This is a genomic window from Pseudomonas sp. TE12234, assembly GCF_054061835.1.
In genome coordinates this window covers 57672-115342 of sequence record NZ_JBSSEP010000004.1, presented here as the reverse complement: position 1 = coordinate 115342, position 57671 = coordinate 57672, and the positions used below count along the sequence as shown (strand labels likewise).

The 57671-nt window shown below is 59.9% G+C and carries 48 protein-coding genes and 8 tRNA genes (1 of these 56 only partly in view); 15 read left to right on the top strand and 41 right to left on the bottom strand.

Annotated features, from left to right (window positions below; translation table 11 throughout):
• The 20 genes from ACVWYU_RS08575 to leuC all read right to left on the bottom strand — a co-directional run.
• Window positions 1-2772: the 5' portion of a xanthine dehydrogenase family protein molybdopterin-binding subunit gene (locus ACVWYU_RS08575; protein ID WP_248914066.1), read on the bottom strand. 60 nt of this gene lie to the left of the window's left edge; only the first 2772 of its 2832 coding nucleotides appear in the window; it begins with the start codon at window positions 2770-2772; its stop codon lies beyond the left edge, outside the window.
• 504 nt (window positions 2773-3276) lie between these two features.
• Window positions 3277-3353, bottom strand: a tRNA-Asp gene (locus tag ACVWYU_RS08570).
• A gap of 92 nt (window positions 3354-3445) precedes the next feature.
• Window positions 3446-3522, bottom strand: a tRNA-Asp gene (locus tag ACVWYU_RS08565).
• Window positions 3523-3575: 53 nt separating this feature from the next.
• A tRNA-Val gene (locus ACVWYU_RS08560) sits at window positions 3576-3651 on the bottom strand.
• A 158-nt stretch (window positions 3652-3809) separates the two neighbouring features.
• On the bottom strand, window positions 3810-4583 hold the full coding sequence (locus ACVWYU_RS08555) for an SDR family oxidoreductase (RefSeq protein WP_457372432.1): 774 nt from the start codon (window positions 4581-4583) through the stop codon (window positions 3810-3812).
• A complete protein-coding gene (locus ACVWYU_RS08550; RefSeq protein WP_457372431.1) occupies window positions 4580-5791 on the bottom strand; it encodes an O-succinylhomoserine sulfhydrylase in 1212 nt (403 codons plus the stop codon). The genes ACVWYU_RS08555 and ACVWYU_RS08550 overlap by 4 nt, the downstream gene beginning before the upstream one ends.
• A 78-nt stretch (window positions 5792-5869) precedes the next feature.
• A complete protein-coding gene (gene purF / locus ACVWYU_RS08545; protein ID WP_075945888.1) occupies window positions 5870-7375 on the bottom strand; it encodes an amidophosphoribosyltransferase in 1506 nt (501 codons plus the stop codon).
• A 41-nt stretch (window positions 7376-7416) separates the two neighbouring features.
• Window positions 7417-7977, bottom strand: a complete 561-nt coding sequence (locus ACVWYU_RS08540; RefSeq protein ID WP_457372430.1) for a CvpA family protein — start codon at window positions 7975-7977, stop codon at window positions 7417-7419.
• A gap of 98 nt (window positions 7978-8075) precedes the next feature.
• Entirely contained in the window at window positions 8076-8735 is a 660-nt protein-coding gene (locus ACVWYU_RS08535) for an SPOR domain-containing protein (RefSeq protein WP_457372429.1), read from the bottom strand.
• Window positions 8719-10026, bottom strand: a complete 1308-nt coding sequence (gene folC / locus ACVWYU_RS08530; RefSeq protein WP_457372428.1) for a bifunctional tetrahydrofolate synthase/dihydrofolate synthase — start codon at window positions 10024-10026, stop codon at window positions 8719-8721. The genes ACVWYU_RS08535 and folC overlap by 17 nt, the downstream gene beginning before the upstream one ends.
• Window positions 10023-10943: an acetyl-CoA carboxylase, carboxyltransferase subunit beta gene (accD, locus tag ACVWYU_RS08525; RefSeq protein WP_090318747.1), complete on the bottom strand. Its 921-nt coding sequence runs from the start codon at window positions 10941-10943 to the stop codon at window positions 10023-10025. Before accD ends, folC begins: the two co-directional genes overlap by 4 nt.
• A 191-nt stretch (window positions 10944-11134) precedes the next feature.
• Window positions 11135-11749: a phosphoribosylanthranilate isomerase gene (locus tag ACVWYU_RS08520; RefSeq protein WP_090318744.1), complete on the bottom strand. Its 615-nt coding sequence runs from the start codon at window positions 11747-11749 to the stop codon at window positions 11135-11137.
• 63 nt (window positions 11750-11812) lie between these two features.
• Window positions 11813-12637: a tRNA pseudouridine(38-40) synthase TruA gene (gene truA, locus ACVWYU_RS08515; RefSeq protein ID WP_090318742.1), complete on the bottom strand. Its 825-nt coding sequence runs from the start codon at window positions 12635-12637 to the stop codon at window positions 11813-11815.
• Window positions 12638-12809: 172 nt separating this feature from the next.
• Window positions 12810-15437 (bottom strand): FimV/HubP family polar landmark protein, encoded by a 2628-nt coding sequence (locus tag ACVWYU_RS08510; RefSeq protein ID WP_457372427.1) that lies wholly within the window; start codon window positions 15435-15437, stop codon window positions 12810-12812.
• 204 nt (window positions 15438-15641) lie between these two features.
• Window positions 15642-16652 carry an aspartate-semialdehyde dehydrogenase gene (locus ACVWYU_RS08505; protein ID WP_457372426.1) on the bottom strand — a complete coding sequence of 337 codons (1011 nt, stop codon included), beginning with the start codon at window positions 16650-16652 and terminating at the stop codon, window positions 15642-15644.
• A 244-nt stretch (window positions 16653-16896) separates the two neighbouring features.
• Window positions 16897-18009 (bottom strand): aspartate-semialdehyde dehydrogenase, encoded by a 1113-nt coding sequence (gene asd / locus ACVWYU_RS08500; RefSeq protein ID WP_090318733.1) that lies wholly within the window; start codon window positions 18007-18009, stop codon window positions 16897-16899.
• A 69-nt stretch (window positions 18010-18078) separates the two neighbouring features.
• Window positions 18079-19161: a 3-isopropylmalate dehydrogenase gene (leuB, locus tag ACVWYU_RS08495; protein WP_130206987.1), complete on the bottom strand. Its 1083-nt coding sequence runs from the start codon at window positions 19159-19161 to the stop codon at window positions 18079-18081.
• A 65-nt stretch (window positions 19162-19226) separates the two neighbouring features.
• Entirely contained in the window at window positions 19227-19994 is a 768-nt protein-coding gene (locus ACVWYU_RS08490) for a class I SAM-dependent methyltransferase (RefSeq protein ID WP_457372425.1), read from the bottom strand.
• Between the two features lie 146 nt (window positions 19995-20140).
• Window positions 20141-20785 carry a 3-isopropylmalate dehydratase small subunit gene (gene leuD / locus ACVWYU_RS08485; RefSeq protein WP_090318721.1) on the bottom strand — a complete coding sequence of 215 codons (645 nt, stop codon included), beginning with the start codon at window positions 20783-20785 and terminating at the stop codon, window positions 20141-20143.
• Window positions 20786-20795: 10 nt separating this feature from the next.
• Complete coding sequence (gene leuC, locus ACVWYU_RS08480; RefSeq protein WP_247254171.1) at window positions 20796-22214, bottom strand: 3-isopropylmalate dehydratase large subunit; 1419 nt, start codon at window positions 22212-22214, stop codon at window positions 20796-20798.
• 147 nt (window positions 22215-22361) lie between these two features.
• Between leuC and ACVWYU_RS08475 the strand changes: the two genes are divergently transcribed.
• Both ACVWYU_RS08475 and ACVWYU_RS08470 read left to right on the top strand, forming a co-directional pair.
• Window positions 22362-23252, top strand: coding sequence for a LysR family transcriptional regulator (locus ACVWYU_RS08475; RefSeq protein WP_090318715.1), 891 nt, complete (start codon window positions 22362-22364; stop codon window positions 23250-23252).
• A gap of 66 nt (window positions 23253-23318) precedes the next feature.
• Window positions 23319-26597: a PAS domain S-box protein gene (locus tag ACVWYU_RS08470; RefSeq protein ID WP_090318710.1), complete on the top strand. Its 3279-nt coding sequence runs from the start codon at window positions 23319-23321 to the stop codon at window positions 26595-26597.
• A 66-nt stretch (window positions 26598-26663) separates the two neighbouring features.
• On the opposite strand, the gene ACVWYU_RS08465 is transcribed toward ACVWYU_RS08470, so the two are convergent.
• From ACVWYU_RS08465 to gltX, 10 genes are all read right to left on the bottom strand, one after another.
• Window positions 26664-27110, bottom strand: a complete 447-nt coding sequence (locus ACVWYU_RS08465) for an Hsp20 family protein (protein WP_047531258.1) — start codon at window positions 27108-27110, stop codon at window positions 26664-26666.
• Between the two features lie 130 nt (window positions 27111-27240).
• The gene (locus tag ACVWYU_RS08460; protein WP_247254169.1) at window positions 27241-28200 is read right to left on the bottom strand and encodes a tRNA dihydrouridine synthase; all 960 of its coding nucleotides are present in this window, start codon (window positions 28198-28200) and stop codon (window positions 27241-27243) included.
• 174 nt (window positions 28201-28374) lie between these two features.
• Window positions 28375-28812, bottom strand: a complete 438-nt coding sequence (locus ACVWYU_RS08455) for an acyl-CoA thioesterase (protein WP_056853718.1) — start codon at window positions 28810-28812, stop codon at window positions 28375-28377.
• Window positions 28813-28860: 48 nt separating this feature from the next.
• Window positions 28861-29694 (bottom strand): alpha/beta fold hydrolase, encoded by an 834-nt coding sequence (locus tag ACVWYU_RS08450; protein ID WP_090318699.1) that lies wholly within the window; start codon window positions 29692-29694, stop codon window positions 28861-28863.
• A gap of 29 nt (window positions 29695-29723) precedes the next feature.
• Window positions 29724-30263, bottom strand: a complete 540-nt coding sequence (locus ACVWYU_RS08445) for a TetR/AcrR family transcriptional regulator (RefSeq protein ID WP_090318696.1) — start codon at window positions 30261-30263, stop codon at window positions 29724-29726.
• Between the two features lie 184 nt (window positions 30264-30447).
• Window positions 30448-30523: transfer RNA gene (locus tag ACVWYU_RS08440), tRNA-Glu, on the bottom strand.
• A gap of 80 nt (window positions 30524-30603) precedes the next feature.
• A tRNA-Ala gene (locus ACVWYU_RS08435) sits at window positions 30604-30679 on the bottom strand.
• Window positions 30680-30732: 53 nt separating this feature from the next.
• A tRNA-Glu gene (locus ACVWYU_RS08430) sits at window positions 30733-30808 on the bottom strand.
• Between the two features lie 79 nt (window positions 30809-30887).
• Window positions 30888-30963 (bottom strand) — tRNA-Ala (locus ACVWYU_RS08425).
• A 201-nt stretch (window positions 30964-31164) separates the two neighbouring features.
• A complete protein-coding gene (gene gltX, locus ACVWYU_RS08420) occupies window positions 31165-32646 on the bottom strand; it encodes a glutamate--tRNA ligase (RefSeq protein WP_090318693.1) in 1482 nt (493 codons plus the stop codon).
• Between the two features lie 233 nt (window positions 32647-32879).
• On the opposite strand from gltX, the gene ACVWYU_RS08415 reads away from it, so the two are divergent.
• Both ACVWYU_RS08415 and ACVWYU_RS08410 read left to right on the top strand, forming a co-directional pair.
• Entirely contained in the window at window positions 32880-33929 is a 1050-nt protein-coding gene (locus ACVWYU_RS08415) for an HlyD family secretion protein (protein ID WP_457372424.1), read from the top strand.
• Window positions 33919-35469: an MDR family MFS transporter gene (locus ACVWYU_RS08410; RefSeq protein WP_247254168.1), complete on the top strand. Its 1551-nt coding sequence runs from the start codon at window positions 33919-33921 to the stop codon at window positions 35467-35469. Before ACVWYU_RS08415 ends, ACVWYU_RS08410 begins: the two co-directional genes overlap by 11 nt.
• 60 nt (window positions 35470-35529) lie before the next feature.
• Here ACVWYU_RS08410 and uvrB read toward each other — a convergent pair whose 3' ends face one another.
• The gene (gene uvrB, locus ACVWYU_RS08405; RefSeq protein ID WP_247254167.1) at window positions 35530-37545 is read right to left on the bottom strand and encodes an excinuclease ABC subunit UvrB; all 2016 of its coding nucleotides are present in this window, start codon (window positions 37543-37545) and stop codon (window positions 35530-35532) included.
• A 352-nt stretch (window positions 37546-37897) separates the two neighbouring features.
• On the opposite strand from uvrB, the gene ACVWYU_RS08400 reads away from it, so the two are divergent.
• Together ACVWYU_RS08400 and ACVWYU_RS08395 are read left to right on the top strand one after the other, a co-directional pair.
• Complete coding sequence (locus ACVWYU_RS08400; protein WP_247254166.1) at window positions 37898-39094, top strand: amino acid aminotransferase; 1197 nt, start codon at window positions 37898-37900, stop codon at window positions 39092-39094.
• A gap of 150 nt (window positions 39095-39244) precedes the next feature.
• Window positions 39245-39445 (top strand): hypothetical protein, encoded by a 201-nt coding sequence (locus tag ACVWYU_RS08395; protein WP_090318679.1) that lies wholly within the window; start codon window positions 39245-39247, stop codon window positions 39443-39445.
• Here the strand turns inward: ACVWYU_RS08395 and ACVWYU_RS08390 are convergent.
• Window positions 39442-39672 carry a hypothetical protein gene (locus ACVWYU_RS08390; RefSeq protein WP_090318677.1) on the bottom strand — a complete coding sequence of 77 codons (231 nt, stop codon included), beginning with the start codon at window positions 39670-39672 and terminating at the stop codon, window positions 39442-39444. The genes ACVWYU_RS08395 and ACVWYU_RS08390 overlap by 4 nt on opposite strands.
• A 227-nt stretch (window positions 39673-39899) precedes the next feature.
• Here ACVWYU_RS08390 and ACVWYU_RS08385 point away from each other — a divergent pair.
• Window positions 39900-39975, top strand: a tRNA-Asn gene (locus tag ACVWYU_RS08385).
• Between the two features lie 129 nt (window positions 39976-40104).
• Here ACVWYU_RS08385 and ACVWYU_RS08380 read toward each other — a convergent pair.
• From ACVWYU_RS08380 to xth, 3 genes are all read right to left on the bottom strand, one after another.
• A complete protein-coding gene (locus ACVWYU_RS08380; protein ID WP_390955285.1) occupies window positions 40105-41622 on the bottom strand; it encodes a nucleobase:cation symporter-2 family protein in 1518 nt (505 codons plus the stop codon).
• Window positions 41623-42020: 398 nt separating this feature from the next.
• Window positions 42021-42848 (bottom strand): arylamine N-acetyltransferase family protein, encoded by an 828-nt coding sequence (locus tag ACVWYU_RS08375; RefSeq protein ID WP_457372423.1) that lies wholly within the window; start codon window positions 42846-42848, stop codon window positions 42021-42023.
• 113 nt (window positions 42849-42961) lie between these two features.
• Window positions 42962-43756: an exodeoxyribonuclease III gene (xth, locus tag ACVWYU_RS08370; RefSeq protein WP_457372422.1), complete on the bottom strand. Its 795-nt coding sequence runs from the start codon at window positions 43754-43756 to the stop codon at window positions 42962-42964.
• 238 nt (window positions 43757-43994) lie between these two features.
• On the opposite strand from xth, the gene ACVWYU_RS08365 reads away from it, so the two are divergent.
• Entirely contained in the window at window positions 43995-44306 is a 312-nt protein-coding gene (locus tag ACVWYU_RS08365; protein ID WP_457372421.1) for a hypothetical protein, read from the top strand.
• A 55-nt stretch (window positions 44307-44361) separates the two neighbouring features.
• Here the strand turns inward: ACVWYU_RS08365 and ACVWYU_RS08360 are convergent, their stop codons facing one another.
• Both ACVWYU_RS08360 and ACVWYU_RS08355 read right to left on the bottom strand, forming a co-directional pair.
• The gene (locus ACVWYU_RS08360; RefSeq protein ID WP_457372420.1) at window positions 44362-45768 is read right to left on the bottom strand and encodes a DUF1254 domain-containing protein; all 1407 of its coding nucleotides are present in this window, start codon (window positions 45766-45768) and stop codon (window positions 44362-44364) included.
• A 142-nt stretch (window positions 45769-45910) separates the two neighbouring features.
• On the bottom strand, window positions 45911-47482 hold the full coding sequence (locus tag ACVWYU_RS08355; protein ID WP_457372419.1) for a sensor domain-containing diguanylate cyclase: 1572 nt from the start codon (window positions 47480-47482) through the stop codon (window positions 45911-45913).
• A 191-nt stretch (window positions 47483-47673) separates the two neighbouring features.
• Here ACVWYU_RS08355 and ACVWYU_RS08350 point away from each other — a divergent pair, with 191 nt between their 5' ends.
• Window positions 47674-48141 (top strand): hypothetical protein, encoded by a 468-nt coding sequence (locus tag ACVWYU_RS08350; protein WP_090318659.1) that lies wholly within the window; start codon window positions 47674-47676, stop codon window positions 48139-48141.
• Window positions 48142-48234: 93 nt separating this feature from the next.
• Here the strand turns inward: ACVWYU_RS08350 and ACVWYU_RS08345 are convergent, their stop codons facing one another.
• Window positions 48235-49986 (bottom strand): L,D-transpeptidase family protein, encoded by a 1752-nt coding sequence (locus ACVWYU_RS08345; RefSeq protein ID WP_457372418.1) that lies wholly within the window; start codon window positions 49984-49986, stop codon window positions 48235-48237.
• Between the two features lie 83 nt (window positions 49987-50069).
• Between ACVWYU_RS08345 and ACVWYU_RS08340 the strand changes: the two genes are divergently transcribed.
• From ACVWYU_RS08340 to ACVWYU_RS08330, 3 genes are all read left to right on the top strand, one after another.
• The gene (locus ACVWYU_RS08340; RefSeq protein WP_457372417.1) at window positions 50070-50774 is read left to right on the top strand and encodes a murein L,D-transpeptidase catalytic domain family protein; all 705 of its coding nucleotides are present in this window, start codon (window positions 50070-50072) and stop codon (window positions 50772-50774) included.
• 86 nt (window positions 50775-50860) lie between these two features.
• Window positions 50861-51259, top strand: a complete 399-nt coding sequence (locus ACVWYU_RS08335; RefSeq protein WP_457372416.1) for a hypothetical protein — start codon at window positions 50861-50863, stop codon at window positions 51257-51259.
• Window positions 51260-51462: 203 nt separating this feature from the next.
• A complete protein-coding gene (locus tag ACVWYU_RS08330; RefSeq protein ID WP_457372601.1) occupies window positions 51463-52227 on the top strand; it encodes a transporter substrate-binding domain-containing protein in 765 nt (254 codons plus the stop codon).
• A gap of 166 nt (window positions 52228-52393) precedes the next feature.
• Here ACVWYU_RS08330 and ACVWYU_RS08325 read toward each other — a convergent pair whose 3' ends face one another.
• Window positions 52394-52618 (bottom strand): hypothetical protein, encoded by a 225-nt coding sequence (locus ACVWYU_RS08325; RefSeq protein WP_457372415.1) that lies wholly within the window; start codon window positions 52616-52618, stop codon window positions 52394-52396.
• A 470-nt stretch (window positions 52619-53088) separates the two neighbouring features.
• Here ACVWYU_RS08325 and ACVWYU_RS08320 point away from each other — a divergent pair, with 470 nt between their 5' ends.
• The 3 genes from ACVWYU_RS08320 to tal all read left to right on the top strand — a co-directional run bounded on the left by ACVWYU_RS08320 (window position 53089) and on the right by tal (window position 55562).
• Entirely contained in the window at window positions 53089-53358 is a 270-nt protein-coding gene (locus ACVWYU_RS08320) for a short-chain dehydrogenase (protein WP_457372414.1), read from the top strand.
• A 100-nt stretch (window positions 53359-53458) separates the two neighbouring features.
• Complete coding sequence (gene dusA, locus ACVWYU_RS08315) at window positions 53459-54457, top strand: tRNA dihydrouridine(20/20a) synthase DusA (RefSeq protein WP_457372413.1); 999 nt, start codon at window positions 53459-53461, stop codon at window positions 54455-54457.
• 178 nt (window positions 54458-54635) lie between these two features.
• Window positions 54636-55562, top strand: a complete 927-nt coding sequence (tal, locus tag ACVWYU_RS08310; protein ID WP_457372412.1) for a transaldolase — start codon at window positions 54636-54638, stop codon at window positions 55560-55562.
• Window positions 55563-55754: 192 nt separating this feature from the next.
• On the opposite strand, the gene rssC is transcribed toward tal, so the two are convergent.
• Both rssC and rssB read right to left on the bottom strand, forming a co-directional pair.
• On the bottom strand, window positions 55755-56237 hold the full coding sequence (gene rssC, locus ACVWYU_RS08305) for an anti-sigma factor antagonist RssC (protein ID WP_090318630.1): 483 nt from the start codon (window positions 56235-56237) through the stop codon (window positions 55755-55757).
• Entirely contained in the window at window positions 56237-57418 is a 1182-nt protein-coding gene (rssB, locus tag ACVWYU_RS08300; RefSeq protein WP_090318626.1) for a two-component system response regulator RssB, read from the bottom strand. The genes rssC and rssB overlap by 1 nt, the downstream gene beginning before the upstream one ends.
• Window positions 57419-57671 lie beyond the last annotated feature (253 nt).

Here is a 57671-nt window from a genome sequence, read left to right as displayed (position 1 = left end):
GCCGATGGCGTGGGCCACGCCGTTGCCGATGGCACCGACCACCGGGATCATCACCACTTCGGCGATGCCCTTGGACGGGTCGCTCGGCGACAGAGGCGGCAGGATTTCCGCAGTCTGTTTCCACACCGCCACGTGTCGCGCCATCGGAAGGCGGTAACGGTTGAAGTTCCAGTCACCCTCCCCCGGTCCACCTTCGTACAGTGGCATTTCTTCCATCAGTGCATGGCCGATGCCCATGGCGATGCCGCCTTCGATCTGGCCCTTGACCAGCTCCGGCACCAGCACCCGGCCGCACTCGACCCATGAGTGGTGGTTGAGCACTTCGACTTCCGCCGACCCCTTGTTCACTTTCAACTCGACCAGCGTGGCCACGGGGCTGTAGTAAGTCACGGCCGCGTTATTCAGCTGGGTCGCCGGATAGGCGATGTTCTGCCGATCCAGCAAATGGAAACCGGCGCTGGTCATTTGCGCCAGCTTCGCCTTCGGCGCACCGTCGCCGTACTTGACCGCCAGGCCATCGAGCGGCAAGCGTTCACGCACGCCATCAATGCTGAACTCAGCCTCGGCCCAACTCCAGCGGTTGAAACCGTGCACGGTGGCGGCCGTCACCAGACCACGTTCGTGGGCACGCTTGGCCAGCACTTCGAAAGGCAGGGGCTCCATACCGTTGGCAGTCAGTTTGCCGTCAACCCAATGGGCATCCTCGCGGCGTACCACGTATGGGTTGGCCTGGCCGCCGTAAGGGCCCTGACGCCAGATCTCCAGCGCCGCCGGCCACAAACCGTGGTTGAACAGCACACGCGCTGCTTCACGGGTGGCGTGGCTGAAGTAGTAGGCCGAGTTGGTCGCCGACGAGGCCGACGCAATTTTGCCGACCCAGCGCGGGTTGCGCAGGAAGTTGTCCTGCTCGGCCTGACTCATGATGTAAGGGTTGCCGCCGCTGATCAGCTGCATCTCTTTCCATTCGGTTTCGCCGGTCTTCACTTCGTGCGCCGGGTTGCCGAGGAAATCGGCCACGACCATCGCTTGCGAAGTCGACATGCCGGTACCGATCTCGATACCGATGTGGCGCAGGGTGATGCGGCCTTCGGCAGTGAATTCGATGCTGGCCATCGGCGCTTCGGAACCGGTGCCGAAGTCTTTCTGGCAAATGGCGAACCCGATGCCATACCAGTGATCCGGATCAGCCGCTTCGCGCTGCTTCTTGATCGCGTCGCGGTTTTTCCAGACTTCGTGAACCGCCGCCTTGTCGAGAATCTCGTGCAGGCGCAACGCCCCTGCCGGCACTGCACCCTGGGTGTTTTTCATGCCCGAGCGCAGGGCATTTTTCTTGCGCAGGTCGATCGCATCGACGCCCAGGCGATCAGCAATCTCGTCGACCATCATTTCCGTCGACGCCATGCTCTGCAGGGTGCCATAGCCACGCATCGACCCGGCTTCAACGGCGCGGGAATGATAGGCCGTGACCTGCAAATCGTTCTGCGGCATGTAGTAGATCGACTGCGCCGCCGTGGCCCCCACCGCTGCCACCGAGGCGCTGTAGTTGATCCGGCCGCCGCCGTCGACACTCATGTCGGCGCGGAAAATCTTGAAGCTGTGATCGTTCTTGTCCACCGCCAGCTGATAACGAATGTCGAACGGGTGACGCTTGATACCGCTCTGGAACTGCTCGTAGCGGTCGTTGGCCAGACGCACCGGCACACCGGCGCCGTACAGCGCCGCCAAGGCTGCGTAGTAGACAAAAATGTTGTGATCTTTCGAGCCGTAGCCGACGGTGTAGCCCGGGTGCATGTTCAGGTTCGCCAGGCCGAAACGCGACGGCGCGATCATCTTCGCGGTCTCGGTTGCAGCTTCCAGCGGGCACTGGGTCGCCACCACGAAATGCAGGGTCTTGGTCGCAGGATCGTACCAACCGTTACCGTTGTCCGGCTCCATCGCTGCCGGTTCGATCGACGGGGTCTTGTAGCGCTCGTCGAACACCAGCCAGTTGTCCGGCGGCGTCTCGATCTGCTGCTTCATGCGCTCGGCGTAGAACAAGCCGCGCTCGGTCAGGTTGCCGTGCAGGTTCGGTTGCGAATTCCACACCGGACGGCGATTGCGCAGCATCGGGAACAGGATCGAATCCTTGAGGCTGGCGAACTCATCTTCGTCCGCCGAGGTCGCGCCACCCACCCGCACATAGCGGAAGCTGCCATAGGGATCGCCTTCGTAGTACGGGACTTGGGCACCGTAACGAATCGCTTTGTCATTGAATTTGAGTTTGGCCTTGGCCTGGCGGAAGCGCTCGAAGTCATTCCAGATCAGGATCGCCACTGGATGACCAATGAACATTGGCACCTTGCCGGCCGGCAACAATGGGTCGGGGGCGTGCTCTTCCGGGAAGACGATGCCGTCCTTGACCAGATCCTCGGCGGTAACGATGCGATCGGGCTGCAGATCGGCGCCAAGCCACGACAGGTCGTAACCATCATAAATGCGATCAGCCTTGACGGTTTTCAGCAGCATTGCGTGGCCTTGTTGCTGTGGCCACCCCGGCATGTCCTTTGAACGGATGTCGCGGGCAAAAACCTTGCTGCCGCAGACCTTGGACAAGGCATCGTTGCGGGCTCGCGCCTTACCGTTGTTGCCGAGCCACTGCTCGGACGGCACGGTCACGCTGTTTTCCATCAAGGCGGCCAGCGCCTGACTGCTGAGCGGTGTAAGCGTCACGCTCACACCCGCTACCAGCCCGCCCTGAAGGAACGAACGCCGGGATATTTCACGGTTGGACATGGATCATCCTCTGGGCGGTTATGGGGTCCGCCCTTCTGATTATGTACTGGAAATCTCGAGTCTTGCAGAAGCCCCTCTTTGACGTTGCAAAGGGCTGTAGTGACAGTGCAAAGCTGACCGAAAGGTTAAGTTTATAGGCTTATGCGCTCACAGCAAATAACCAGACACAAAAAAACTGACCAAAGAATCAAAAAACTGCGACTTTGCACCGCAGGGAACGACTGGACAAACAGACATCCGCCCTGCCTGCAGGAGCAAGCTTGCTCGCGAAAGATCCCTTCCAGCCGATCTAAATTTTGAATGTGGCGACGCCTTCGCGAGCAAGCTCGCACACAGGGATTTGTGCCGGATAAAGGGTTGCAGCCAGGAGGGAAACAGGAGAAAGGTCAAATTTCAGACACAAAAAACCCCGGTCTTTCGACCAGGGTCTTTGCTATCGACTCGAAGTAGCGCAATTGGCTTTCTTCGTAGCTCCAAGGCGTTCAGTGGGCCTCGGAGCAGATATGGCGCAGCGGACGGGACTCGAACCCGCGACCCCCGGCGTGACAGGCCGGTATTCTAACCGACTGAACTACCGCTGCGTATCGCTGTGGACTTGCGTCCAGGTAACTCGTCTGATTGAAAACTCAGTAGCTTTTCAATCTCGAACCAGATGAATCTGACTCGGAAAATATGGCGCAGCGGACGGGACTCGAACCCGCGACCCCCGGCGTGACAGGCCGGTATTCTAACCGACTGAACTACCGCTGCGCGTCGGTGGATGCATTTCAGCTTCCATCTTGCTTTCGCAAGACTCTCGAGAGTGGTGGGTGATGACGGGATCGAACCGCCGACATTCTGCTTGTAAGGCAGACGCTCTCCCAGCTGAGCTAATCACCCGTTTGCATCTCCGAGGCCGCGAAATTTACGCAGGTAGCGAACCTAAGTCAATAGCAGGATTGAAGTTTTTCTGAAAAAGACAAAATCATGTCATTTCCGGCGGTGCTCGCCACGAGCGCCGGCAACCTCAAACCGCGACCGAGGGGCCCTTGCTGGAGTTACTCGCGGTAAATCATCTTCTTGGTCATGCCGCCGTCGACCACAAACTCCTGGCCCGTCACGAAACCGGCGTTCTTCGACAGCAGCCACGCGACCATCGCCGCCACGTCCTCGACCGTCACTACCCTGCCTGCCGGATGTTGCGCGTGATCGGCATCGGTCAGCGGCTCGGCGCGGCGCACCGAGGGATCTCGCGTATCGATCCAGCCGGGACTGACCGCATTGACGCGAATCTCCGGGCCAAGGCTGATCGCCAACGCGTGAGTCAAGGCCAGCAAACCGCCCTTGCTCGCCGCATACGCCTCGGTATCGGGTTCCGATTGCCCGGCGCGGGTCGATGCCAGATTGACGATCGCTCCGCTGTGAGCTCGCAAGTAGGGCGCACAGTGCTTGGCCAACAACATCGGCCCACTGAGATTCACCGCCAACACCCGATTCCAGTAAGCCAGGTCGAGGCTCTCCAGCGTGATGTTGTGCGGATCGGCTACCGCCGCATTGCACACCAGTGCATCCAGACGCCCAAACTGCCCCAGCACCTCGGCGACACCCAAAGCAACCTGCCCTTCGTTCGACACGTCCATGGCGATGAACCAGGCGTTTTCACCAAGGACCTTCGCCACTTTAGAACCGCGCACCCGATCCAGGTCCGTCAACACGACTTGCCAGCCCTCGCTGATCAGCCAGGCGGCTATACCCAGACCAATGCCCCGCGCAGCACCGGTCACCAGTGCAACGCGGCCATTGGAACCCCCTGGCGTGGCCAATTCGATCACAAGGCAGCCAACCCGCGCGCCAAGTCGGCTTGCAGGTCGGCCACGTCTTCCAGCCCAACCGCGATACGGATCAGGCTGTCACGAATGCCCGCGGCTTCACGCTCTTGCGGCGCCAGACGCCCATGAGAGGTGGTGCTCGGGTGGGTGATGGTGGTTTTGCTGTCGCCCAGGTTGGCGGTGATCGAAATCAGACGGGTCGCGTCGATAAAGCGCCAGGCGCCCTCTTTGCCACCCTTGACCTCGAAACTCACCACCGCACCAAAGCCCTTCTGCTGACGCTGGGCCAGCTCGTGCTGCGGATGGCTCTTGAGTCCGGCGTAATGGACCTTTTCGATGCGGTCCTGCTGCTCCAGCCACTCGGCCAGCTGCTGGGCATTGGCGCAATGTGCCTTCATCCGCAGATTCAGGGTTTCCAGACCCTTGAGGAAGATCCAGGCATTGAACGGGCTGAGGGTCGGCCCGGCGGTACGCAGGAAACCGACCACTTCTTTCATCTGCTCGCTGCGACCGGCCACGACCCCCCCCATGCAACGACCCTGGCCGTCGATGAACTTGGTCGCCGAGTGCACAACGACGTCGGCACCCATTTTTAGCGGCTGTTGCAACGCCGGGGTGCAGAAACAGTTGTCGACCACCAGCATCGCGCCTTTGGCGTGAGCGATTTTCGCCAGTTCGGCAATGTCCACCAGCTCGGCCAATGGATTGGACGGCGACTCGACGAACAGCAATTTGGTATTGGCCTTGATCGCTGCATCCCAGCCGGACAAATCCGCCAGGGGCACGTAATCGACTTCGACGCCGAAACGCTTGAAGTATTTTTCGAACAGGCTGATGGTCGAGCCGAACACGCTGCGCGATACCAACACGTGATCGCCAGCGCTGCACAGGCTCATCACTACCGCCATGATCGCGGCCATGCCGGTTGCGGTGGCCACGGCCTGCTCGGCGCCTTCCAGCGCGGCAATGCGCTCTTCAAAAGCGCGCACGGTCGGGTTGGTGTAGCGCGAGTAAACGTTGCCCGGCACTTCCCCGGCAAAACGCGCGGCCGCATCAGCGGCGGTACGGAATACGTAGCTGGACGTGAAGAACATCGGATCACCGTGTTCGCCTTCCGGCGTACGGTGCTGACCGGCACGTACGGCCAGGGTGTCGAACGCTACGCCTTCGAGGTCGCTGTCCAGTCGACCGGCATCCCAATCCTGACTCATGCTGTCACTCCTTGCCCTGCTCTTGAAATAAAAGGTCTTTGGTAGATACAAAACCGGCCCCTAGGGGCCGGTAATTACTCAGTTGTTGTACAGATCGATGATCGCACTGACCGCCTGGGTCTTGACCTTGGAGGCATCGTTACGTGCCTGCTCGATCTTGTTCAGGTAGGCCTCGTCGACGTCGCCGGTCACGTACTGGCCGTCGAACACGGCACAATCGAACTTCTCGATCTTGATCTTGCCGCCACCGACCGCTTCGATCAAGTCAGGCAGATCCTGATAGATCAGCCAGTCGGCGCCGATCAGGTCAGCCACGTCCTGGGTCGAACGGTTGTGGGCGATCAACTCATGAGCGCTCGGCATGTCGATGCCGTAGACGTTAGGGAAACGCACGGCTGGCGCTGCAGAGCAGAAGTAGACGTTCTTGGCGCCCGCTTCGCGTGCCATCTGAATGATCTGCTTACAAGTGGTGCCGCGCACGATGGAGTCGTCCACCAGCATCACGTTCTTGCCGCGGAATTCCAGCTCGATGGCGTTGAGCTTCTGGCGTACGGATTTTTTCCGCGCAGCCTGGCCCGGCATGATGAAGGTACGGCCGATGTAACGGTTCTTCACGAAGCCTTCGCGGAACTTCACGCCCAGGTGGTTCGCCAGTTCCAGGGCCGCGGTGCGGCTGGTGTCCGGGATCGGGATGACCACGTCGATGTCGTGCTCGGGGCGCTCGCGCAGGATCTTCTCGGCGAGCTTCTCGCCCATGCGCAGACGGGCTTTGTAGACCGACACGCCATCAATGATCGAGTCCGGACGCGCCAGGTAGACGTGTTCGAAGATGCACGGGGTCAGGGACGGGTTGGTCGCGCACTGACGGGTGTGCAGCTTGCCGTCTTCAGTGATGTAGACCGCTTCGCCCGGTGCCAGGTCGCGAATCAGGGTGAAGCCGAGCACGTCCAGGGAAACGCTTTCGGAGGCGATCATGTATTCGACGCCTTCGTCGGTGTGACGCTGGCCGAACACGATCGGACGAATGCCGTGCGGATCACGGAAACCGACGATGCCGTAGCCGGTCACCATCGCCACTACCGCATAACCACCGACGCAACGGTTGTGCACGTCGGTGACGGCAGCAAACACATCTTCTTCGGTTGGCTGCAACTTGCCGCGCTGGGCCAGTTCGTGCGCAAACACGTTGAGCAGCACTTCCGAGTCGGAGCTGGTGTTGACGTGGCGCAGGTCAGATTCGTAGATCTCCTTGGCCAGCTGTTCAACGTTGGTCAGGTTACCGTTGTGCGCCAGAGTGATGCCGTAAGGCGAGTTGACGTAAAACGGTTGAGCTTCGGCCGACGTCGAGCTGCCCGCGGTCGGGTAGCGCACATGGCCAATACCCATATGACCGACCAGACGCTGCATGTGACGCTGATGAAACACGTCACGCACCAGGCCGTTGTCCTTGCGCAGGAATAACCGGCCATCATGGCTGGTCACGATACCGGCAGCGTCCTGGCCGCGGTGCTGGAGGACGGTTAGCGCGTCATACAGCGCCTGATTGACGTTCGACTTACCGACGATACCGACGATGCCACACATGCGACGCAACCCCTACTTAATGGATCTGAACTGAACACAACTCACTGAGGCGTTTTCGCCATCGGCAAGAGGTGCTCCTTGAACGGTATTTCAGCGGGTACGCTGATACCGCTGGCAAGCCACTGACTGCTCCACCCGAGAATCAGGTTTTTGGACCAGTCTGCGACCAATAAAAACCTTGGTACGAGTTGGGACTCTTTCCACCACCCGTCCTGCTGTACCGGCCCCAGGCTCAACAGCCCGACCGCCACGACCACCAGCAACACGCCACGCGCGGCGCCGAAGGCCATGCCGAGGAATCGATCGGTCCCGGAAAGCCCGGTGACGCGTACCAACTCGCCGATAAGATAATTGATCATTGCGCCCACGATTAAAGTGGCGACAAACATGATGGCACAACCCGTGATCACACGAGCCGATGGTGTTTCGATGTATCCGGCGAGGTACTCGGACAATGAGCCACCGAACATCCAGGCAACGACTCCTGCGATGATCCAGGTCACCAGCGACAGCGCTTCTTTGACAAAGCCGCGGCTCAGACTGATCAATGCGGAGATGGCGATGATTGCAACGATCGCCCAGTCAACCCAGGTAAATGGCACAGTGCAGCCTACAGACGGATAAGGCGGCGCATTTTAGCAGAGCCCATGCTTATCGGTAAGCTGCGATTGTCAGTGCATTTCAAATCGGGGCGATAGATTTAGCCGCGCTCTGGCTGAAAGCGCACCACAAAACCCTTGAGGTTTTGCTGGCGGTTCAACAAATCACGCAGGCGATCAGCCTCGGCACGCTCGATCAGCGGACCGACAAACACCCGATTCTTGCCGTCGGAAGAACGGATGTAGGCGTTGTAACCCTGACTGCGCAGGGTTTTCTGCAGCTTTTCGGCACTTTCACGATTGGCCAGACTGGCCAGTTGCACCGACCAGCTGACCGACAGGCCATTGGCGTCGACACGACTTTGCATGGTATCCGGCTTACCCGGAGCGGCCGCAATCGGCTGGGCGGGAGCCGTCGCGGGCTTGGCGGCCGGGGCAGGAGGCGGCGTGACGGCTTTTACAGTTGGAGCCGGCACCGCCGACGCCTTTGGCGCGACAGGCGCTGCAGGCTCCTCATCCTGGGCAATTTCATCGTCACTTGGCACCGGTTCCTGCGGCAAAGCCTGGGGCTCGGGCACGACGACCGGTTCAACCTGAACCTGTGGCATCGCTGGCGCTTGCGGTGCAGCCGGCGCTTCAACCGTCACCTGGCGCTGCTCATCCTGACGGGAAAACAGCATCGGCAGGAAAATCACGGCCAGCGCGACCAAAACCAGGGCGCCGACCATGCGCTGTTTGTAAGCTTTATCCAGCAATGCCATTTGCCGCTTCCTCCGTGGAGCGCCGAGCCAACCACTCAAGGGCCTCGGCGACACAATAAAAAGATCCGAACAACAGAATTTCATCGTCGCTCGTCGCCAGCGAACACTGCCCTTCCAGAGCGGCTGCCACGCTGTCATAGGATGTTACCGAAGCACCGGTCTTTTCCAGCGCCCCCCGCAGATCGGCAACCGGCCGCGCCCGTGGCGAATCCAGCGGCGCGACAGCCCAGTGCTCGACACTAGCACTCAACTCAGTAATGACACCATCCAGATCCTTGTCCGCCAGCAACCCGAACACCGCCAGGCGCTTGCCCGCCGGCGGCCGGCTCGCCAGGCGACGGGCCAGATACTCCGCCGCATGGGGGTTATGCCCCACATCCAGCAGCAGGTTCAGACGCTTGCCCTGCCAGTCGAATTGCCGACGATCGAGACGACCGACGACCCGCGTTGCCTGCAGCGCCTGGATAATTTGCGCATCATCCCAAGCCAAGCCGAGCAGCAGATAAGCCTGCAATGCCAGCGCGGCGTTTTCCATCGGCAGATCAAGCAACGGCAGATCATGCAGCTCAACCGCACGCCCGTGGGCGTCCAGACCGCGCCATTGCCAGTTGTGATCGGTGATACCGAGGTCGAAATCGCGCCCACGCAGGAAAAACGGGCATTTGAGTTCGCGCGCTTTATCCAGCAGCGGTTGCGGAGGATTCAGGTCGCCACAGAGCGCGGGCGCGCCCTGGCGAAAGATACCGGCCTTCTCGAAGGCCACGGACTCCCGGGTATCGCCCAGGTAATCGGCGTGATCGACACCGATGCTGGTGACCAGCGCCATGTCGGCATCCACCACGTTGACCGTGTCCAGACGCCCACCCAGCCCCACTTCCAGCACCACGGCATCGAGCCCGGAGCGCTGGAATAGCCAAAACGCCGCCAGGGTGCCCATCTCGAAATAGGTCAGGGAAGTGTCGCCACGCCCCGCCTCGACCGCCGCAAAGGCTTCGCACAGCTCGGCGTCAGTGGCTTCAACGCCATTGACCTGCACCCGCTCGTTGTAACGCAGCAGGTGCGGAGAGTTGTAGACACCGACTTTCAGGCCCTGGGCCCGCAGCAACGAGGCCACGAACGCACAGGTTGAACCCTTGCCGTTGGTGCCGGTGACCGTGATCACCCGAGGCGCCGGCTTGCCCAGCCCCATGCGGGACGCTACCCGTTGCGAGCGCTCAAGGCCCATGTCGATGGCCGAGGGGTGCAACTGCTCAAGGTAGGCGAGCCACTCGCCAAGGGTACGTTGGGTCATACGTTGGCAGGCACCGGTGGAACCACGATCGGCTCGATGGGGGTCGCGACGAACTGGGGCGTCGGCAGGCCCATCATCTGCGCCAGCAGATTGCCCAGACGCGGACGCAGCTCCTGACGGTGAATGATCATGTCGATGGCGCCGTGCTCCAGCAGGAACTCGCTGCGCTGGAAGCCTTCCGGCAGTTTTTCGCGCACGGTCTGCTCGATCACACGCGGGCCGGCAAAGCCGATCAGCGCTTTAGGTTCGCCGACAATCACGTCGCCGAGCATCGCCAGACTGGCGGAAACACCACCGTAGACCGGGTCGGTCAGTACGGAGATGAACGGAATGCCTTCTTCACGCAGACGCGCCAGTACCGCAGAGGTCTTGGCCATTTGCATCAGGGAGATCAGCGCTTCCTGCATCCGCGCACCACCAGAGGCGGAGAAGCAGATCATCGGGCAGCGGTTTTCCAGCGCGTAGTTGGCAGCGCGTACGAAGCGCTCGCCGACGATGGCACCCATCGAACCACCCATGAAGGAGAATTCGAACGCCGACACCACCACCGGCATACCCAGCAAGGTACCGCTCATGGAAATCAGGGCGTCTTTTTCGCCGGTCTGCTTTTGCGCAGCGGTCAGGCGATCCTTGTACTTCTTGCCATCGCGAAACTTCAGGCGGTCCACTGGCTCCAGGTCCGCACCCAGCTCAACACGGCCTTCGGCGTCGAGGAAAATGTCGATACGGGCGCGTGCGCCGATACGCATGTGGTGATTGCACTTGGGGCAAACGTCCAGGGTCTTTTCCAGCTCCGGACGATACAGCACAGCCTCGCAAGACGGGCATTTGTGCCAAAGACCTTCAGGCACCGAGCTCTTCTTGACCTCGGAACGCATGATCGAAGGGATCAGTTTGTCTACTAACCAGTTGCTCATGCTTTCTTTCTCCAGTACCGGCGGCCCGAACGCTCTGGTTCGCAGCCCCGCGTATGCCCTTGAGCTAAATTCATGTGTGCGGCGATGATCGGTCAATGGCCGGGTCAGCGAAACGTGACCTGCGTACCACCCAACAACCCTCAGCCTTTTTGTACAGAGCAGTGGACGGCGGCAGTCTGCCAGCCGTCACATCAACGCACCGCGTTGATGAATGCCCGAATCTTCGCGTGATCCTTGATGCCCTTGCTTGCCTCCACCCCGCCGCTGACATCCACGGCATACGGCCGAACCCGATCAACTGCCTCGGCGACGTTATCCGGGGTCAAGCCGCCCGCCAGAATGATCGGTTTGCTCAAACCCTGCGGTATCAGTGACCAGTCGAATGCTTCGCCGGTTCCCCCCGGAACTCCTTCGACATAGGCATCGAGCAAGATCCCGCTGGCACTCGGATAAGCGTCACAAGCCGCCGCAATGTCATCACCGGCCTTGACCCGTAACGCCTTGATGTACGGACGATGCCAGCTTTCACACTCTGCCGCGCTTTCGTCGCCATGGAACTGCAACAGATCCAGCGGCACAACCTGGAGGATATCTGCCAATTCTTCGCGACCGGCGTTGACGAACAGGCCCACGGTGGTGACGAACGGCGGCAACGCCTGGATGATCGCGCGCGCCTGCTGAACCGTCACCGCCCGCGGGCTCTTGGCGTAAAACACAAACCCGATGGCATCGGCACCAGCCTCAACCGCCGCCAACGCATCTTCTATGCGGGTAATCCCACAAATCTTGCTGCGAACGGCTGACATGTCGATAAAACCTCACGGCAAATCCGGGAAAGTCCCGGATGGTAACAAAAGCGTTCGAGGGCGTCAGCCGTCAAGTTCGGTGAAACCGGTCAGGAAATGCGGACCGATGTAACGCTCGGGCAATTCGAACTCGTCGCGGTACTCGACCTGCACCAGATAAAGACCAAACGGGTGTGCCGTCACCCCGCCGGAGCGGCGAATACGGCTTTCCAGCACTTCCTTCATCCATTCGACCGGGCGTTCGCCGGCCCCGATGGTCATCAACACACCTGCAATGTTGCGCACCATGTGGTGCAGGAAGGCATTGGCGCGGATATCCAATACGATCATCTTGCCGTGACGGCTGACGCGCAGATGATGCAGCTCCTTGATCGGCGACTTGGCCTGACACTGCCCGGCGCGAAAGGCGCTGAAGTCATGGATGCCCACCAGGTACTGCGCCGCCTCGGCCATGCGCTCGACGTCCAGCGGACGGTGATTCCAGGTAATTTCTTCGTTCAGGTGCGCCGGGCGGATCTGATCGTTGTAGATCACGTAGCGATAGCGCCGGGCAATGGCCTTGAACCGTGCATGAAAATGCGCTGGCATGACTTTGGCCCAACTGACGCTCACGTCGTGAGGCAAGTTGATATTGGCCCCCATGACCCAGGCCTTCATCGAACGCTCGACCTGGGTGTCGAAATGCACCACCTGCCCACAGGCATGAACACCGGCATCGGTGCGCCCGGCGCAAAGCAGCGATACAGGCGAGTCGGCGACTTTCGACAAGGCGTTTTCGAGGGTTTCCTGCACCGTGAGCACGCCAGAGGCCTGGCGCTGCCAACCACGATAGCGCGAGCCCTTGTATTCAACGCCCAACGCGATTCGGAAAAAGCCGTCGGCCGCCATTTCGGCGGCCGGGTTATCTATATTTGCCAAGGAGTGACAGCCTGCTGATATACGCAAAGGCGGGCATTATAAGGCCGCAGGACGTGGACGCCAGTACAACCGCGCGCCCCTGGGGTAAAACAAAAACGGCAGCCTCACCGGGCTGCCGTTTTGTTTACAACGAGCCGATCATTCACGCCAGACGCGCCAACATCTCCTTGGCTTCGCTCTTCTGGCCGTCATCGCCTTCGATCACCACCTCATTGAGGATATCCCGGGCGCCATCGTTATCCCCCATATCGATGTAGGCCTGGGCCAGATCGAGTTTGGTGGCGACTTCGTCGGTGCCGGAAAGGAAATCGAATTCCGGCTCGTCATCTGCGGAAGCCAGCGCGTCTTGCGCCGTGAAACTCGGCTCGGCGATGCTGCCTGACAAGCTCTCCAGCTCGGCATTGACGTCATCCAGCTCCGCCGCGAAGGCATCCGGTGCCGCCATTTCGTCGGCCAGGGACAGGTCAAAATCGGCCGGCAATTCCAAATCGTCCAACGCCAGCTCAGGTGCTGCCGGGGTTTCCACGACCGGCAAGTCCTTTACGCCTTCATCCAGATCGAGCAGGAAATCATCTTCGGCCAGCATCGCCGTCGAGGGTTCCGCGCCAAGATCCATGTCCAGATCGAAGTCCGACAGGTCGTCGAGGTTTTCCTTGATTTCAGTCTGCTGCTGCTGCAACACCGACTCGAAACTCAGATCATCGTCGAGCGGAAAATCTTCCAGGTCTGCCAACGTCGTCGGCTCAGGTTCCGAGGCAGGCGCAGGCGTAACAGCCGCCGGAGTAATGTTGTCCAGGTCATCCAGACTCAGATCGAACGCGCTGTCGAAATCATCATCGGCCGGGGCCGGGACTTGCGGCTCGTCCTTCAACAGGTCCTTGACGTACTGCGCGTCCAGTTCGGCGGCGACAGCTGCAGCGGCGATACCACCGGCTGCGACCAGAGCCATGGCCGGGAAGCGACTTTTGAGTTTTTCGACCTGGGCGAAGTTGTCGCCATTGGCCACCAATTGGCGCTCCTGGGTCACGAACGCATCGCGGTCGCCTTGCTGACCGTAAACTTCCATCAGCTTCAGGCGCAGATCACTGCGCTGCGGCTCCAGCTTGACCCCCTCTTCCAGCAGCGCAGCCGCCTGATTCAAACGACCGGCAGCGATGTGCGACTGAGCCTTGCCCAACACGTCATCGGAGCGATCGGCGGCCGGAGCCACCAGTGGCGCCGCGATCGGCGGCGTTACCACAACCGGGGCGATAACCGTTGCAGGCGCTGGCGCAGGAGTCGGAGTCGGCGCGGTAGCGAGCTTCACGCTTGGAGGTGGAACCTCCAGGCCTTCGAAGCTGCTTTCCGGCAGGTCAAGATCGGAGGAAAACGGCTGTTCTTCGGCCAAGGCCCGGGCCATGCGCAGGTGTTTCTCGGCTTCTTGCTGGGCTTTGCGGCGGCGAGCCAGCAACAGCAGCAAAAGCAGCACAACCACTGCCCCGCCACCGGCCAGCCCCAACAGCCATGGGTTGGTCAGCAGGTCATTGAACTGCTTGTCGTTGGCGGCGGCCGGCGTCGGTTCAATGGGCTGTGCGACAGGCGCCGGAACCGTCTCGGGTGCCGCCGCAGTCGCTGGTGCTGCCGGAACCACTGGCGCAGGTGCTGCCGCAGGAGCAGGCGCCAGCTCAGCCGACATCGCCGGAGCGGTCGCTGCCGCCGGAGTATCAGTCGCGCCCTCAGCCTGCAATTTGGCCAGTTGATTGTTTTTCAGTTCGATCAGTCGCTGCAGCTTGTCCATCTGACTTTGCAGATCAGAGATGCGGCTTTTCAGTTCTGCATTGTCACGACGGGTCGTGTCGAGGCTTTCCTTGGTCACTGCCAGCTTGTTGTTCAGGGCCTTGGCATCACCGGCAGCGCCTTTACCGCGGGCTTTTCCGGATTCGGCGGAAACCAGGCTCAGCTTGTCGGCGGCGGTTTGCGCCGGAGCACCTTCGGCACGGGCTCGCCTGGTTGCATCGAGTTGCTGCTGCCCCGAACCCGGCTTCGCCACATAACGACGGCCCTGCCGCCACGCGGTGTTCTGCGCGGCCACTTCAGCAATCGCCTTGGGTTGCGGCACGCTGGTGCTTTGCGCCTGATCCGGCAGACGCAGCACCTGCCCGGTTTTCAGCCGGTTGATGTTGCCGTCGATAAAGGCATCCGGGTTCAGTGCCTGGATGGCCAGCATGGTTTGTTGAATCGAACCGCCATTACGCGCCTTCGCCGCGATCTCCCACAGGGTATCGCGCGGCGTGGTGGTGTGTTGGGACGGCTGGCTCGCACCGGTGACGGGCGCTGTGACAACCTGCGTCGGCGCGGGCTGCGCAGCCGCTTCGGCGGTTTGCGGCGAGAATTTGGACGGATCGAGCAGCACGCTGTAATCGCGCAGCAGGCGACCGTTGGGCCACATCACCTGAACCAGGAATTTCACCATCGGCTCGGAAAGTGGTTTGCTGGACGTCACACGCAGGATGCTTTTGCCACCGGCGTTCAGCACCGGGGTGAAGGTCAAGTCGTTGAGAAACGCCTGGCGGTCGACACCCGCCTTGGCGAACTCTTCAGGTGAAGCCAGGCTCGGCACCACTTCGGCAGCGGTGAGGTCCTTGACGTCGAGCAGCTCGATTTCCGCCACCAACGGCTGGTTCAGCGTTGATTTCAGGGTCAGCTCCCCAAGCCCGAGCGCATGCGCCATACCGGAGGACAGCGCCGAGGCGGCCGCTATTGCTAACACCAGTTTGCGAACTTGAACCATAGCTCATCCTTAGTTTGAACATTCCTCGGCCAGCGAGAAGGTGTTGATAGCCGCTGCCGTAAGGCATTGCGCGGCGGCGAGAGGTCGCCGCGCGCGATCGTTTCATGCATGCCCCGGAAAGCCCCGCAGGGTGGCTCGCCTTCAGCATTCCAGCCAAGCATAGCGCTGGTCGGAACCATTCGAAAAATTGTTGCCAAGTATCTTTTACAGCAAGTCTTTTATCAACAACTCAGCCAGCTGCACAGCGTTGAGCGCGGCGCCCTTGCGTACGTTATCTGACGTCAGCCACAAATTAAGTTCCGACAGGTCGTCGATACCCTGGCGTACCCGACCAACGTAGACCACATCCTGCCCCACCGCGTCACCTACCGGCGTCGGATAATCGCCAGCTTCGACCAGCTCAATCCCAGGCGCGTCCTCCAGTGCGGCGTTGACTTTCGCCAGGTCGACCTCACTCGCCGACTGCAGGGTCACACTAAAGCTATCGCCAAAAAATACCGGGGCTTGAATGCAAGTGACGGAAATCTTCAATGCAGGCAGGGACACGATCTGGCGCACCTCACGCACCAGGCGTTTTTCCAGCAGCGTATGACCCCGCTCGTCCGGCTTGCCGACCTGGGCCAACAAATTGAACGCCATCTGCCGATCGAAAAAGGTCGGCTCCAGGGGGCGCACGTTAAGCAACTCGGCGGTCTGCCGCGCCAGCTCGGTCACGGCCTCCCGGCCTTGGGCGGAAACCGCCAGGCACGCGGTCAGGTTGATGCGCTGCAGATCGATCAAACCCATTAACGGCGCCAGCACCACGGCCAGCGCGGTAGCCGATGGGCTCGGGCTGCTGATCCGGAATGGTTTTTTCAGACCGGCCAGTACGTGGGCATTGGCTTCCGGCACCACTTGTGGCGCCTGGTCGGCCGGCAACGCGCCGGACAGATCAATCACCGAGCAGCCGGCGGCCGTGGCGCGCGCGGCGAAACTGAGGGTCACGGCCGGGCCGGCGGCGAAGAACACCAACTGGACTTTGCCGAAGTCGAACTCATCGACTTCCCGCACCCGCACATTCTTGCCGCGAAACGGCACCGAGTGCCCTGCGGATTCACTGCTGGCCAACAAGTGCAGGTTGCCGACCGGAAAGTCGCGCTCCTCAAGAATCTGCACCAGTGTTTCGCCAACAGTACCGGTGGCGCCGATCACGGCAATATCGAAGGACTGGCTCATGGTTTTACCTCTGGCGAAACGGGGGGAGCGGCACTTTACCGACTGGTGGGGATGCAGGCAATTATGTGGCTCTGTTCTGGCCTCATCGCGGGCAAGCCCGTTCCCACAGGGTTCAGCACAATCCTAGTGCGAGCGGGCTTGCCCGCGATGACGGAACATCAGGCAACCCATCCACATCAGACTGTCTGGAATAAAAAAACCCGCACCTCTTTCAAGGCACGGGCTCTTTCACAGCTTCAATCGATCAACGCTCAAGCAGGATCCGCAGCATGCGACGCAGCGGTTCGGCGGCGCCCCACAGCAGTTGGTCGCCGACGGTGAACGCACCGACGAATTGCGAACCCATGTTCAGCTTGCGCAGACGGCCGACTGGCACGTTCAGGGTACCGGTGACCTTGGTAGGGCTCAGTTCCTGCATGCTGATCTCGCGGTTGTTCGGCACCAGCTTGACCCAAGGGTTGTGCTGGCTGATCAGCCCTTCGATATCGGCGATCGGCACGTCCTTGTTCAATTTGATGGTCAGCGCCTGGCTGTGGCAACGCATGGCGCCGATGCGCACGCAGATGCCATCGACCGGGATCGGGCTCTTGAAACGACCCAGGATCTTGTTGGTCTCGGCCTGGGCCTTCCACTCTTCACGGCTCTGGCCGTTCGGCAGTTCCTTGTCGATCCAGGGGATCAGGCTGCCGGCCAGCGGTACGCCAAAGTTTTCGGTCGGGTACGCGTCGCTGCGCATGGCTTCGGCGACACGACGGTCGATATCGAGGATGGCGCTGGCCGGGTCGGCCAGTTGATCGGCGACAGCGGCATGGGTCGCGCCCATTTGCTTGATCAGTTCACGCATGTTCTGCGCGCCGGCACCGGAGGCCGCCTGATAGGTCATGGCGCTCATCCACTCCACCAGACCGGCTTCGAACAGACCGCCCAGGCCCATCAGCATCAGGCTGACGGTGCAGTTGCCGCCGATGTAGTTCTTGGTACCTGCGTCCAGCTGCTGGTCGATGACCTTGCGGTTGACCGGGTCCAGGATGATGACCGCGTCATCCTGCATGCGCAGACTGGAAGCGGCGTCGATCCAGTAACCCTGCCAGCCGGCTTCGCGCAGCTTCGGGAAGACTTCGCTGGTGTAGTCGCCACCCTGGCAGGTCAGAATAACGTCGAGGGTTTTCAGCTCTTCAATGCTGTAAGCGTCCTTGAGCGGAGCAATGTCCTTGCCCACGGACGGGCCTTGGCCACCGACATTGGAAGTGGTGAAGAACACCGGCTCGATAAGATCGAAATCCTGCTCTTCCAGCATCCGCTGCATGAGCACGGAACCGACCATACCGCGCCAACCGATCAGACCTACACGTTTCATCGCAACTACACCTTCTTGAAAAGTGGGCCGCTGCTTTCGAGGGGTGAAAGTGGCAGCGGGCCCGAGAGATTACAGATTCCGCAGCGCGGCGACTACTGCGTCACCCATTTCCTGCGTACCGACTTTAGTGCAACCAGCCGACCAGATGTCGCCCGTACGCAAGCCCTGGTCCAACACCAGGCTGACGGCTTTTTCGATGGCATCGGCCGCGGCCTGCTGGTTGAAGCTGTAACGCAGCATCATCGACACCGACAAAATGGTCGCCAACGGGTTGGCGATGCCTTTGCCCGCGATGTCCGGCGCCGAACCATGGCACGGCTCGTACATGCCTTTGTTGTTGGTGTCCAGGGACGCCGACGGCAGCATGCCGATGGAGCCGGTGAGCATCGAAGCCTGGTCAGACAGGATATCGCCGAACATGTTGTCGGTGACGATCACGTCGAACTGCTTCGGCGCACGCACCAGCTGCATCGCGGCGTTATCGACGTACATGTGGCTCAGTTCGACCTCAGGATAATCCTTGGCCACTTCCTCGACAATTTCACGCCACAGCTGGCTGGAGGCCAGCACGTTGGCCTTGTCGACCGAGCACAGTTTCTTGCCACGGACCATGGCCATGTCGAAACCGACACGGGCGATGCGGCGGATTTCGCTTTCGCTGTACGGCAGGGTGTCGTAGGACTGACGCTCGCCGTTTTCCAGGGTACGGGTGCCACGCGGGGCGCCGAAATAGATACCGCCGGTCAGCTCGCGAACGATCAGGATATCCAGACCGGAGACGATTTCCGGCTTCAGGCTCGAAGCTTCGGCCAGTTGCGGGTACAGGATCGCAGGACGCAGGTTGCCGAACAGGCCCAGTTGCGCACGGATTTTCAGCAGGCCACGTTCTGGACGAATGTCACGCTCGATGGTGTCCCATTTCGGGCCGCCAACGGCGCCCAGCAGCACGGCATCGGCGGCACGGGCACGTTCCAGGGTTTCATCGGCCAACGGCACGCCGTGCTTGTCGATGGCGGCGCCACCGATCACGTCGTGACTCAGCTCGAAGCCCAGGGCGTACTTGTCGTTGGCCAGTTCCAGCACCTTGACCGCTTCGGCCATGATTTCCGGGCCAATACCGTCACCTGGGAGAATAAGAATCTGCTTGCTCATGCTTTCCTCATGTCATCAGTCGGTGCACCCTGGGGCGCGCCCGGAAAAAATCTATCGATCGGTACCTATTTTTCAGCAAACAGCACCAGTACATCCGTACTGAACGAACCATCCGCCTCAATCTCGAAATATTCGCGTACTTCGTTGCCCATCGACTGCTGCAATTCGCGGATCGCCGCGCGCATCACCTGTGGTGTGCGCATGCGCTCGACCCAGGCGTTGTACTCCAGACGCAGCCGCTGCCGCGTGGTGCTACGGGTATGCAACCCCGCCTCGCTGACCTGGCGCAACCATTCGCCGGCGGAATAATCGCGCACGTGACTGGTGTCGCGCAGCACTTCAACGCTTTGCAGGTAAGTGTCGAACAGCGGGCTGCCCGGTGACAACACATCGATGAACGCCGCCACGCCACCCGGTTTCAACACCCGGCGCACTTCCCGCAGGGCCAGGCCGAGGTCGCTCCAATGGTGCGCCGAATAACGACTGAAGACGAAATCGAATTCACCATCGGCAAACGGCAAGTGTTCGGCGGCGCCATTGACCGTGGACACGTTGCTCAAACCACGATCAGCGGCGGCTGCAGCCACCACGTCGAGCATCTGCTGCGACAGGTCATAAGCCACCACTTCCTTCACCAGCCCAGCCACATGAAAACTCACATGACCGGCACCGCAACCCAGGTCCAGCACGCGGGCATCGCCCTGCCCCGCCAGTTCGGCCTGTAGCAGTGCGAATTCAGTGCCTTGAGCGTGTACGGCGCTGCTCAGGTAGGCCGAAGCCTGTTCGCCGAATTGCTTTTGGACTACCTGGCTGTGCTGGGCGGTGTTGGTCATGGGGACTTCCTTTTAGTCTTGTGGCGCCTGTTCCGGCCTCATCGCGGGCAAGCCCGCTCCCACAGGTTTCTTGAACACCGTAAATCCTTGTGGGAGCTGGCTTGCCAGCGATGGGGCCGGCCCTGACTACAAAAATCTCGAATCAATCACGCGTCGCGAAACAACCAAGGCTGGCTCGCACGGTGCCTGGCTTCAAACGCCGCAATCGCGTCGCCGTCCTGCAAGGTCAGGCCGATGTCGTCCAGGCCATTGAGCAGGCAGTGTTTGCGGAAAGCGTCGATTTCGAAGCTCAGGACCTTGCCGTCCGGGCGGGTCACGGTCTGGGCTTGCAGGTCGATCTGCAACTGGTAGCCCGGATTGGCTTCAACCTGCTGGAACAGCTCATCAACTTCGGCATCGCTCAAGATGATCGGCAGCAAGCCGTTCTTGAAGCTGTTGTTGAAGAAGATGTCGGCATAGCTCGGCGCGATGATGCTGCGGAAACCGTACTCTTCCAGAGCCCACGGCGCGTGTTCACGGCTGGAGCCGCAACCGAAGTTTTCACGGGCCAGCAAGACGCTGGCGCCTTGATAACGCTCGGCGTTGAGGACGAAGTCCTTGTTCAGCGGGCGCTTGGAGTTGTCCTGATACGGTTGCCCCACATCCAGGTAGCGCCATTCATCGAACAGGTTCGGGCCGAACCCCGTGCGCTTGATCGATTTCAGGAATTGCTTGGGGATGATCTGGTCGGTGTCGACGTTGGCACGATCCAGAGGCGCGACAAGTCCAGTGTGCTGGGTAAAAGCTTTCATGCTGCGCTCCTTAGATCAATTCACGGACGTCGACGAAACGACCGTTCACAGCGGCGGCGGCGGCCATGGCCGGGCTCACGAGGTGGGTACGACCACCGGCGCCCTGACGGCCTTCGAAGTTACGGTTGGAGGTCGAGGCGCAGTGTTCGCCGGACTCCAAACGGTCCGGGTTCATCGCGAGGCACATCGAGCAACCCGGCTCGCGCCATTCGAAACCGGCTTCGAGGAAAATCTTGTCCAGGCCTTCCGATTCGGCCTGCGCCTTCACCAGACCCGAGCCCGGCACGACGATGGCCTGCTTGATGGTCGAGGCCACTTTGCGGCCCTTGGCAATCACGGCAGCCGCGCGCAAGTCTTCGATACGCGAGTTGGTGCAGGAACCGATGAACACGCGGTCCAGCTGAATGTCGGTGATCGCCTGATTGGCGGTCAAACCCATGTATTTCAGGGCGCGCTCGATGGAGCCACGCTTGACCAGATCCATTTCCTTCGCCGGGTCCGGCACGTTCTGATCAACGGCAAGGACCATTTCAGGCGAAGTACCCCAGCTGACTTGCGGCTTGATCTGGCTCGCGTCGAGCTCGACCACGGTATCGAATACCGCATCGGCATCGGACACCAGGTCTTTCCAGGCTTCGACCGCCAGGTCCCATTCCGCGCCTTTCGGGGCGAATGGACGACCTTTCACGTAAGCCACGGTTTTTTCGTCGGCCGCCACCAGACCTACGCGAGCGCCGGCCTCGATGGACATGTTGCAGATGGTCATGCGGCCTTCGACGGACAGGTCACGAATCGCGCTACCGGCGAATTCGATGGCATGGCCGTTACCGCCGGCGGTACCGATCTTGCCGATCACGGCGAGTACGATGTCCTTGGCGGTCACGCCGAACGGCAATTGGCCTTCGACGCGCACCAGCATGTTTTTCATTTTCTTGGCGACCAGGCACTGGGTGGCGAGCACGTGCTCGACCTCGGAGGTGCCGATACCGTGAGCCAGGGCACCGAAGGCGCCGTGGGTCGAGGTATGGGAGTCGCCGCAGACCACGGTCATGCCCGGCAAGGTTGCACCCTGCTCCGGGCCGATGACGTGAACGATGCCTTGGCGCACGTCGTTCATCTTGAATTCGACAATGCCGTATTCATCGCAGTTATCGTCAAGGGTCTGGACCTGCAGGCGCGAGACCTGGTCAACAATGGCGTCGATGCCGCCCTTGCGCTCCGGCGTGGTCGGTACGTTGTGGTCCGGGGTCGCGATGTTGGCATCAATGCGCCAAGGCTTGCGCCCGGCCAGACGCAGGCCTTCGAAGGCTTGCGGCGAGGTCACTTCGTGAATGATGTGACGGTCGATGTAGATCAGCGCAGAGCCATCGTCGCGCTGCTTGACCAAATGCGAATCCCAGAGCTTGTCGTAGAGCGTTTTGCCGGCCATCAGACGGTTTCCTCATCAGCTTGTTTCTATGCCCCGGGCGTTGAGATTTCAATAACCCTTTGGCTTGTGAGGCTGATCCTATGGGGTTACATTAAATAACTCAAATTCATATTTTTTATGCTTTGGATAACCAACTGGAATGCAACCATGGACCTGGCCAACCTCAATGCTTTTATTGCCATCGCCGAGACAGGAAGTTTCTCCGGAGCCGGCGAGCGCCTGCACCTGACGCAACCGGCGATCAGTAAACGCATCGCCGGGCTGGAGCAGCAATTAAAGGTGCGCCTGTTTGATCGACTGGGTCGTGAAGTCGGTCTGACAGAGGCGGGCCGCGCCCTGCTGCCGCGCGCCTATCAAATTCTGAATGTACTGGATGATACGCGCCGTGCCCTGACCAACCTGACCGGCGAGGTCACCGGTAGGCTGACACTGGCCACCAGTCACCACATTGGCCTGCACCGCCTCCCCCCTTTATTAAGGGCGTTCACCCGACGCTACCCCGACGTCGCGCTGGACATTCAATTCCTCGACTCGGAAGTGGCCTACGAAGAGATCCTGCATGGTCGCGCCGAATTGGCGGTCATTACCCTGGCGCCGGAACCTCATGCGCTGGTCAAGGCCACCCCGGTGTGGGACGACCCGCTGGATTTCGTGGTCGCCCCGGAGCATTCGCTGCTCACCAACGGCCCGGTCAGCCTGGCGGACATTGCCCGGCATCCGGCCGTGTTCCCCGGCGGCAACACGTTCACCCATCACATCGTCCAGCGCCTGTTCGAAGCCCAGGGGTTGACGCCAAACATCGCCATGAGCACCAATTATCTGGAAACCATCAAAATGATGGTGTCGATTGGCCTGGCCTGGAGCGTGTTGCCGCGCACCATGCTCGATGATCAAGTTGCGCGAATACCCCTACCGGGCATACAACTGTCTCGCCAGCTAGGCTATATCCTGCACACAGAACGGACGCTATCGAATGCAGCGCGGGCCTTCATGGCCTTGCTGGAGGCTCAAATCGATCTGCCAGGGACTCAAGGCTAACTTGTGCTACTCCTATAGAGCCGCGAATTCCTGTGCCAAATGCCCAAATCAGCCTAAGGCTTGCCAATGCCGAAATCTGTTGACCGTATTCCGCCGATGCCGCGAATCCAGGCACTTGACCCTCAACGATCCGAGCAGAGCTGGGAAAGTGCCCCCCAATTGTTGGCTGCCCTGAACGGCGCGCGTTTGGGCGCCTGGTATTGGGATATCGAACGCGGGCAGATCAGCTGGTCTCGCGGCACCCAGGCGCTGTTTGGCTTTGATCCACGCCAACCGTTGCCCGCCGATCTGGAATACCTCGATTTGCTGCCCCCGGAAGACCGAGCGAAAACCGTTCGCGCCTTCCACGCCGTGATCGCCGGCGCACCGCTGGAGCAAGCGATGCACCATCGCATTCGCTGGCCCGACGGCAGCCTGCATTGGCTGGAGATCAATGGCAGCCTGCTGCCCGACAAACACGGCCGGCCACGCATGATCGGGGTGATTCGCGAAATCACCCACCAGCGCCAGCGCGAGCAGGCGCTCAGCAGCTCGGAAAAGCGTTTCGCCACCCTCTTTCACCTGTGCCCGAACATGGTCCTGCTGACCCGCCAGGAAGACGGTCTGATCACTGAGGCCAACCAGTATTTCGAGAGCCTGTTCGGCTGGCCGGTACAGGATGCGATCGGCCGTACCACCCTGGAACTGGGCCTTTGGGTGCACCCCGAACAACGGGCGGTTCTGGTCAAAGCCACCAAGGCCAAGGGCGAACTGATCAACATGGAAGTGCAGTTTCGCGCCAGCAATGGCCAGATCCACGACGGCATCCTCAGCGCGCAAAAGGTCGAGCTCGAGGGCCAACCGTATCTGCTGAGCACCTTCCTCGACACCACCGAACGCAAAGCCGCCGAGCACGCCTTGAAAGACAGTCAGGAGCGCCTCGACCTGGCCCTCGATTCTGCGCAATTGGGTACCTGGGACTGGCACATTCCCAGCGGCATGCTTTACGGCTCGGCCCGCGCCGCCCAGTTGCACGGGATGGATGCGAAACCCTTCCACGAATCTTTCGAAGACTTTTTCGAAGGCGTGCCCGGGGAGGAACGTGATTCCATGCGCGACGCCTACCGCAGCCTGCGCGAAGGTCCGGCGGGCAATTATCAACTGACCTACCGGGTACAACTGGAGGACGGCACCTCACGCTACCTGGAAAGCCGCGCCCGGCTCTATCGCGACGAAAACGGCCTGCCGCTGCGCATGGCCGGCACCCTGCTCGACATCACCGATCAAGTCGAACGCGAACAGCAGCTGGTGGCTTCCGAAGAGAAATTCGCCACCCTGTTCCAAGTCAGCCCGGACCCGATCTGCGTCACCCGCCAGGACACCGGGCACTTCATCGAAATCAATTCCAGCTTCACCCAGACCTTTGGCTGGAGTGCCGCCGATGTCATTGGACGCAGCGCCGACGAAATCGGCCTGTGGGACGCCTCGGCAAAAAGCCTGCAGCGCATCGAACAGGTGATCCGCGAGCAAAGCCTGAACAACGTGGCCATCCTCGTCCAGCACAAGGACGGGCAGTCGCTGACCTGCGTGATCTCGAGCCGGCAGATCAGCGTCGGCGACCAGCCATGCGTGGTCACCACCCTAAGGGACATCACCCAGCAACAGCGCTCGGAAGCCGCGCTCAAGGCCAGCGAAGAAAAGTTCGCCAAGGCATTTCATTCAAGCCCCGATGCCATCACCATCACCGAACGCGACACCGGGCGTTATCTGGAGGTCAACGACGGTTTCTGCCGCCTGACCGGCTACCGCGCCGACGAAGTGATCGGGCGCACGGTGTATCAGGTCGGCATCTGGGCCGAAGAAAAACAACGTTCGGCGTTATTGGCTGAATTGCAGATCAAGGGCCGGGTTCATCACCAGGAAATGCTCGGGCGCAACAAGCGCGGCGAATTGCTCACCGTGGAAGTGTCGGTGGAACCGATCACCCTCAATGAAACCGCGTGCCTGCTGCTGACCGCCCGGGACGTCAGCCTGCTGAAAAACGCCGAAGCGCAGATCCGCCACCTGGCCTACCACGACCCACTGACCAACCTGCCCAACCGCGCACTGCTGATGGACCGCTTGAGCCAGCAGATCGCCTTGCTCAAACGCCACAACCTGCGTGGCGCCCTGATGTTTCTCGACCTCGATCATTTCAAGCACATCAACGATTCCCTCGGCCATCCGGTGGGCGACACGGTGCTGAAGATCATTACTGCACGCCTGGAAGCCAGTGTGCGCATGGAAGACACCGTCGCGCGCCTGGGCGGCGACGAATTCGTGGTCCTGCTCAGCGGTCTCGAAGGCTCGCGCAGCGAAGTCAGTGATCAGGTGCGCGAACTGGCCGATACCCTGCGTGAATTGCTGTCGGAACCGATGTTCCTCGATGGCCAGCGCCTGCAAGTGACGCCGAGTATTGGCATTGCGCTGATTCCCGACCACGGCTCCACGCCGACCGATTTGCTCAAACGCGCAGACATTGCCCTCTATCGCGCCAAAGATTCGGGGCGCAACACCGCGCAGATGTATCACAACACCATGCAGAAGGCCGCCAGCGAGCGCCTGCGCATGGAGACCGATCTGCGCCTGGCGCTGTCGCGGGGTGAATTTCGCGTGCACTACCAGCCCCAGCTCGATGCCCGGAACAACCGCATCGTCGGTGCCGAGGCCCTGGTGCGCTGGACCCACCCCGAACTCGGCGCGCAATCGCCGACCGAATTCATCAAGGTGCTGGAGGACAGCGGGCTGATCCTGGAGGTCGGCACCTGGATTCTCGACGAAGCCTGCCAGGCCTTCAGGCAACTGATCGCCAATCGCCTGATAGACCCGCTGAACTTCAGCCTGTGCGTCAATATCAGCCCACGGCAGTTCCGCCAGAACGACTTTGTCGAACGCATCGAAAACAGCCTCGCCAGCCACGGTCTGCCCTGCTCGCTGCTGAAACTGGAAATCACCGAGGGCATCGTCATCCAGAACCTGGAAGACACCATCAGCAAAATGCGTCGCCTGAAAAAACTCGGCGTGAGCTTTGCCATGGACGACTTCGGTACCGGTTATTCCTCGCTGACCTACCTCAAGCGCCTGCCGGTCGACACCCTGAAAATCGACCAGTCGTTCATCCGCGACGCCACCACCGACCCCAATGACGCCGAAATCATCCGCGCCATCGTGGCCATGGCTCGCAGCCTGGAACTCAAGGTGATCGCCGAAGGGGTGGAAACACCGGAGCAACTGGCGTTCTTGCAGGGGCTGGACTGCCATTTCTATCAGGGTTACCTGCACAGCCGGCCGTTGCCGGTGGAGGAGTTTCAGAAACTACTGAGATAACCGGATCTTTCCAGGGGCCGGGTACAAAAAAGGGGCGCCAATGGCGCCCCTTCTTGTTGCTCTGACTCAGTGCTGCAGAGCCGGTTTTTCCGTCCCGTTGATCGGGATGCGTTTGGCTTTCGCCTCTTCCGGAATCACCCGCAGCAGGTCGATGCTCAACAGACCGTTGCTCAGACCGGCAGCCTTGATTTCGATATGGTCAGCCAGTCGGAACGACAGCTTGAACGCGCGCTGGGCGATGCCCTGGTGCAGGAAGGTCACGCCTTCGTTGCTGTCTCGCTTGCCGCCACTGATGGTCAGCACACCCTTCTCGACTTGCAGCTCCAGGTCTTCTTCCTGGAAACCGGCCGCCGCCACGACGATGCGGTATTGATCGTCACCGTGTTTTTCGACGTTGTACGGTGGGTAGGTGCTGCCTGGCTCGTTGCGCAGGGCGGTTTCGAACAGGTCGTTGAAACGGTCGAAGCCTACCGAGGAACGGAACAGAGGCGCCAGGGAAAATGCAGTACTCATGGTTCAAATCTCCTGAAAACTATCAGCAAGTTGTTTGTCTCCGCGACCCGAATTCGGCATCGCGTAACCCTTAGATAGGGACCGCCGATTACTTTTCAAGAGATTTTTTTCAAATTTTTTTTAGCTGTTTTCAGGCGGCTTCAGCGACCTGCAACCCCAACAAACGCGAGACCTGATCCAGTTCGGTCTCGCGGCGCAGGACGCTGAACAGCTCCACCGCTTCGGGATAATTGCGGGTCAGCATCGCCAGCCACTGCTTCAAACGACCCGGCGATTGACGGGGCGTCATCTGCGCCTTGGCTTGCAGCCAGAAGTCCTGAATCAGAGGCAGCAGTTCGGCCCAGGTCATCTCGATGACCTCTTCACCGGCACGCGCTGCGGCGATTTGCCGAGCCAGATCCGGACGCGAAACCAGGCCGCGACCCAGCATGATGTCTTCCACACCGCTGATTTCGCGGCAACGGCGCCAGTCTTCGACACTCCAGATATCGCCATTGGCAAACACCGGCACCTTGACCACGTCCTGCACCCGCGGAATCCATTCCCAATGCGCCGGTGGCTTGTAGCCGTCGGTCTTGGTTCGTGCATGGACCACGATGTGCGCCGCGCCACCTTCGGCCAGGGCCGTGGCACACACCAGCGAGCCATCCGGGCTGTCGAAGCCCAGGCGCATCTTGGCGGTCACGGGAATGTGCGCCGGAACGGCGCGGCGGACATGTTCGACGATCTGGTTCAGCAGCTCCGGCTCCTTGAGCAGAACCGCTCCTCCGCGAGACTTGTTCACGGTCTTGGCCGGACAGCCGAAGTTCAGATCGATCACTTCGGAACCCAGCTCACAGGCCAGCGCAGCGTTTTCTGCCAGGCAAACCGGATCGGAACCCAACAACTGCACGCGCAGCGGCACACCGGCAGCAGTGCGAGCACCGTTGAGCAATTCCGGGCCGAACTTGTGGAAATAGGCAGGCGTGAGCAACTGATCGTTGACACGAATGAACTCGGTTACGCACCAGTCAATGCCACCCACGCGGGTCAGCACGTCGCGCAGGATGTCGTCGACCAACCCCTCCATGGGCGCCAAGGCAATTTGCATGAAAAACACACTCAACGAAAAACGTGCGGCAGTTTACTGGATTATCGAGCGAAAGACTTGCGCATACCTTTGTTGCGAGGAAGCTTGCTCCCGCTGCAGCGCGAAGCGGTCCTCCTGCAAATGGAGAGTGCTGCGCACTCTAACGGGAGCAAGCTCCCTCGCCACACAGTCTTGTCAAATCAGGACCTGTAAGGCCGGGCCATACCCCTCGATGAACTCCGCCGGCATGCGTTTGGGCTTGCCACTGGACAGTTCGATGCAAACGAAGGTGGTTTGCGCCCGCAGCAACGTCGAGTTGTCGCTCGGGCGCTTCAACTGGAAGTGACGAGTCATTTTCAGGCGCTGATCCCAATCGACGATCCAGGTCGCCAATTGCAGCTCATCGCCTTCATAAGCGGCCGCCAGGTAATCGATCTCATGCCGCACCACCGCCATCGCCCGGTCCAGCCGCCGGTATTCGACCAGATCCAGGCCCAGGCGCTGGGAGTGGCGCCAGGCACAACGCTCGAGCCAGGTGACATACACCGCATTATTGGCGTGCCCCAGCCCGTCGATGTCCTCGGCGCCTACTTGCAGATCAATGATAAATGGCGTTGCCCGATCCCAGCCCATGCCCCACTCCCGGTCAGATGATGTCGACCGGGGCAGTGTAACGGATGCTCAGGCCGATTGGCGCGATTGCAGACGGCGTCCGGCCAGCAGTGATAGCACGCCATCAATCACCCGAGGGTCGGCCAATACTCGCTGATGACCACCTTCCTGCAGGCGCAACAAGCGGCTGTCGAACCAGGCTTCATGGATCGCCTGCGATTCCTTCACCGAGACAAACTTGTCGTCTTCGGCATGGACGATCAGGCCAGGCATGTCCAGTTGGTAGTGCGCCACATCCAGCGTTGCGGCGCGCATGCCGACGTCCTTCTCAACCTGACGAATGAATGCCGAGCGAGCTTTCGGCGGCAACCCCACATAACGCGCGAAGCCGCGCAGTACGCCGAGAATTCGCGCCGGAGCCGCGATGGTAACCAGGGTTTCGGTACGCAAGCCCAGCTGCACGGCCAGCATGGCGCTGGCGCCACCCATCGAATGACCGATGACTGCTTGCAAGGGCGGCAATTCGGCGGCGGCTTCTAGCATGGCGCGGGCGAACAGCACTACGTTCGCTTCGGTTCCCGGCGAACGACCGTGCGCCGGACCATCAAGGGCAACCACGGAATAACCGGCATCGACCAAAGCGGTGATGAGACTGGCAAACTGCGTCGGCCGGCCTTCCCAACCGTGCATCAGCAACACCGCAGGGCCCTGCCCCCAGCGCAATGCCGAGAGACCGAAGCGCAACGTGATCCGCTCGGATTTGGCCAGCAGCGGCAATTCCCAATCACGCGGCGCAAATTCTCGCGGCGTCATGAATGCCAGTCGCATTTTGCTTGCGACCAGCTTTGGAGCAAACCAACCCAAGGTGCCATTGACGCCACGAACCCACTTTAACGCGCTCATCGCTCTCTCCTCAGGCGCAAGCCTTCAGGTCAACGCACTGCCGACTTGGCGGCGCGCAGCAATCGATCGGATAGATCACCAGGACCCAGCGCCCGTGCCAGCGCCAGACCGCCCACCATCAAGGCCAAGTCGGCCAGGGCTTTATCGGTATCTTCAGGACTGGACGCCAACTGCGCGACCATCAGTTCCATGTGTTCATTCAGTGCGACCCGGAAGGCATCGGGCAGACGTCCGAGCTCACCGATCGACGCCGGGATCGGGCACGCAGACTCGCTGGAATCACGATGCTTGCGCGACAGATAGAACGCAGCGACCAGCGCGCGACGCTCTTCACCGGTCAGCTCGGCATCCATGTCGGCAATCAGGTCACGACGGCGACCCAACAATTGCTTGAACGCCTCCAGCATCATTGCGTCCTTGCTTTCGAAGTGCGCATAAAAGCCGCCGACGGTCAGGCCGGCTGCGCCCATGACTTCGCCCACGCTAGGCTCGGCCGGGCCGCGCTGAATCAGCGCTGCGCTGGCAGCCTTGAGGATGCGTTCACGGGTTTGAGCTTTTTTATCGTTCATCGTTGCCTCCGAATATTACGACTAGAATATTATTCTCATAATAAATTTCTGCAAGTCGTGGATGTGACCGCTGGTCTGAAGAACAGTTTGAAAGAAATGGGGGAATTTGGCCAAACGCCAGACAAACAAAAGGGCCATTCAATAATTGAATGACCCTTATAAAATCCCGCAGAGCGGGTAATCGTGGCGTCCCCTAGGGGACTCGAACCCCTGTTACCGCCGTGAAAGGGCGGTGTCCTAGGCCACTAGACGAAGGGGACACAAACCCTTCTATACAACTGATCAGTGCTGAGAGCTGATCGATTCAAGGCCGGTGTGGCCAGACCTTGAACTGTAAAATTGGTGGAGCTAGACGGGATCGAACCGTCGACCTCTTGCATGCCATGCAAGCGCTCTCCCAGCTGAGCTATAGCCCCGGATTTTTCGCCTCGCGGCGGAGCGACATCTTGTAACATCGCTTCTGTAAAACTGGCGTCCCCTAGGGGACTCGAACCCCTGTTACCGCCGTGAAAGGGCGGTGTCCTAGGCCACTAGACGAAGGGGACGCAAACCCTTCTATACAACTGATCAACGCTGAGTGTTGATCGCTTCAAGGCCGGTGTGGCCAGACCTTGAAGTGTAAATTGGTGGAGCTAGACGGGATCGAACCGTCGACCTCTTGCATGCCATGCAAGCGCTCTCCCAGCTGAGCTATAGCCCCTCATCGTTGATGTCATCGCTGAGGACGGGGCGAATCTTAAGGGTGTATCGAAAGCCTGTCAAACTTATTTTTAAAAAATTTCAAAAATTTTTGTCGGCATTACAATCACTTACCGCCCTTCCCCCGCAAATTCGGGAGAAAACGCCGGAGGACAGGAGCAAATATCCCGGCCTCCGACGGCTACCGCCGAGTCAGACGCGCTCAGGCAATAGCGCCCAGCAGCTTTTCCCACTCTTTGTTTTCTTTCTTCGACACGCCGCCCAGCAGGTCAATCGCCTGGCGCAGACGGAAACGCGTCAGGTCCGGACCGAGGATTTCCATCGCATCGAGCACGGACACCGAGCTCGCCTGACCGGTGATCGCGGCGAACATCAACGGCATGGCGTCACGCAGCTTCAGCTCCAGGGACTCGACCACGGCCTGAATGGTCGCAGTGATGCTGTCCTTCTCCCATTGACGCAGGCTTTCCAGCTTCCACAGGATCAACTGCATCAACTGACGAACTTGATCGCCGGACAGTTTCTTCGACTCGAACAGCCTGGCGTCCGGATTCACGCCACCGGCAAAGAAGAACCCGGCCAGCGGTGCGACCTGGCTGAAGGTCTCGACACGGCCCTGCACGTGCGGCGCGATCTTCATCATGTATTCGGAATTGAAGGCCCACTTCTGCACGCGCGCGGCGAATTCTTCCACCGGCAGGTCGCGTAGCCACTGGCCGTTGAGCCACGACAATTTCTCGATGTCGAAAATCGGCCCGCCCAGGGACACACGCTTGAGATCGAAGTTATCGACCATTTCCTGAAGCGAGAACTTCTCTCGCTCGTCCGGCATCGACCAGCCCATGCGCCCCAGGTAGTTGAGCATCGCTTCGGGCATGAAACCCATGCGCTCGTAAAACGTCACCGAAGTCGGGTTCTTGCGCTTGGACAGCTTGCTCTTGTCCGGGTTACGCAGCAGCGGCATGTAGCACAGCTCCGGCTGCTCCCAACCGAAGTATTCGTACAGGAGGATCAGTTTCGGCGCCGATGGCAGCCACTCTTCTCCACGCAACACGTGGGTGATACCCATCAAGTGGTCATCGACCACGTTGGCCAGGAAGTAGGTCGGCAGGCCGTCGGTCTTCATCAGGACTTGCATGTCCATGCGATCCCACGGGATTTCAACGTCGCCACGCAGCATGTCCGGAACCACGCAGACGCCTTCGCTCGGCACTTTCATGCGGATCACGTGCGGCTCGCCAGCGGCCAGGCGGCGCGCGACTTCTTCCTTGGACAGCAACAAGGCACGGCCGTCGTAACGCGGCGTCTCGCCACGAGCCATTTGCTCGGCGCGCATCTGGTCCAGCTCTTCGGCGGTGCAGAAGCACGGGAAGGCATGCCCCATGTCGACCAGTTGCTGGCAATACTTCTGATAAATGTCGCCGCGCTCGCTCTGACGGTAAGGACCGTGCGGGCCACCCACGTCCGGGCCTTCACTCCAGTCGATGCCCAACCAGCGCAAGGCGTCGAAAATCTGCTGTTCGGACTCACGGGTCGAACGCAGCTGGTCAGTGTCTTCGATCCGCAGGATGAACTCACCGCCGTGCTGCTTGGCAAAGCAGTAGTTGAACAATGCGATGTAAGCGGTACCTACGTGGGGGTCCCCGGTAGGCGATGGCGCGATGCGCGTGCGGACGGTGGTCATGGCAAGTCTCAACAAAAGAATAGAAAGCGAAGATCAGACAAGGGGCGAATGGTAACAGGCGACGTACGCCCTGCTCCAGTAAGCAGGGCATTTAAGCCAAGGTTGCGCCTACAACGCCCGTTTTCCACGGTGAATGACCGAATATCAGCCAATGGCATTTACCGTTTATCGGCTGTATGCAAGATTCGCCTGCTGATAACTTTCCTGACAATTTCTCGACTACAGTTTGCCCCATGCCTGCCCAACTCAAGCGTCGCCTGTCCATTTTCCTGATAATCGTCCTGCTGATCGCCGCGGGCTTTTTTGCCCATTGGTTTTTCAAAGGGCGTTTTTACGAAAGCACTGACAACGCGTACGTCCAGGGCGAGATCACCCGCGTGTCCAGCCAGCTGGGGGCGCGCATTGACAAGGTGCTGGTCCAGGACAACCAACATGTCGAGAAAGGCCAGTTGCTGGTCAAACTTGAAGGGGATGATTTCCACCTCGCCGTCGACCGCGCCAACGCGGCCCTTGCCACCCGCGAAGCCGAACGCCTGCAAGCCCAGAGCAAACTGACGCAGCAAAGCAGCCTGATTGCCGCCAGCGATGCGCAAGTCGCGTCCATGCAAGCGAGCCTGGGTCGCTCACAGATCGACCTGAACCGCGCCGAGACTTTGCGCAAGCCCGGTTATGTCTCGGAGGAACGGGTCACCACCCTCTCCGCCGACACCCATATTGCCCGCTCGCAACTGGCCAAGGCCCAGGCGGATTCCCAGGGCCAGCGCCAGCAAGTCAACGCACTGACCGCCGAAATCAAACGCCTCGACGCGCAAATTGCCAACGCCAAAACCGATCTCGCCCAGGCTGAACTGAACCTCACCCGCAGCGAAATCCACGCCCCTATAAGCGGTCTGATTGGCCAGCGCGCAGCTCGCGAAGGCCAGTACGTGCAGGCCGGCGCCTATTTGCTGTCGATCGTGCCGGATGAAGACATCTGGATTCAGGCCAACTTCAAGGAAACCCAGATCGGCCACATGCAACCCGGTCAGAAAGCCGAGCTGATTTTCGACGCCTACAGCGACACGCCGATCGAAGCGCGGGTCGACAGCCTGTTCGCCGCGTCAGGTGCGCAGTTCAGCCTGTTGCCGCCGGACAATGCCACGGGCAACTTCACCAAAGTCGTACAACGGATGCCGGTAAAGCTGACCTTCGCCGCGGACAATCCCCTGCGCGGCAGGATCCGTCCAGGCATGTCGGTCACGGTCAAAGTGAATATCAAAGACGCCCCTGACAATGGCCGGTGATCAACTGATCCGTCCGGTCGGGGAACCGACCCGGCGGGACTGGATCGCGGTCATGAGCGTGATGCTCGGCGCCTTCATGGCTGTGCTCGACATCCAGATCACCAACTCTTCGCTCAAGGATATCCAGGGTGCGCTGTCGGCCACCCTGGAAGAAGGCTCGTGGATTTCCACCTCGTACCTGGTGGCGGAAATCATCATGATTCCGCTGACCGCGTGGCTGGTGCAGCTATTGTCGGCGCGACGGCTGGCGGTGTGGGTGTCCCTTGGATTTCTCGCCGCATCGCTCCTTTGCTCCATGGCCTGGAGCCTGGAGAGCATGATTGTCTTTCGCGCCTTGCAAGGCTTCACCGGTGGCGCGCTGATCCCGCTCGCCTTCACCCTCACCCTGATCAAACTCCCTGAACACCACCGCGCCAAGGGCATGGCCATGTTCGCCATGACCGCCACCTTCGCGCCGTCGATCGGCCCGACGCTGGGCGGCTGGCTGACGGAAAACTGGGGCTGGGAATACATCTTCTACATCAACGTGCCCCCCGGCCTGATCATGATCGCCGGCCTGATGTACGGCCTGGAGAAGAAGGAAGCACACTGGGAACTGCTCAAAAGCACCGATTACGCAGGGATCGTCAGCCTCGGCGTCGGCCTTGGCTGTTTGCAGGTGTTTCTGGAGGAAGGCCATCGCAAGGACTGGCTCGAGTCGAACCTGATCGTCACCCTCGGCAGCATCGCGCTGCTCAGCCTGATGACGTTTGTGATCGTACAGTTTTCCAAGCCCAACCCGCTGATCAACCTGCGCATCCTCGGCAATCGCAACTTCGGCCTATCAAGCATTTCCAGCGTCGGGATGGGCGTCGGGTTGTACGGTTCGATCTATCTGTTGCCGCTGTATCTGGCGCAGATCCAGAACTACAACGCCCTGCAGATCGGCGAGGTGATCATGTGGATGGGCGTGCCGCAGCTGTTTCTGATCCCGCTGGTGCCCAAGCTGATGAAGTACATCTCGCCCAAATGGCTGTGCGCGATGGGCTTCGCACTGTTCGGCGTGGCGAGTTTTTCTTCGGGCGTGCTGAACCCGGACTTCGCCGGACCGCAGTTCAATCAGATCCAGATCGTGCGCGCGCTGGGCCAGCCGCTGATCATGGTCACCATTTCGTTGATTGCCACTGCCTACATCCTGCCCCAGGACGCCGGCTCGGCGTCGAGCCTGTTCAACATCTTGCGCAACCTCGGCGGCGCCATTGGCATCGCCCTGCTCGCCACCCTGCTGGATGCGCGTACCAAGACGTACTTTGATTACTTGCGCGAATCCATCGTGCCCGGCAACCCACAAGTGGCTGAACGCATGGCCTCTTTGACCGATCGCCTGGGCAGTGAAACGGCGGCGCTGGGCAAACTCAGCGAGATTGCCCATCAACAGGCCTCGATCATGGCCTACAACGACGCGTTTCATCTTGTCGGGATTGCGCTGGGGATCAGCATGCTGGCGGTGTTGCTGACCAGGAAATTGCCAGCGGGGCTCAAGGCCGGCGAAGCTCATTGAGGTTCGTGCCGTCTCAAGAAGCTGGCTTGCCAACGCCTACAGACCAGTGTTGTTCCTCGCTCAGACCGTAATCAACCGCTCGCGCAACTTGGCAATCTCGTCCCGCATCTGCGCTGCGGCTTCGAATTCCAGGTCACGCGCCAGCTGGTACATCTTCTCTTCCAGCGCCTTGATACGCTTGGCAATCTCACCTGGCGACCGCAATTCGGCTTCGTACCGGGCATTTTCCTCGGCGGCCTTGGCCATGCCTTTGCGTTTCTTGCTGCGCGAGCCCGGCACGGTGGCGCCTTCCATGATGTCGGCCACATCCTTGAACACGCCCTTGGGCGTAATGCCGTTGGCCAGGTTGAAGGCAATCTGCTTGTCGCGACGGCGCTCGGTTTCGCCAATCGCGCGCTCCATGGAACCGGTGATGCGATCCGCATAGAGGATCGCCCGGCCATTGAGGTTACGCGCCGCCCGGCCGATGGTCTGGATCAGCGAGCGCTCGGAGCGCAGGAAGCCTTCCTTGTCCGCATCGAGAATCGCCACCAGCGACACTTCCGGCATGTCCAGGCCTTCGCGCAACAGGTTGATCCCCACCAACACATCGAAAGTGCCGAGGCGCAGATCGCGGATGATCTCGACCCGCTCCACGGTGTCGATGTCCGAGTGCAGGTAACGCACGCGCACGCCGTGGTCGGCCAGGTAGTCGGTCAAATCTTCGGCCATGCGCTTGGTCAGGGTGGTAACCAGCACTCGCTCTTCGACGGCAACACGCTTGCTGATTTCTGACAGCAAGTCGTCAACCTGGGTCAGCGCCGGGCGGATTTCCACCTGCGGGTCGACCAGACCGGTCGGTCGCACCACCTGCTCGACCACTCGCCCGGCGTGTTCCGCCTCATAGTTGCCGGGGGTCGCCGAGACAAAAATGGTCTGCGGGCTGATGCTTTCCCATTCGTCGAAACGCATCGGCCGGTTATCCAGCGCAGACGGCAGCCGGAAGCCGTACTCGACCAGGGTTTCCTTGCGCGAGCGGTCACCTTTGTACATCGCGCCGACCTGCGGCACGCTGACATGGGACTCGTCGATCACCAGCAAGGCGTCGGCCGGCAGGTAATCGTAAAGGGTCGGTGGCGGCGCGCCGGCCTCACGGCCGGACAGGTAGCGCGAGTAGTTTTCGATGCCGTTGCAATAACCCAGTTCGAGGATCATCTCCAGATCGAAACGGGTGCGTTGTTCCAGCCGCTGGGCTTCCACCAGTTTGTTGTTGGAACGCAGGTATTCCAGGCGCTCCTTCAATTCGACCTTGATCCCTTCCACGGCGCCCATCAGGGTTTCCCGTGGCGTCACGTAGTGGCTTTTGGGATAGAAGGTGAAGCGCGGCAGCTTACGGATGACTTCGCCGGTCAGCGGATCAAAAGCCGACAGGCTTTCCACTTCATCATCGAACAGCTCGATGCGGATCGCTTCGAAGTCGGATTCCGCCGGGTGGATATCAATCACATCGCCCCGCACACGGAAAGTCGCGCGGGCAAATTCCATGTCGTTGCGGGTGTATTGCAGGTCGGCCAGACGCCGCAGCAATTCCCGTTGATCGAGCTTGTCGCCGCGATCCACGTGCAACACCATCTTCAAATAGGTTTCCGGGCTGCCCAGACCGTAGATGCACGACACCGTGGTGACGATGATCGCGTCCTTGCGCTCCAGCAACGCCTTGGTCGCCGACAGCCGCATCTGCTCGATGTGATCGTTGATCGAAGCATCTTTCTCGATGAAGGTGTCGGACGACGGCACATAGGCTTCGGGCTGGTAGTAGTCGTAGTAGGAAACGAAATACTCCACGGCATTGTTCGGGAAGAACGCCTTGAACTCTCCGTACAACTGCGCGGCCAGGGTCTTGTTCGGCGCCAGCACCAGGGTCGGGCGCTGCACTTGGGCGATCACGTTGGCGATACTGAAGGTCTTGCCCGAACCGGTCACACCGAGCAACGTCTGGTGCGCCAGCCCGGCCTCGATGCCCTCGACCATCAGGCGGATGGCTTCCGGCTGGTCGCCGGCGGGCTGGAAACGGGTGACTAGCTGAAATTCAGACATGTAGTACCTCTCGGTTCTCGGTGCAGGAATCCGCCCCTGCACAGTCAAACCGGCAGGAACGAGAAAGGCCGCAAACGACCCGCGTCGCCCGAGGAAAAAACTGGATTGTGCTCAATGTGGAGCCGATTGCACTCGCTTTCAAGGCAAACGTCCTACATCCCTCGAAGTCTTTGACGATGCCAATCGACTAACGGTCGGAAAATAATCGGAAAAACTTACCGTAAAAGCTGAATCGTCTGTCGCCATCAATCGCAGATGGCCTCTATACTAGCTCCCCGTTTGTGCACCGCTCTAGTGCATTCGGCTGGAGCGCGACACGTCCCTCCACTCTCCATTCAGAGCCGCCGCAAAAATGAGCCTGTTCTCCGCTGTCGAAATGGCACCACGCGATCCAATCCTGGGCCTCAACGAAGCATTCAACGCCGATACCCGTACCAACAAGGTCAACCTGGGAGTCGGTGTTTACTGCAACGAGGAGGGGAAGATTCCACTCCTGCGCGCCGTTGTCGAAGCCGAAACCATTCGCGTCGCTCAACACGCTTCCCGTGGCTACCTGCCAATCGACGGCATTGCCGCCTACGACCAGGCCGTGCAAAAACTGCTGTTCGGTAACGATTCGCCATTGATCGCCGCTGGCCGCGTCATCACCACCCAGGCCGTTGGCGGTACTGGCGCACTGAAAATCGGCGCCGACTTCCTCAAGCAACTGCTGCCGAACGCCGTCGTGGCCATCAGCGACCCGAGCTGGGAAAACCACCGCGCACTGTTCGAAACCGCCGGTTTCCCGGTGCAGAACTACCGCTACTACGACGCCGCGACCCATGACGTGAACCGCGTCGGCCTGCTGGAAGACCTGAACGCGCTGCCAAACGGCTCGATCATTGTCCTGCACGCCTGCTGCCACAACCCGACCGGCGTCGACCTGAGCCCGGCGGACTGGAAAAACGTGCTGGAAGCGGTGAAGGCCAAAGGTCACGTGCCGTTCCTCGACATGGCTTACCAGGGCTTTGGTGACGGCATCGACGAAGACGCCGCTGCCGTGCGTCTGTTCGCTGAATCGGGCCTGACCTTCTTCGTCTCCAGCTCGTTCTCCAAATCCTTCTCGCTGTATGGCGAGCGCGTGGGCGCCCTGTCGATCGTCAGCGAATCGAAAGAAGAAAGCGCGCGCGTTCTGTCGCAAGTCAAACGCGTCATCCGCACCAACTACTCCAACCCGCCGACCCACGGTGCAAGCATCGTCGCCGCCGTGCTGAACAGCCCGGAACTGCGCGCCCAATGGGAAGCCGAACTGGCCGAAATGCGCCTGCGCATTCGCGGCATGCGCACCCAGATGGTCGAACTGCTGGCGAAAAACGCACCGCAGCGCGATTTCAGCTTCGTTGGCCGTCAGCGTGGCATGTTCTCGTACTCCGGCCTGAGCGTTGAGCAGGTTCACCGTCTGCGCAACGAATTCGGCATCTACGCCCTGGACACCGGCCGCATCTGCGTGGCTGCGCTGAACCAGAGCAACATCAATGTCGTGACGGACGCCATTGTTCAGGTGATCTGAATCGTGCGCTGATACGAAAAACGGGAAGCCTTTTGGCTTCCCGTTTTTTATTTGTCGCAGATAATTCTCAAAGCGCCGACCAGCGCCCCTAAACTGCACACATCGCTCCTGCAGGTTTGATGTACACCCGAGATTTCGACGAGAGCCCACATGAAAAACGATGACCTACGCGCTGACCGCGATGACCTGGATGACTTCATCCCCCGTGCTCCGGCCAAACGGGGCAATAACCTGGTGATGCAAGTCGCCACCGGCGTGTTCCTCGGCGGCCTGGCGCTGTGGCTGGTGCAACTGGGCGCCACAGCGCTTTACGCCAAACTGATGCTCGGCACCTTTACCTTCGGCGGTTAGGCCAGTTCGGTCGCCCGCAGGCTGGCGGCGTCGTCATAGGCGACATAGAGCGATTCAGCCACCTGACTCTTGATCGCCTTGGTGCTTTCCAGACCCAGGACAAAACCTTCAGCCTTGCCGCCGGCGCGGTTCAATTCGTCGGCGCTGCTGGCCTGGGTGATCGCATCGAACAGTTTTTCGGCGTGCGGGCCGACACCCTTGGGCAGGCTGATCTGAGCGATGCTCATGCGAGCACCCCGTTTTGACGAGGTGAGGTGGTTGAGTGATTCATGGCGCGTACCTTTTCGGCGAATGGCCGGTAGCGCGTGTAACCACTTCCGGGCGGCCATGGTAGTCCTCTGCTGCGTTTCTGGTAACCGCCAATCACCGATAAACCACCGTCTGTCCCGATGAATCCATCAACTTGCTATCAGGCGCTTGACTTCTCTTTTTGAATCAGTAACATAGACGCCATTCCGCGATAGCTCAGTTGGTAGAGCAAGTGACTGTTAATCACTGGGTCCCTGGTTCGAGTCCAGGTCGTGGAGCCAGACAAGCAACATCAAGAAGCCCCTGAATCGAAAGATCAGGGGCTTTTTTGTGGCTGCGATTTTTTGATCCACAAAGAAAAAGCCGACCTGTCTATTCAACAGATCGGCTTTTTTCATTCGCTAAGTGTGTCAGACATGCTCACTGCTTTTGGCATGCGTCGCTCGCGGCTCTCCGTGGCCATGGTCCGGCTCCACCACCGGAATCTCTTTACCATCGCAGTCATGCAGCTTGCCGTCGCTGAAGTAATCCCCTTCGCGCAACGCCGCCAGATCCTGATAACGCAGAACCCGCTCGGTCCCCGCGGCAAACACCGACTGTTGGTCGGAGTTACCGGCCGTGAGATGGTTGAACGTGAGGTTCAGCACGATGGCCATGATGGCCGAAGAGCTAATGCCGGAGTGGAAAATGGTGGCGAACCAGCTTGGGAAATGGTCGTAGAAGTTCGGTGCAGCGATGGGGATCATGCCGAAGCCGATGGAAGTGGCAACGATGATCAGATTGACGTTGTTGCGGTAGTCGACCTTGGACAGCGTACGGATACCGCTGGCGGCCACCGTGCCGAACAACACGATACCGGCACCACCGAGCACGGAGGTTGGTACCGCTGCGATGACCCGCCCCATGAACGGCAGCAGGCCGAGGAGCACCAGGAACAGCCCCCCCGTGGCCACCACAAAGCGGCTCTTGATTCCGGTCACCGCCACCAGCCCGACGTTCTGGGCAAAGGCGCTTTGAGTGAATGAGCCAAAAATCGGGGCAATCATGCTCGACAGCATGTCGGCGCGCAGACCGTTCCCCAGGCGCTTGGAGTCAACCTTGGTGCCGATGATTTCACCAACAGCCAGGATATCGGCCGAGGTTTCCACCAGGGTCACCATCACCACAATGCACATCGACAGGATCGCGGCAAAGTGGAAAGTCGGCATGCCGAAATGGAACGGCGTGGGAAAACCGAACATTGGGCCCTGGGTCACGGACGAAAAATCCGCCATGCCGAGAACCACAGCGATGATCGTACCGACGACCATCGCCAGCAGGATCGACAAGCGGGAGATGGTCGCGCTACCGATCTTGCTCAGAAACAGCACCAGCACCAGCGTCACAGCGGCCAGGCCGATGTTGGCCATGCTGCCAAATTCCGGTGAATGACTGTTGCCGCCCATGGCCCAGCGTGCCGCCACAGGCATCAGCGTCAGGCCGATGGTGGTGATCACGATCCCCGTGACCAGCGGCGGAAAGAACTTGGTGATTCGAGAAAACACTGGCGTGATCAGCAAACCGATCAGGGACGCCGCAATCACCGCCCCCAGAATCGACTGGAACCCGCCCTCGCCGCCGCTGCTGACAATCGCCACCATGGTTGCGACACCCGAGAACGACACACCCTGTACCAGCGGCAACTGACAGCCAAAAAACGGTAGACCCAGGGTTTGCAGCAACGTGGCCAGCCCCCCCGCAAACAATGAAGCAGCAATCAACAAACCGATGTCCGCCGGCGAAAGCCCGGCCGCCTGACCAATGATCAAAGGCACCGCGACGATGCCGCCGTACATGGTCAGAACATGTTGCAGGCCGTAAGCCATATTCGCGCCGATCCCGAGATTTTCATCTTCAGGCCGTTGGTGTGAAACATGGGGCGTTTTCATGTTAGGGGGTTCCCTGGTTTTTGTTATGCGCACACTGTATTCAAGACTCAGGACAACTGTCTATAGAATTGTATACAACTGACCGGTCAATTTATGAACGGTTAGCCATGCAGTCTGTGTGCCAGTGTGTGCAACCTCCTAAAAAACCTCGGAATATATCCGCCCCGCCCTTTCCCTCTTGCGCTCACCCGCCGTTTGAATATCTGGCGAGCATTGGCCGCGGACAACGGTTTTTATAGGCAGATCAAGTGTGTTGTGCCTGAAAAGCCTGCAAGACAGCCTTCGTGGCTCTCAGTGAATTTCACAAGGCGAAGGCGCCTGAAGCACGACCAGGAAGAAGCGCGAAAAAGGGGCAGAATGATCCAATTCGCCCCTTTTTTGTGTGCACGATGATCCGTCTATTGCGGCACGATCAATCGCTCAAGTGTGCGCATCAATGTCGCATGGGTGGGCACCCGTATGTCGAACTCGCTCTCCAGAACGCCGATCAACGCCTGCACATCGGCCACTTCCCGGCGCTCGCTGTCAGACCCCATGCGATGAATCGCAAAACTGCCGTTGTTGAGCGTACGTCGCCAGTCCTCCCCGGTCCGCGCCACCATCAGTTGCCTGGCGAACGGGGATTCGGGGTGAGTCGAGACATACCAGTTGCCGACGGCGTAATCGATGTCCTCCTGGCGCTGCAGGTCGAAGATGTACATCGCTCGCCATTCGCCCGCGACCCTGGCGCGCAGGGTGTAGCCGTCGGCGTGCTGTTCGATGCGATACGACTCATGGGGCGTGAGTTGTTCATCGGCGGTATCGAGCAACAGGGGTGCGGTGGGCACCATGCCACCGAAGCCGACGTCGCTGATGTAGCGCACGCCGTCCAGGGTGACCAGGCTCAAGCGGTGCGTTCGGGCTGTCCATGCGCCTTCAGGCTGCCCCATGACCACGCGACCGCTGATGCCCCGCGCATCGAAACCCAGCGCCTGAAGCAAGGCCAGGTACAGATTGTTCAGTTCGTAGCAGTAACCGCCGCGCCCCTCGTGCAGGACTTTCTTCTCTATCGAGGGCAAGTCGATCAGCACCGGTTCGCCGGATAACGTGGTCAGGTTTTCAAACGGGAACACGCCGGTATGGCGCAATTGCAGTTGTCGCAGGGTTTCCAGGGTCGGCGCCGGGGGCATGTCAAAGCCCAGGCGTCGCAGATACAACGCGAGGTCAGTCAGGCGTGGCTCGCTCATCGTTCAGTCCTTGTGCACGCAGGCAGCGGATCGCTCCGCCAATGGGCGCTATGTATAAGGGAAGAACCGCCGTGACCGACAATTGATTTAACCAATCGCCCCCACTCCTGACGTCAACGGTGTTTGCGCAAATCCAGTTGAATCCAGGTCGGTGCGTGATCGCTGGCGTGGGGTTCGTTGCGTACCCAGGCATCGACGCCCGCCGCCTGCAGGTAAGGACTCAAGGCTGGATTGAGCAGCAGGTGGTCGATGCGCAAACCGGAATTCTTCTGCCAGTGCTGGCGAAAATAATCCCAAAAGGTGTAGAGCCGATCCTGCGGGTACAGGTATCGCAACGCGTCCGTCCAGCCCTGATCCAGAAGGCGTTGATAACACTCGCGGCTCTCGGGTTGCAGCAGCGCATCCTTGAGCCATGAGCGCGGGTTGTAGATGTCCAGGTCGGTCGGCACCACATTGTAGTCACCGGCCAGCACCACCGGATGCTCGCTGCACTGAAGATCCTTGGCATAGGCGATCAGGCGCTCGAACCACGCCAGCTTGTACTCGAACTTCGGTCCAGGTTGCGGGTTGCCATTGGGCAAGTACAAGCAGCCCACCAGCACGCCGTGCACGGCGGCTTCCAGGTAGCGGCTCTGGCTATCGCCGTCATCGCCCGGCAAGCCTCGTCGGCTCTCCAGGGGCTGCGCGTCCCGCGCCAGAATCGCCACGCCGTTCCACGATGCCTGCCCCTGCCAGATGGCGCCGTAACCGATGGCCTCCAGCTCAGCAGCAGGGAACGCGCTGTCGACCGACTTGAGCTCCTGCAAACAGGCGATGTCCGGTTGCTCACGTTCGAGCCAGGCCAGCAGGTTCGGCAGCCGGGCGCGCATGCCGTTGACGTTGAACGTCGCGATTCGCAACTTTTTCATGGCCATCAGTCCTGTTGCCAAGGGTGTCCAGATTGTGACCCCGATGGTTCGTAGTGGTTGCGTCGGCTGGCGCGTATACGGCGTAACAGCACGGCCTTCGCAAGCAAGCTCCCACAGGGTTCCCGGTTGGCCCGCAGGCCGGCGATCTACCCTGCTACGCCACTCGTCATCCAACCGGCACCAACCGTCTCGCCCCTCACACCAACATCAGGTAACGACTCATTTTGGGAGACGCGCCATGATGAACATCAAACTCACTTCGCTGTTACTGGCCGGATTGCTGTCCGCTGCATCCCTGGCAACCTACGCGGCATCGGGCGACGGCGCCAATACGACTGGCACCCAGTCCGGCGCCACCAGTGGCCCGGTCATGCCGCCCGACAATACTCCCGGCTCGTCCTCAGGCGGCAATGCCGGTGACGGTGGCGCCACCGGCTCATCCAGTGGCAGCGCTGGCGGGAATGCCGGAAACAGCGGCTCTGGTGCCGGTGGAGGCACCGGTGCGGCGGGCGGCGGGACCGGCGGCGCTGGCGGCGGGACAGGCAGCTGAACGCGCAAAGGCAGCCGATGAGGGGCGAATCGTCGGCTGCTCCATCGGCAGATACCTACATCTGCCTGACCGCCGGAGGGTTCCACTTGCCGTTCAACGCTTCGGCCTTAGGCCCGTACAGGCGCATGGTCAGGTTGAACGGCCCCTTGGGTGCCGGCAACCAATTGGCCTCAAGGTCCTTGCCCGGGTTTTCGTTCTGGAAGTAGAGGTCCAGCGATCCGTCGGCATTGTTCTTGAACGGCATCCAGCTACTGACGGCGAAACGGTTAAGTTCGTTGCCGACCTGGAAACCTTCGGGGTCGTATAGCGTGATCGACCAGAACGCATTCACCGGAGGCGTTTCGCCCTTGGGAAAATGCAGCACGTACTTGTTCGCACCCTCCAGCGCCTTGCCATTCGCATCGCCCATGTTCAACGGATAAATCGCATCTTCAGGCAGGTTCGCGCCGAGCCCTACCTGAGCAACGATGGCGCGCTTGAGGTAGTAGTTGCCGTAGACGCCCATGGTGTCGGTGTTCATCGACCAGCCATTGACCACTCGCGCCAGGGTCTCGACTTTCCACTTCATCAGCGCCTGAGCCTCTTCAGGCACGGTTTGCAGCGCCGCCTGGATATCGGGGTCGAGCGAACTCAGGTTGAATGGCTGGCCGGATTCGATGCCGATGCGTTTCATCTGCGCCAGTATCGGTTGATCGGTGCTGTGGGCCGGATGCACTTTGAGCAGTTCGGCCGCGTAGGCGAAGTAATTGCCTGCCGACATCGTGTCGACCTGGATCTTCGGTGGCGTCTTCATGTCCACCGCAGGGTCGATCGTGACACTGACCGGTTCCGCCGCTTTGCCCAGGCGCGACAGCGGCGTCACGGTATAGCCGGCCTGAATCTTGTGTACCGCCGCGTAGTCCGCTGCGCCATCGGTCTTGGTCCGGCCAATGACCCACACGAAAGGTGTCGGTGCCGGCAGATGATTCAGCCCGGCAGGCACCGTGCCGGTCCAGCCCGGCGGTGTCACCAGGAACTGTGCGGCATCGGTTCCGGTGGTGCGCCAGCCCGGCGAAGCGAATACATCGCTCCACATGTCGAGCATCGGCAGCAAGTAGAAACGCCCCGCGGTGTCCGGGGCGGCGATGACCAGCGGCTCCTTGGTCAAATCGAGCCAGGCGATGGAATACAAGGTGTCGAAGTTGGAACGCACCACCCCTTTGAAATTCGCAGGCGGATACTGCGGCACACTCACAAACATGTTCATCGGCCCCTTGCCGAACTCCTTGCCCGGCTCGATGTTGGTGAACTGTTTGCGGGTGATGTCCATGGTCAACAGCGGGTAGAAATAAACGTACGCCTCGACACCGATGGCGTGAGCTTCTTCGGGTGTGATTTTCGATTGCGCGTGACTGGCCAGGGGAAAGATAGCGGAGGCGGCAACACTTAGAGCAACGGCGGTCAATGCTTGGGATATCAACATGTTGGCGATCGTCCGAGGCATGGCGGGGTCTGCCGGGCTCGGCAGAGCTAACGGAACTCTAGACGATCACATGAACAAGATCTGACAGGCAGACAGTCGGTTATTCAAGGTGTTACAGGGCTGAAACAGTGATGCACCGGCCTCAACGATCCGAACGCATCAACACTTCGACACCGCCTTCCATCGACAGCACGGCCGAGCGATTGCGCCCCGAATGCTTGGCTTGATAGAGCGCCGCATCGGCGCGCTGGAGGAATACTTCAATGCTGTCGTGCCCGGTCGGCACAAACGAGTAACAACCGAGGCTGACCGTCACGTAACCGGTGGGCGATCCGCTGTGGTTGATATTTTTGTCCATGACGCAGCGGCGGATTTGTTCAGCAATGGTCATGGCACCGTGGATGTCCGTGTCCGGCAGCAGCACGGCAAATTCTTCACCACCGTAACGCACCGCCAGATCGGCCTTGCGATGGCAGCATTTTTTCACTGCTCGCGCCACCTGGGCCAGGCAGTGATCACCGACCACATGGCCATAGGTGTCGTTGTAACGCTTGAAAAAATCGATGTCCAGCATGATCAGGCTCAGCGGACTCTGCTGCCTGGCGCCACGCCCGAACTCGATGTCCAGCGCCCGCTCGAACAAGCGGCGATTGGCCAGGCCGGTCAGGCTGTCATGGGTGGCGATCAGCTCCAGCGCTTCCTGGGCCTTGCGTAAATCCGCCTCGATTCGCTCGCCGACACGTACCTGACGAATGAACACCCAACCAAACACCCCCACTCCCAGCATGACCAGGGCGACGATGAGGCTGGATCGAAACGCGGTGTCATACCACCCGGCGAGAATCGAATCTTTTGACGAGGCCGCCGAGACCACCAGTGGATAAGCCTCCAATTGTCGATAGCCGTACAAGCGGACAACGCCGTCCACCATAGAAGTGAAGGTGGCACTGCCGGAGGGTGCCCGGGTCAGGAGTTTCTCGAAGATTTCGCCCCTGGCCAATGACGTGCCGATCTGCGACTCGACAAAGGGCCGGCGTGCCAGCAGCGTTCCATCGGTCAACCCGAGGAACATCGAGCCGTTGTCGTCAATGCTGAAGCTTTTGAAGAACTGGTCGAAATACGACATCTTGATCCCGGCCAGCAACACGCCCTGGAACTGACCATTCTTGTCGTTCACCCGCTTGGACACCGGAATGATCCACTCGCCGTTTTCCCGACTGCGAATCGCCGGGCCAATGTGCGCCACCGTCGACACATTCTGCTGATGGAACTTGAAGTACTCACGATCCGCGACGCCGGAGCCGCGAGGCAGATTTTCAAACGACGTCACCACCCACTGGCCCTTCTGATCAAACAGAAAAATGCCGTGAAATTGATTCAATGCCAGGACGCGTCGGGCGAAGGTTTTCTGCAAACGAGGTCGAACGGCAGGGCCAAACCCGTCAGCCTGAATCCAGTCCACCAGACTGGTGAGCACCAGGTCAGCCTTCTTGAACGTATCTTCGGCCTGCTGCGCCATGGCTCGCGTCAGGTTCGACGAGGCGACCTGAGCCTGGCGCAGGTCGTGGCGCCGGGATTGTTCCAGTTGCAGGTAAAGCAACCCACACAGGCACAGGCACACCGCAGCAATGAAAAGCACCGCGGCCTTGCGTAACGGCAGGCGTTTCGATGCGATGCTGGGGACGTGATGCGGATCGTGTGGGCGCGGGGGCAAAAAAAATCTTCCTCAGGGGCAACGCATGGGCACCGGCCCAAAAGCCCCTCATTTTTGTGCGCGCAGTCTACGGGTTTATCGGGGACAAATGGCAACCACTTGCCAAGTGGTTGAACAGACATGACCCAAGGCAAGAACTGCATCCCCCGGGAGCAGCTACGATTAGTCATACATCAAGACAGGGAATCGAAATGACCAAGGCAGACGAACTCGCCGCAAAGCTCAAACAAACCCGGCATACCAGCGCCGATCAGGCGATCGACAGCTGGCCAGGGCAGGTCTACGAGCTGTATCACCGCATCGAGACCTGGCTGCAGCCCCTGATGGAGGCCGGGCTGACGTTGCGGCGCAATCCCACGCATGTCTTCGAGAGCCACCCCGATGGCGAGACGTACGACTATGCCATCGACCAGTTGGTGATCACCGGTAACGACCACAGCATGACCTTCGACCCCGTCGCCCGCTTTACGGACGATGGCGAAGGGCGTGTCGAGATTCACTGTAAAAGCAACGAAATGGCGTTGTTGCGCACCCTCGACGAACACGGTGAAACCCACTGGTGGCTTCAAGGCATCGAGCTAGCCGCACAGCAAGCCGACGCGGTGGCGCTGACTGAAAACGGCCTGCTCTCGGTGGTGCAACAAGGGCTGGAACTGTAGGGCCATCGCTATTCGTAAGCATCCGGCTTGCCGCGATGGCGTCATTTAGAGCGCCTTCGCCAGCAAGCCGGCTCTACAGGTGCGGTATCGCGCTTACAGCTTGCTTTGTTCGGTCACCACCAGCGCGGTGTCCGCACGGGGCAAGTCCAGGGCCGGTAGTTTGGTAGGCAGGTTCAACTCTCGCAGTACCGGGGAGTCATAGCCATAGACGTCAGGTTTGAAGGTCACCCGGCCATCCTTGCTCAGATCGACGGTCCAGTACGCCAGCAGCAACGGCACCTTGACTGGAAGCTTGATGTTTTCGGTTCGTCCATTGGCCAATTGCTTTTGAATGCCTTCGCTGTTCCAGCGCACCGGGTCGTTGAACAGTAACTCGACCAACTGCAGCGGATTCTCCACCCGGATGCATCCGGAACTGGTGGCTCGCACGGACTTGGCGAACAACTCGCGGTGCGGCGTGTCGTGCAGGTAAATGGCGTAGTCGTTGGGGAAGCGAATCACCACCTGCCCGAGGGAGTTCTCGGGACCGGCGTCCTGGCGCAAGGTAAGGCCCTTTGCGTTGGACCAGTCAACGGTTGATGGGTCGAGCACGTTGCCCTGGCGATCAAAAACGCGGATCCGGTTGGCGGCCAGGTAGCCGGGATTCTGTTGAATCTTGGGCAACATATCCTGGACCAGAATGGTCGGCGGCACGGTCCAAGTCGGGTTGAACGTCACGTAGGTAATCTCGGACTGAAACACCGGCGTGCTGCGAAACGGCTTGCCGACCTGTACCCGGGAACGCCAGATCGGCTGGCCATCGCGGTACAGCGCGACCTTGTAACCGGCAATGTCGACGACCACAAAGGTGCCCTTCAGTTTGTAGAGCAGCCAACGCGCCCGCTCCATGTTCACCCGGACCTGATCGATCCGCGCTTCAACAGGTACATTCAAGGCCTCCAGCGTCGTCTTCCCCGCCACACCATCGGCGCCCAGGTATTGCTCGGCTTGATATTTCTTCACGGCGGCAATGACGCTGTCGTCGTAGTCGTTTCGCTTGCCTTTGGTCGGGGCCAGGTAGCCCGCAGCCACCAAACGGGCACGCAACTGCGCGACCGCCACACCGTCCATGCCGGGCTTGAGCGATTGCCCTTCGGCCACTTTCGGCCAACCGCCAGCGTCCCGAACCTTGCGCAGCTGCGCCAGGCTTTCGCGCATATTGCGGTAAACCGTTTCCTGCGGCGGCGCCAGGGCGAAGGCGCGGGCGATGTCGTGGGCATCGAGTGCGGCGAAGAAGCTGTTCATGTCCTCGCGAGGATCCACGCCGACAGGGTCAAAGTTCCAGTGGAAGTCCAGCCGTGAGGGGTCGACTTTCCCCCGTCGCAACTGCAGCAGTGCCGTGATGTAGGTGCGAGTTGCCGCGAGGTCGAACGCCGCCGATTGTGCCGGCGTCGGTGCGGTAGCCTGCAACGCGAGTCGTGCCTGCTCCAGTTCGGCAATTCGGAAATCCTGCGGGACCAGACCGTCGATTCGTGTGTCATTCAGGCTTTTCAGCAACTGGGCGACATCGCGTCCATCCGTCCAGGCGGCGCGATAGTTGCGATGGGAATAGAAATCCAGGACGACCCGATTGATATCCAGTCGCTGATGCCTGCGCGCAGTGAGCAGCGGCGGAAAGGCCGATTGCAGAGGTTCAAGCACCGCTTGTATGGCCTGGCCAACGACGTCATTGGGCGCAGCCCCCTGTACCCCGATCGGCGGAGTTTCCGGCATGATCGGCGAAGTTTCACCGAACGCCGTGCCACTGATCAGAAAGACCATAATAAAGACGCGGCTTATGACGAATAACCTTGTTAATTGCCCCATGGATAATCCTTAATCTCCTGCAAATCAAAAGGCTAGCGTCCTATTCGCTGCTAGACTCGAACTATTCCTGATGAGACTGACTTATGGCGCTACATCGCTTTGGCCTCCCGCTCACAGCCCTGCTGTTGACGTCGGCTTTACTGCCATCAGCCTACGCCGATTCGCTTGAAATCGCTCTGGCCAAAGCTGCTCCAAATGCCAATGCCAAAGTCATCGCCCTGGCGGTACGCGCCACACAATGCACCCGCGCCCAAGGTGCAGCCCCGGCACAGAGACTAGCAGTGATCGATTACTCACTGCCTTCGACCGAACAACGCTTGTGGGTGTTCGATCTGAAAAAACGCAAACTGCTCTTTCACGAACTCGTCGCCCACGGCCGTAACAGCGGCGAAAACATGGCCACCCAGTTTTCCAATCAAAACGAAAGCTACGCCACCAGCCTCGGCCTATTTCGTACGCAAGAGAGCTACCTCGGCCAGAACGGCTATTCGTTGCGCATGGAAGGCCTGGAGCCAGGCTTCAACGATAACGCGTTCGAGCGGGCAATCGTCATTCACGGCGCACCGTACGTCAGCCCGGTCCTGGCACGCATCAACGGGCGCATCGGCAGAAGCCTTGGTTGCCCGGCCGTCAGGCCGGCGATTGCCCATCGACTGATCGACTCGATGAAAGACGGCCAGCTGTTGTTTTCCTACTACCCGGATCAGCACTGGCTGAAGTCTTCTTCCTACATTAATTGTGGGAGCGGCACCGTGGCGTCGTCGGAACAGACCACTAAACGCCAGTAATCAAGCAGCGTCACTTGATATTAATCAATGGCAGCCACTCACTGGGGGTTAAGCTCAAAACACATCCCCAGTTTGAGTACACGGCCATGCACAAGCATTTCATATCACTCGTTGCCGCGCTGCTCCTCAGCAGCCCATTGATCGCTTTGGCCGCAGATGAACAGCCCGCCAACACCTCGCCAACCGCACCGGCCACCACCACCGCACAGGACAAAGCGTGGAGCGAGCAGTTGCAAAAAATGCAGGCCGCCCACGAAAAAATGGCCGCCGCCAAAACCCCGGCCGAACGTCGGATCGCCATGCAGGAAGGCATGAATGCGATGAGGGGTGGCATTGGCATGATGCAAGGCCAGTGCCCAGGCATGGGGATGGGAATGGGAAAAGGGATGGCCGGTGGCATGGGCCACTCAGACCAGATGATGGACTTGATGCAAAAAATGATGGATCAGCAATCAAGCATGATGAAGCAGCCACTGGACCAATAGCCGTGCCATCGTGACGAGGAGAACAAGCGGGAGGCGGCGGCTCAAATAATTGCTGTCACAACAAACTCGAAAAAAGGGCGTTCCACAGAGTTGGAACGCCCTTTTTTGTTGCCAGCGGCAGCCGAGAAACCGATTCGCTACACTCAGGCCTCTTCAAACCCTCACAAAAGCCCGAAAAAATGAAAATCCTGCAAAGCGCGATGATGCTCAGCGGCCTGCTCGCTCTCTCCCTTGGTGCGTCGGCGGAAGGCACCTCACACCTGGACAGCGTCATCCAGCAAGGCCAACTGCGCGTCTGCACGACGGGCGACTACAAACCCTATACCTCCAAAGGCGAAGACGGCGAATACGCCGGGATCGACATCGCCATGGCCCGCACCCTGGCCGACAGCCTTGGCGTCAAGGTCGAGTGGGTGCCCACCGCCTGGAAAACCCTCATGCCGGACATGCTCGCCGGTAAATGCGACATTGGCATGGGTGGCATCTCGGTCACTCTCGAGCGGCAGAAAAAGGCTTTCTTCAGCACCATGCTGGACGTCGACGGCAAAATCCCGCTGGTGCGCTGCGAAGATCAGGCCCAGTACCAGACCCTCGAGCAGATCAACCAACCCTCGGTTCGCCTGGTCGAACCTGCGGGCGGCACCAACGAAGCCTTCGTTCACGCCCTACTTCCCAAGGCACAACTGCAACTGCACGACAACGTGAGCATTTTCCAGGAGCTGCTGGACAAGAAGGCTGACGTGATGATCACCGACGCCTCGGAAGCGCTGTACCAGCAGAAACTCAAACCGGGACTGTGCGCGGTCAACCCGACGCAATACATGCAATACGGCGAAAAAGCCTACCTGCTACCCCGAGACGACATGACCTGGAAGTTATACGTCGATCAGTGGCTGCACCTGGCCAAGGCAACAGGCAATTATCAGAAGATTCTGCGGCAGTGGCTGGCGGTGCCTGACGCGAAGTAATGCGTCATACCTGCCACGGAAAAAAAACCAACTGTAGGAGCCGGCTTGCCGGCGAAGGCGATTTAACCGTCAACAACGATATCGATCGCCCACGCAAATGACAGCAGCAGGCTTCTACAGAGGTACAACACATTCCAACCCCTGACGGGTCAGCACGCGATCAAACTCAGTCGTCGTGCAGCAAACCCGAGCTGTACTCGCCGAAGCTATTGCTCAGCGCATTGCCATGAAAACTCATCTTGTTGGGATTGCTATTGGTAGGCCCCGGACCAAAGCCAGCGGACGGCACGAATTCGGCCGAATAGTTCTCATGAGACGTCGTCACACCCGAACAGGCACTCAACAGCAAAGCACCGGCGATGAGCGAGACTTTGAAGAGGTTTGAGATCATTTTTTCCGGTTCCTGTGGGGTGGGTAAGCGGTGGCTTGGTCTTGTCCGTTCATCCTAGGCCGGTGGCGTGCCGAGAATTATGAAACTTTTGTTGGTTACAGCGTTGGTTCAGGTACGGCGTATTTTCTGAGGAACGAGGCAATCTCTCAAAAAGAGCCACGTCCTACACGACGATAGGAATTGTCCGTACACTCCGCCATTGCTGCGTTTTTGTCACGAGGCCTATAGTCCGTCCAGCGCCCAAATGGCGTGTCGGGTTTGGCGACTCGATGGCAATTGAACTGGAGCCTCCGACCATTTCGGAGCGCTTCGGAACGCACTTAGCTACCTGTTTTATGGTGGCTGTGCGCGGGAGACCCAAGGGTCTGCCGGTTTCTCCATTGCCCGGTTCGCCAACCCGCGTACGGCTACCACCCTCTCGTTTGGCGACGATTGAGTGATAGCTCATTCAAACTAATGGAGCTTCGCTTATGAATGAGTACATGGCTTTAACCAGCAATGCCGATGACCTTCCCTCGCTATTTGTGAACACCACACAACCCTTGCACTCACTGCTCACCACGGCCAGATATAGAATCGGAGCCGTGACTCAGGTTCTCGAAAACCTCGCCATGCGCGGCGAAATCAGTACCGACTCGGTCATCCTCAGCGACTTCGCGTTACTGTGCAGCATTCCGTTGCGTGATGGTTGCGATGTGCTGGATGTCATTGCACGACGTATGGATGCTGAACCGGCCTGACGCAAAAAAGGGGCGCCCTCCCCGGACGCCCCTTCGGCCCTCTCCACTTCCATTCCTGATAAACTCACACCCCCTCAGCCTCACCCATCCCAGAACGCCAATGCCCCTGATGACCGCACCGACCCCCGCCCCGCTTTCCCGCCGCTTTTCCGTCGCCCCGATGATGGATTGGACCGACCGCCACTGCCGTTTCTTCCTGCGCCTACTCTCAAAAAACGCCCTCCTCTACACCGAAATGGTCACTACCGGTGCTCTGCTCAATGGTGATCACGAGCGTTTCCTGCGCCATAACGAAGCCGAACATCCACTCGCGCTTCAACTCGGTGGCAGCGTTCCGCTGGATCTGGCCGCCTGTGCCCGCATGGCCCAGGACCATGGCTACGACGAGGTGAACCTGAATGTCGGCTGCCCGAGTGATCGGGTGCAGAACAACATGATCGGTGCGTGCCTGATGGGGCATCCGCAGTTGGTGGCGGATTGTGTGAAGGCGATGCGGGATGCGGTGTCGATTCCGGTGACGGTGAAGCATCGCATCGGCATCAATGGGCGCGACAGTTACGAGGAGTTGTGCGATTTCGTGGGGACGGTTCGGGATGCCGGGTGCACCAGTTTTACTGTGCATGCGCGGATTGCGATTCTGGAGGGGTTGTCGCCGAAGGAGAACCGCGACATTCCGCCCCTGCGTTATGACGTGGCGGCGCAGCTGAAGGCGGATTTTCCGGAGCTGGAGATCATTCTCAACGGCGGGATCAAGTCACTGGAAGCCTGTCACGAGCATTTGCAGACATTCGACGGTGTGATGCTGGGTCGTGAGGCGTATCACAACCCGTATCTGATGGCCGAGGTGGACCAGCAGTTGTTCGGCAGTACGGCTCCGGTGATCACTCGCGCCGAGGCGTTGGCGCAATTGCGGCCATATATCGCTGCGCACATTGATGCCGGCGGTTCGATGCACCACATCACCCGCCATGTGCTGGGCCTGGGTACCGGATTTCCGGGGGCGCGCAAATTCCGGCAATTGCTGTCGGTGGATATCCACAAGGCCAAAGACCCGCTGGCGTTGCTGGATCAGGCGGCAGCGTTGCTTGAAGGGCGCTGACGGTCGGTTGCTTTGAACCTGTGGTCTGTTTTGGCATCGTATTTACCGATACCGCGCCCCGCCTTTCAAACAGCCGTTTTCAGGTTGTTGCCACCGGGGCCGTCGATACACGTACGCGCCCTTGAGTGGCTGTCAGCGCTCGGGTAATGTCATCAGACCCATAGGACAGAGCACGCCCATGACTTCCAAGCTGGAACAACTCAAACAAATGACCACCGTCGTTGCCGACACCGGCGACTTCGAAGCAATCGCTCGGGTTAAACCGGTAGACGCCACCACCAACCCTTCCCTGCTGCTCAAGGCGGCGGCGATTCCTGCTTATGCCGAATTGCTGAATGCTTGCGTCAACGACTGCAAGGGCGATGTCGGCCTGGCCAGCGACCGGTTTGGCGTTGCGGTGGGGCAAGAAATTCTGAAAGTGATTCCGGGGCGTATTTCCACTGAAGTGGATGCGCGCCTGTCGTTCGACACTGACGCCGTATTAAAGCGTGCGCACCGTCTGATCGAGCTGTACGAAAAAGCCGGCATCGGCCGCGACCGCGTGCTGATCAAGATCGCCTCCACCTGGGAAGGCATCCGCGCGGCGGAGATCCTGGAGAAGGAAGGCATCCAGACCAACCTGACCCTGCTGTTCTCCTTCGCCCAGGCAGCCGCTTGCGCTGACGCCGGGGTGTTCCTGATTTCGCCGTTCGTGGGCCGTATCTACGACTGGTACAAGAAAGCCAACGGCAACGACTACACCGGCGCGGACGATCCGGGCGTGCAGTCGGTGACGCGTATCTACAACTACTACAAGGCTAACGACTACAAAACCGTCGTGATGGGCGCAAGCTTCCGTAACCTGGGCCAGATCGAACAACTGGCCGGTTGCGACCGCCTGACCATCAGCCCGGACCTGATCGACAAGCTGGCGGCGGATAGCGGCAAGCTGGAGCGCAAGCTGGCGCCGGGGCATGCCGGTGAAGCACGCTTGAGCCTGAATGAAGCGCAGTTCCGCTGGTTGTCCAACGAAGATGCGATGGCGACCGAGAAACTGGCTGAGGGTATTCGTCAGTTCGCCCGCGATCAGGAAAAACTCGAGGCGTTGCTGCAAGCCAAGCTGTGATCTAGTTCAGCGCACGTAAAAAAGGGCGAACCGCTGGGTTCGCCCTTTTTTGTGCCTGTCTGGCTGGGTTGGCTTCGCGCCAGTTATGCAGTGACTGAGCGGAAGCCTTCGCTGGCAAGCCAGCTCCTACGGGAGTTTGATCTGATCAACACAGGCGATTGGCGCCCTTACTGGCAGCTGCCGGTCAAGGGTTCAATGCCGCTCCAGCGCATTCACCAGGTCATGGAACGCTTCACGGTTATGGTCGTTGAGCCCCATGAGGATCTTGTGCGCTTCAAGCACTTTGATTCGCACCACTTCTTCGGACTGATCCTGATCAGGCAGGTCGTCCAGGCACTCCGGGCATGGCACGGGCTGGTCAACGATGTTGAACACTTGCTCGAAGCCCATGGACTGCAGCAGACGGGTGATGTCTTCGTGGGTGGTGACGACGGTCGGCAGCAGGCCGACCTTTTGCCGCGAGAGAATCGACAGCTTGGCCAGAAGGCCAAGGGTGGTGCTGTCGATGCTGCGGGTTTCAGTCAGGTCGATCACGATGGTGTTGAAATTCAACGCCGTGAAGATCCGATCAATAGTCGCATCCAACGCCGAACACAGGGTCAGGCGAACTTCACCGACGAACTTGAGGACGAAGGTGCCGTCCTGCTCGGCGAACTGGATTCTACCGGTACTCATTAAAGATTCCTGCTCAACACCAACAGGGCGATATCATCCGGCATCTCCCCTAGCGTGGCCAATCCAAAAACCTGCCGCAGACCATCCAGGCTGCCGCCCGCCGCCTTGACCCGTTGGGGCAACGCAGCTTCTTTTTCTTTGAGTGTGGGTTCTGGCAAAAGGTCCAGAATGCCATCAGACATCAGCGTCAAGCTGAAGGTCGGCGGCAGTTCCAGCACGTGGTCTTCGTAGGTGGCTTCGTTGAAGAGGCCCACCGGCAGGCCACGTCCTTCCAGATAACGAACACTGTCGGGTGTGTACAACACTGGCAACGGCAAATGACCACCGATGCTATAGGTCAACAAACCTGTCTCCTCGTCGATGACTCCACCGACCATTGTGACGTGTTTGCCCAGCTTACAACTGATCAGGCCCCGGTTGATATGACCAAGAACCTCTGAAGGCTTGAATTCCGGCAATGTACCGCTGCGCTTGGACTCGAACAGCAGGCGCGTGGTCATGAACTTCAACAGCACGGTGACGAAGGCCGAAGAGGCGCCATGCCCGGAAACGTCCGCCAGGTAGAACGCCACCCGGCGCTCGTCGACGCGGAAATAGTCAACGAAATCACCCGACAGGTACAGCGACGGGATGATCTGGTGAGCAAACTTGAACTCGTCGATGGTCCAGGGGCTGACCGGCAGCATGTTCATCTGCACCTGGCGACCGGCGTTCTGGTCTTCCTGGAGCAGGTTCAGGCTGGCGGCGAGCTCACGGTTGGCCTTTTCCAGCTTCTCGCGGTAGCGCTGGTTTTCCAGCAGCAGGCGCGCACGATCCAGGGCCCGACGCACAGAGTGCTCGAGCACAGCCAGATCTTCGAGAGGCTTGATCAGGTAATCCGCTGCGCCCAGGCGCAACGCTTCGACCGCGTCGTTCATCACACCGGCACCCGACACCACGATCACCGGTGTTTGCGGCGCCAGCTCGGTCACTTGGCGGATGAGTTCGAGCCCGCCCATCTGCGGCATGCGCAGATCGCAGATGACCAAGTCGGGCTTGTCTTGCTCGAATACCTGAAGACCCTGCTGGCCATTGCTGGCCTGCAAGACGCTGAAACCACTGTCTTCCAAATAGGCGGCGAGGCTCGCGCGCACTACTTCGTCATCATCGATTATCAGCAGCGTGGCACTGGTTTTTGGCATGTGGGCAAACGGCGCCAGAATTAGGTTGGCGTAGCGGCTCGGGTTTTGGCCCGGCTCAAACTACTGGATTCGCTTTCTAGCCTCTCTGTCGCACCGTTTTCGAGCATTCGCCCTACACACATGTACACCAGAGGTGCCCTTCTAAGGCGCAGACGGTACTCCCATCCGCGAGGCGTTTCAAGCTCACGCCGATGGTCGCTTGACGTCTACACTTGTCAAATCACCGGGAGTTATAAGAACCGTCAAAACCGTA

Excerpts from the sequence above, each read along its gene's own strand:
- asd (WP_090318733.1), bottom strand. The coding sequence starts at position 18,009 with ATGAAACGTGTAGGTCTGATCGGTTGGCGCGGTATGGTCGGTTCCGTG.
- rssC (WP_090318630.1), bottom strand. The coding sequence starts at position 56,237 with ATGAGTACCGGTAGAATCCAGTTCGCCGAGCAGGACGGCACCTTCGTC.
- folC (WP_457372428.1), bottom strand. The coding sequence starts at position 10,026 with ATGACCCAACGTACCCTTGGCGAGTGGCTCGCCTACCTTGAGCAGTTG.
- ACVWYU_RS08360 (WP_457372420.1), bottom strand. The coding sequence starts at position 45,768 with ATGTTGATATCCCAAGCATTGACCGCCGTTGCTCTAAGTGTTGCCGCC.
- dusA (WP_457372413.1), top strand. The coding sequence starts at position 53,459 with ATGCCCCTGATGACCGCACCGACCCCCGCCCCGCTTTCCCGCCGCTTT.
- ACVWYU_RS08460 (WP_247254169.1), bottom strand. The coding sequence starts at position 28,200 with ATGCAAATTGCCTTGGCGCCCATGGAGGGGTTGGTCGACGACATCCTG.
- ACVWYU_RS08445 (WP_090318696.1), bottom strand. The coding sequence starts at position 30,263 with ATGAACGATAAAAAAGCTCAAACCCGTGAACGCATCCTCAAGGCTGCC.
- ACVWYU_RS08455 (WP_056853718.1), bottom strand. The coding sequence starts at position 28,812 with ATGGGCTGGGATCGGGCAACGCCATTTATCATTGATCTGCAAGTAGGC.
- xth (WP_457372422.1), bottom strand. The coding sequence starts at position 43,756 with ATGAAAAAGTTGCGAATCGCGACGTTCAACGTCAACGGCATGCGCGCC.
- ACVWYU_RS08335 (WP_457372416.1), top strand. The coding sequence starts at position 50,861 with ATGCACAAGCATTTCATATCACTCGTTGCCGCGCTGCTCCTCAGCAGC.
- accD (WP_090318747.1), bottom strand. The coding sequence starts at position 10,943 with ATGAGCAACTGGTTAGTAGACAAACTGATCCCTTCGATCATGCGTTCC.
- ACVWYU_RS08390 (WP_090318677.1), bottom strand. The coding sequence starts at position 39,672 with ATGAGCATCGCTCAGATCAGCCTGCCCAAGGGTGTCGGCCCGCACGCC.
- ACVWYU_RS08345 (WP_457372418.1), bottom strand. The coding sequence starts at position 49,986 with ATGGGGCAATTAACAAGGTTATTCGTCATAAGCCGCGTCTTTATTATG.
- ACVWYU_RS08400 (WP_247254166.1), top strand. The coding sequence starts at position 37,898 with ATGAGCCTGTTCTCCGCTGTCGAAATGGCACCACGCGATCCAATCCTG.
- tal (WP_457372412.1), top strand. The coding sequence starts at position 54,636 with ATGACTTCCAAGCTGGAACAACTCAAACAAATGACCACCGTCGTTGCC.
- ACVWYU_RS08380 (WP_390955285.1), bottom strand. The coding sequence starts at position 41,622 with ATGAAAACGCCCCATGTTTCACACCAACGGCCTGAAGATGAAAATCTC.
- ACVWYU_RS08510 (WP_457372427.1), bottom strand. The coding sequence starts at position 15,437 with ATGGTTCAAGTTCGCAAACTGGTGTTAGCAATAGCGGCCGCCTCGGCG.
- ACVWYU_RS08320 (WP_457372414.1), top strand. The coding sequence starts at position 53,089 with ATGAATGAGTACATGGCTTTAACCAGCAATGCCGATGACCTTCCCTCG.
- ACVWYU_RS08535 (WP_457372429.1), bottom strand. The coding sequence starts at position 8,735 with ATGGCATTGCTGGATAAAGCTTACAAACAGCGCATGGTCGGCGCCCTG.
- ACVWYU_RS08330 (WP_457372601.1), top strand. The coding sequence starts at position 51,463 with ATGCTCAGCGGCCTGCTCGCTCTCTCCCTTGGTGCGTCGGCGGAAGGC.
- ACVWYU_RS08490 (WP_457372425.1), bottom strand. The coding sequence starts at position 19,994 with ATGACCAACACCGCCCAGCACAGCCAGGTAGTCCAAAAGCAATTCGGC.
- ACVWYU_RS08415 (WP_457372424.1), top strand. The coding sequence starts at position 32,880 with ATGCCTGCCCAACTCAAGCGTCGCCTGTCCATTTTCCTGATAATCGTC.
- truA (WP_090318742.1), bottom strand. The coding sequence starts at position 12,637 with ATGGCGGCCGACGGCTTTTTCCGAATCGCGTTGGGCGTTGAATACAAG.
- gltX (WP_090318693.1), bottom strand. The coding sequence starts at position 32,646 with ATGACCACCGTCCGCACGCGCATCGCGCCATCGCCTACCGGGGACCCC.
- ACVWYU_RS08475 (WP_090318715.1), top strand. The coding sequence starts at position 22,362 with ATGGACCTGGCCAACCTCAATGCTTTTATTGCCATCGCCGAGACAGGA.
- ACVWYU_RS08410 (WP_247254168.1), top strand. The coding sequence starts at position 33,919 with ATGGCCGGTGATCAACTGATCCGTCCGGTCGGGGAACCGACCCGGCGG.
- ACVWYU_RS08395 (WP_090318679.1), top strand. The coding sequence starts at position 39,245 with ATGAAAAACGATGACCTACGCGCTGACCGCGATGACCTGGATGACTTC.
- ACVWYU_RS08365 (WP_457372421.1), top strand. The coding sequence starts at position 43,995 with ATGATGAACATCAAACTCACTTCGCTGTTACTGGCCGGATTGCTGTCC.
- ACVWYU_RS08340 (WP_457372417.1), top strand. The coding sequence starts at position 50,070 with ATGGCGCTACATCGCTTTGGCCTCCCGCTCACAGCCCTGCTGTTGACG.
- leuC (WP_247254171.1), bottom strand. The coding sequence starts at position 22,214 with ATGGCCGGCAAAACGCTCTACGACAAGCTCTGGGATTCGCATTTGGTC.
- leuB (WP_130206987.1), bottom strand. The coding sequence starts at position 19,161 with ATGAGCAAGCAGATTCTTATTCTCCCAGGTGACGGTATTGGCCCGGAA.
- purF (WP_075945888.1), bottom strand. The coding sequence starts at position 7,375 with ATGTGTGGCATCGTCGGTATCGTCGGTAAGTCGAACGTCAATCAGGCG.
- ACVWYU_RS08350 (WP_090318659.1), top strand. The coding sequence starts at position 47,674 with ATGACCAAGGCAGACGAACTCGCCGCAAAGCTCAAACAAACCCGGCAT.
- ACVWYU_RS08450 (WP_090318699.1), bottom strand. The coding sequence starts at position 29,694 with ATGAGCGCGTTAAAGTGGGTTCGTGGCGTCAATGGCACCTTGGGTTGG.
- ACVWYU_RS08470 (WP_090318710.1), top strand. The coding sequence starts at position 23,319 with ATGCCGAAATCTGTTGACCGTATTCCGCCGATGCCGCGAATCCAGGCA.
- leuD (WP_090318721.1), bottom strand. The coding sequence starts at position 20,785 with ATGAAAGCTTTTACCCAGCACACTGGACTTGTCGCGCCTCTGGATCGT.
- ACVWYU_RS08375 (WP_457372423.1), bottom strand. The coding sequence starts at position 42,848 with ATGAGCGAGCCACGCCTGACTGACCTCGCGTTGTATCTGCGACGCCTG.
- uvrB (WP_247254167.1), bottom strand. The coding sequence starts at position 37,545 with ATGTCTGAATTTCAGCTAGTCACCCGTTTCCAGCCCGCCGGCGACCAG.
- ACVWYU_RS08520 (WP_090318744.1), bottom strand. The coding sequence starts at position 11,749 with ATGTCAGCCGTTCGCAGCAAGATTTGTGGGATTACCCGCATAGAAGAT.
- ACVWYU_RS08325 (WP_457372415.1), bottom strand. The coding sequence starts at position 52,618 with ATGATCTCAAACCTCTTCAAAGTCTCGCTCATCGCCGGTGCTTTGCTG.
- ACVWYU_RS08465 (WP_047531258.1), bottom strand. The coding sequence starts at position 27,110 with ATGAGTACTGCATTTTCCCTGGCGCCTCTGTTCCGTTCCTCGGTAGGC.
- ACVWYU_RS08550 (WP_457372431.1), bottom strand. The coding sequence starts at position 5,791 with ATGAGTCAGGATTGGGATGCCGGTCGACTGGACAGCGACCTCGAAGGC.
- rssB (WP_090318626.1), bottom strand. The coding sequence starts at position 57,418 with ATGCCAAAAACCAGTGCCACGCTGCTGATAATCGATGATGACGAAGTA.
- ACVWYU_RS08505 (WP_457372426.1), bottom strand. The coding sequence starts at position 16,652 with ATGAGCCAGTCCTTCGATATTGCCGTGATCGGCGCCACCGGTACTGTT.